Origin of the sequence: Streptomyces sp. RGM 3693 (assembly GCF_050471125.1) — a bacterium.
Classification (GTDB): Bacteria; Actinomycetota; Actinomycetes; order Streptomycetales; family Streptomycetaceae; genus Streptomyces.
The window spans coordinates 564,254-621,924 of sequence record NZ_JBMPPQ010000001.1 but is presented as its reverse complement, the minus strand read 5'-3'; the positions used below and the strand labels follow the sequence as shown (position 1 = coordinate 621,924).

The window sequence follows — 57,671 nt, the reverse complement described above, 5'->3', positions numbered from 1 at the left end:
CTGCGCGCCGGCGGTGCGGCAGTGCATGCCGATGACGGCGACGGCCTCCGGCGGGGCCTGTCGGTCGAGCTGGGTCCGGAGGCGTTCGACGAGCCGGTCGAGGTCACCGGACTCGGTCACCGCGCTGGTCGGGAGGGCCGTGCCGAAGTGCGCGTTGACCGCTTCGGTCAACGCCACGGCCCGGTCCAGGCCGAGGTCCTGGAAGGAGGTCCGGTTGACCGCCTCGGGGGCGGCATCGAGGACGCGGGCCACGAGGTCCGCCAGCGCCTGCTTGACGTGGGGCGACATTGACTCTGTTTCTCCTTCAGCTCCGCGCGGCGCGCGGCTGCGCGGTGGTCTCGGCCAGGTGTGCCCGGTTGGTCTGCAGGCGCTCCTCCTCGGTCGAGGAGGTCTGCTTGCGCAGGTGGAACAGGCGGTGTCCGATCCAGCCGTGCCGCAGCGGCCCGGCGAGGTCGGGGTCGGTGTCGGGGTCCGCGGGGTCGTGCGGGAGCAGGTGCTCGATCACGAACCGGTTCCGGGCGAACACCTCGGCCCAGGTACGTGCCGTGGGGACGCTGATCCCGGCGCCGGCGTCGACCAGGTCGCCGCTGAGCGTGCACAGGACGTCCGCGAGGAGGACCTGGCCGCCGTCCACGACCGCCGCGTCCAGGTTCGCGAAGAGCGCCTGCTTGTCCTCGACGCGGTAGCAGCCGCCGACGCTGTACGCCAGGTCGTAGGTGCCCGGGAAGGGGTCGAGCGGGCCGCCGGCGTGGCAGACCTCGGCCCGGTCCGCCAGGCCGCGTGCGTCGATCTCCCGCTCGGCGGTGCCGACCAGTTCCTTGTCGCCGGTCACACCGTGCACGACGAGGTGCGGGTGGTCGGCGGCGACGGCGAGCAGCGCTTCGGTGTCGCGGCAGCCGAATTCCAGTACGGCACCGAGCTGTTCCAGGTCCGCGCCGGCGAGCAGCAGCCGGTGCGGGGCCGGGGGCGCCTCCCGGTCGCCTGTCGGCGCGGGGGATCCGGCGGCGGCCGGAGTCGCGGCGGGCGCGGGCGCGGCCGGGGCGGCGGGCTTGCGGCCCCCGCGCCCCGTGGTGAGCCGCTGCCGCAGGTAGGCGGCGAGCGCACCGGGCGCGGGCTGGTCGAAGACCAGGGTGACCGGTAGGCGCAGGCCAGTGGCCCGGTTGAGGCGGTTGCGGAGCTCCACCGCCGTCAGGGAGTCCAGGCCGAGTTCGACGAAGCCGGCGTCGGCGCCGACCGTCGCCGGGTCGATGACCAGGACGGAGCCGACCTGCCGGCACACCAACTCCAGGAGCACGGCGTACTGCTCGTCCTCCGGGAGGTTGGCCAGGCCGTCGAGACCGTCCAGACCCAAGCCTGCGCCGCTGTCCGGTGCGGCGGCGGACGCCGCCCGGGGCACGGTCTCCAGCAGTGCGCGGTGCAGCGGATGGCCGGCGCCCGCGTCGGCCTGGGTGCGCAGCGCCGCCAGGTCCAGGCGCATCGGCACCTGGAGCGGTGCGTCGGCGCCGCGCGCCAGGTCGAACAGCGCGAGCCCGTCCGCGGACGGCAGCGGCAGCAGACCGCCGCGGGCCATCCGCCCGGTGTCGCCGTCGCTGAGGTGCTTGGTCAGGCCGGTGGCCTGCTCCCAGTAGCCCCATGCCAGGGAGGTGCCCGGCAGCCCCTGCGCCCGGCGGTGCTGGGCGAGGGCGTCGAGGAAGGAGCTGGCCGCGGCGTAGTTGGACTGGCCCGGGTTGCCGAGCACGCCGGCCGCGCCGGAGAAGAGCACGAACTCGGCCAGGTCCGTCCCGCGGGTCAGCTCGTGCAGGTTCCAGGCGCCCTCGGCCTTGGGCCGCAGCACCCGGGCGAGCCGGTCGGGGGTCAGCGCGTCGAACACCCCGTCGTCGAGGTCGCCGGCGGTGTGCACGACGGTGCCGAGCGGGTGCTCGGCGGGCAGCGCGTCGAGCACCTCCGCGAGGCGGTCGCGATCGGCGACGTCGCAGGCCACCACGGTCACCCGGGCCCCTGCGGCGGTGAGTTCGGCGGTCAGCTCGGCCGCGCCGGGGGCTTGCGGGCCGCGACGGCTGAGCAGCAGCAGCTGCCGGGCGCCGCGCTCGGTCACCAGGTGCCGGGCGAGCATGCCGCCGAGGGTGCCGGTGCCGCCGGTGATCAGCACGGTGTGGGCCGGGTCCGGCCGCCGCGGCACCGTCAGGACGATCTTCCCTACGTGCCGGGCCTGGCTCATGAACCGGAAGGCGTCCGGGGCGCGCCGCAGGTCCCAGGTGCGCCGGGGCAGATGTCCGAGGACGCCCCGCTCGAAGAGGTCCACGATCTCGGCGAGGATCTCGCCGATCCGCCGGGGCCCGGCGTCCACGATGTCGAACGCCCGGTAGCGGACGGCGAAGTGCGCGGTCGCGACCTGGGCGGCGTCGCGGATGTCGGTCTTGCCCATCTCCACGAACCGGCCGCCGCGCGGCAGCAGCCGCAGGGACGCGTCGACGAACTCACGGGCCAGCGAGTCGAGGACCACGTCCACGCCGCGGCCGCCGGTGACGGCCCGGAACTTCTCCTCGAAGCCCAGGTCGCGGGAGGAGGCCAGGTGGTCGTCGGGGACGCCGAGGTCCCGTACCGCGTCCCATTTGCCCTCGCTCGCGGTGGCGAAGACCTCCGCACCCAGATGCCGGGCGAGCTGTACCGCGGCCATGCCCACACCGCCCGCGGCGGCGTGCACCAGGACCGCCTCGCCGGCCGTGAGGCCGCCCATGTCCACCAGGCCGTAGTAGGCGGTGGCGAACGCGACCGGGACCGCGGCGGCCTGCTCGAAGGACCATCCGCGCGGCATCCGGACCACGGTGTGCGCGTCGGCCACGCAGACCGGGCCGAGGCCGCTGGGGAACAGCCCCATCACCCGGTCCCCGACGGCGAGGTGGGACACCTCGGCGCCGACCTCGGTGACCACGCCGGCCCCCTCGGCGCCGAGCGTCAGCTCCCCGGGGTACATGCCCAGCGCGCCGAGGACGTCGCGGAAGTTGAGCCCCGCGGCCCGCACCTCGACCCGCACCTGACCGGGCGTCAGCGGCGCTTCGGCCGCGGGCCAGGGCAGCAGCGCCAGGTTCTCCAGGGTGCCGGCACCGGCGGTGTCCAGGCGCCAGGCGGTGCCGTCGCCCGGCGGGACCAGCGCACCGTCCGAACCGAGCCGGGCCAGCCGGGGCACCGTCGCCGCTCCCGCGCGCAGGGCGAGCTGCGCCTCACCGGCGGCGGTGGCCGCCGCGACCGCAGCGGGCAGCGCGTCGGTCGACGCCTGCGCACCGTCCACGTCGACCAGGAGCAGCCGCTCGGGGTTCTCCGCCTGTGCGGCCCGCAGCAGACCCCACACCGGGGCGTGCACCAGGTCCTCGACGTCCTCGCCGACCTGGGTGGACACCGCCCGCCGGGTCACCACCACCAGGCGCGCCGCGGCCTGGCTCTCGTCGGCCAGCCAGTCCTGTACCAGGCCGAGCACCCGTGCGGTGGCGGCCCGGATGCCGGCGGCCAGGTCGTCGGGCCGCCCGGTGGACAGGGACAGCAGCGCCGTCCCGCCGGCACCGGCGTCGGACACCGCGTGGCCGGCGCGGCGCAGGTCCGCGGCCAGGCCCAGTTCGTCGGGGCCGGCCGGGCTCCACGTCCCGGGGCCGGTGGCGGCCACCGGCAGCGGGGTCCAGTCCAGGTGGAGCAGGTCATCGGGCAGGGCCTGGCGGACCGGGCCCGGGCGGCGGCCGGAGATCGGGCGCAGCACCAGTGAGTCGAGGACGGCCACGGGGCGGCCGGCGGCGTCGGCGACCGCGGCCGAGACCGCGTCGGTGCCGGCGCCCGTCAGCCGCACCCGCACGGTGGCGGCTCCCCGGCCGAACAGCTGCATGCCGGACCAGGAGAACGGCAGCAGTCCGCCGCCGTCGCGCACGAAGCCGCCGAAGCCCATGGCGTGCAGGGCCGAGTCGAGCAGCGCGGGGTGCAGGCCGTAGCGGCCCGCGTCCCGCTCGTCGTCGAGCACGGCCTCGGCGAACACCTCGTCGCCGCGCCGCCAGACCGCGCGCAGCCCGCGGAACGCCGGGCCGTAGGCGTAACCGGCGTCGGCCATCACCTGGTAGTAGTCGTCCACCGGCACCGCTTCGGCGCCGGTCGGCGGCCAGACCGCGAGGTCGAAGCCGGCGTCCGGCTCGCCGGGGGCGAGCAGTCCGGCGGCGTGTCGGGTCCACGGCCGGTCCTGGTCCGGGTCCGTCCCGCCGGGCCCTTCCGCGGGCCGCGAGTGGACCTCGACCGGCCGGGCCCCGGTCGCGTCGGGGGCCTGCACGACGATCTGGAGCCGCGCGCCGCCCTGCTCCGCCAGGGTGAGCGGCGCCTCAAGGGTGAGCTCCTCCAGCCGCCCGCAGCCCAGGCCCGCTCCGGCGTGCAGCGCCATCTCCACGAAGCCGGTGCCGGGGAACAGCACCGTGCCGGAGACCGCGTGGTCGGCGATCCAGGGGTGCGTGGCGAGCGACACCTCGCCGCTGAACACCGTCCGGCCGTCGGCGAGCGGGACCACGGAGGTCAGCAGCGGATGGCCGGTCGTCTCCTGGCCGGTGGCCGGGCCGGCCGCCTCGGTGGGGCGGGCCGCCGGGGCGGTGTCGTCGACCCAGCAGAGCCGGCGCTCGAACGGATAGGTCGGCAGTCCGGACGTCCGCGCGGGGGTGTGCGCGTCGTACAGTCCGGCCCAGTCGACCGCCGCGCCGCGCGCCCACAGGCCGGCCACCCGGCCGAGGTCCCGCTCGCGCACGGCGGCGTCGAGTCCGGTGGTGTCGATCCGTGCCGCGGTGGCCGCGAACACCGCGTCGGACGGCCGGCCGCGGCGCCAGCGGGTGAGGTGTCCGCGGAGCTCCTCGACGCCGGAGACGACGACCGCGAGACGGTGCGTCAGGTCCACCCGGCCGACCTGGAGGGTGTACGCGAGGTCCGCGAGGTCGATCGCGGGCTGTTCCAGGAGGAAGTCCAGCCAGGTGTCGACGTAGGCCCCGAGCCGCTCCTGGGTGTGTGCCGACAGGGTGAAGAGGACCGGTCCGCGGGTGGCCGCGCGGGCGCGGGCCGGGGGCTCGGGGGCCTCCTCCACCACGAGGTGCGCGTTGGTCCCGCCGCCGCCGATGCCGGTGATCCCGGCCCGGCGCGGCACCGGGACGCCGTCCACGACGACCCGGTCCCACGACACCGGGGTGCCGGACAGGGCGAAGGGGAGCCGGTCGAGGTCGATGGCCGGGTTGTACTCCGCCGGGAGCCTGGTCGGGGGCAGGGTGCGGTGCTTCATGGCCAGCACGACCTTGAACAGCTGCGCCATGCCAGCGGACGCCTCACCGTGGCCGATGTTGGGCTTGACCGAGCCGATGCGGAACTGCCCGTCGGCGTCCGGCCGGTCCGCGAAGACCTGGGTGAGCGCCGTCATCTCGACGGCGTCGCCGATCTCCGAGCCGTTGGCGGTGGCCTCCACGTAACCGACCGTCCGCGGGTCGATCCGCGCGTCGCGCAGCGCCGCCCGGATCACCTCGGCCTGCCGCTGGGCGCTGGGGCTGGTGAACCCGATGGTCCGCCCGTTGTGGTTGACGGCGCTGCCGCGGATCACCGCGCGCACCGGGTCGCCGTCGCGCAGCGCCTGCCGCAGCGGCTTGAGCAGTACCGCGCCGACGCCCTCGCCGGGGACGATGCCGCTGGCCTCGGCGCCGAACGACGCGCAGTCGGAACGGTCGGAGAGCAGCCCCACGGTGGCCAGTTCGACGTACGTGGACGGGTGCAGGTAGAGGTTGACGGCCCCGGCCAGGGCCAGGTCGCAGCGGCCCGAGCGCAGGCTCTCGACCGCCTCGTGCAGCGCCACGTGCGCCGAGGAGCAGGCGGTGTCGACGGCCTTGCTGGGTCCGCCGAGGTCGAACTGGAAGGAGACCCGGTTGACCATGTCGCCGAAGGAGGTGCGGGGCATCTCCAGCCGGCCTTCGGAGCCGAACCGGGTGAAGCCGTGCTTCGCGCCGCCCGCGAAGACCCCGATGCGTCCGCGGACGTCGGCGGGGAGCTTGGACGGGGCGTAGCCGGCGTCCTCCAGCGCCTTCCAGCACTCCTGGAGGAACAACCGCACCTGCGGGTCGGTGTTGCGGGCCTCCTGGTCGGTGAACTGGAACAGCGCGGGGTCGAACGCGTCGAAGCCGTCCAGGAAGGCACCCCACTTGGAGGGGCTCTTGCGGACCACGTCCGCGCCCTCGGGGCGCGGGTCGTAGTGCTCCCGCCAGTCCCAGCGGCGGTGCGGGATCTCGGTGACGGCCGAGCGTCCGTCCATGAGCAGCTGCCAGTAGCGCTGCTGGTCGGGCGCGTCCGGGAAGGTCCCGCTCATCCCGATGATCGCGATGCCGTCCTCAACGTCGGCCCCGGCGGCGTCCGTGGTGTCGCCGGCGGTGTCGCCCGCGGCCCCGGCGGCGTCCGCGTCCACCGCGACCTCGTCAACTGACGCCGTGCGAACGGCTGCGGGGACGCTTTCGGCGCTCGCGACGGTCTCGGTGACCGGGACGGGAACGGCGTCGGGGGCGGGCTCGACGGCCGGTGCGGTCCCGGCGGCGGGGACGGCGGCCGCGTCACCCCAGCCGAGGAAGTCCCGGCAGGCGTCCGGGAACCGCTCGACCAGGTGCCCGGCCACGCCCTCGACCTTCGCGAACTCGAAGAACAGCGTCCGTGAGGCCGCCGGGAACGCCTCGCTCAGCAGCTGGTTCAGCCGCGTCCGGGTGATCGAGTCGATCCCGTAGCGGTCCAGCTGCTCCGCGGGGTCGACCCCGCCCTCGGACGCGCCGATCAGCTCGGTGGCCAGCCGCGCGATCCGCTCCTCCAGCGCCGGGGCCAGCCGCTCGGGGCGCTGGTCGCCGCGCGGCGCGGCGGACGGCCCGGCCTGGGCCGGGGCGGGCGGCTCGGGGCGGCGCTCGGCCACCGGCCGGAGGGACTGCGGGCCGGCGGGGACGGCGGCGGTGATGCCGTGGCGGTCCTTGGCGAACGGGTAGCCGGGCAGCGGCACCCGGCGCCCCGTTCCGCCGTGGTGCAGCCGGCGCCACTCGATGGGGCCGCCGCGCACCCACAACTCCGCGACCTGCGCGAACTTACCGCGCTCCAGCCACTTGCCCACGGCGTCGCGCAGCTCGTCGTCGTCGGCGAAGAGCCGGACGACCTCGCCCCGCCCGTCGGCCTCGCCCAGCCAGCAGTTCTCCGGGAGCTCCTGTCCCGAGGCCAGGGCCCGCAGTCCGGCCAGGAGTTCGTCCCGGTCACGGACGACCAGCACGGCGCGCGCCGCGAGTTCGGCCCGACCGAGCTGGAGCGTGCGCGCCACGTCGGCGAGCGACGGTCCCGCGTCCGCGGCGCCGGGCCGCTCACCGTCGGCGTCCCCTTCGGCGTCCGCCGCGGCGAGCAGGCGCGCCACGTCCCCGGCGGTACGGCCCTCGTGGAGCGCGTCGGCGTCCAACTGCGGGCCGAACGCGGCCTCCAGGGCCTCGCCGAACCGGGCGAACTGCTCCGGACGCACACCGTAGGCGTCCAGGCGCTCGTCCGGGTCGATCTCGTCGGCGGCGACGCCCAGGACGTCCGCCAGCACCGCGCACACCTGCGCGGGCGCCACCGGCTGCGGGGCGGGCCGCGGCGGCGCACCGGCGGCGGGCGCCGCCAGATGCGCGGCGAGGGCGTCCGCGGCGGCGCGGAGCCGCTCGGTGGTGCGCGCCGACAGCGGGACGATCTGCGGTCCGCCGGCGGCGTCGTCGGTACGGTCCGCCGCGTCGGCGGGCACGTACTGTTCGACCACCACGTGGACGTTGGTCCCGCTGTGCCCGAAGGAGTTCACCGCGGCCATCAGCGGGGCTCCGGAGGTGCTCCGCCACGGCCGGGCCGTCTCGTCCGGGACGAAGGCCGAACCCTCGAAGCCGATCAGCGGGTTGAGGGTGCGCAGGGTCGGCATGCCGACCAGCCGGCCGTGCCGCATGGACAGCAGGACCTTGATCAGTCCGACGACTCCCGCGGGGGCGCCGGTGTGGCCGATGTGCGCCTTGGCGCTGCCGATGGTGCAGAACCCCCGCTCGTCGGTCAGCCGCCCGAACGCCCGCACCAGCGCGTTGGCCTCCACCGGGTCGCCGAGCGCGGTCCCGGTCCCGTGGGCCTCGACGTAGCCGACGCGCTCGGCGGGGATCCCGAAGCGCCGGTAGACATCGACGACCAGGTCCTCCTGGGCGGCCCCGTTGGGGGCGGTGATGCCGTTGCTGGCCCCGTCCTGGTTCATGCCGGTCGCCCGGATCACGCCGTGGATGTGGTCGCCGTCGGCGAGCGCGTCGGAGAGCCGCTTGAGGACGACGACGGCGACCGCTTCGGAGTAGACGGTGCCGTTGGCCTCGGCGTCGAAGGTGCGGCACTGTCCGCTGGGCGACATCGCGCCGCTCTCGACCAGCAGGTCCAGGCCCCGCGCGTCCAGGCCCGCGTTGACGCCGCCGACCAGCGCGAGGGACGACTCCCCCGACCGCAGGCTGTGGCAGGCCAGGTGCACCGCGGCCAGCGCGGACGAACAGGCGGTGTTGACCACCAGTGCGGCGCCGCGCAGGTCGAGGAAGTACGAGAGGCGGGAGGCCACCAGCGCGTCGGAGGCGCCGGTGAACGACTCGTGCGGGTAGCCGGTGGGTTCGGCGCCGATGAACAGTCCGGTGCGGGAGCCGGCGAGCTGCTTCGGGTCGAGGGCGGCGTCCTCCAGCGCGTGCCAGCTCTCCTGGAGCAGCAGCCGCTGGTGGTGGCTCATCAGGTCCGCCTCGTGCGGGCGGATGCCGAAGAACTCCGCGTCGAAGCAGTCCCGTTCGCCCAGTGCCCCGCCCCAGCGGTAGCCGCCGGGGTCGTCCGGGGCGAGGTAGTGGCCGGGCAGTTCGCCGTAGGTGACCCGGCCCTCGGTGAGGCGGTGCCAGAACTCGCTGGTGTCCGTCGCCCCCGGGACCTGCCCGGACATGCCGATCACGGCGACGTCCAGCATCTGCGGACGGTCCGGGTGGCCGGCCACCGGGGGTGCGGGGGTCGGCTCCGGGGCCGGGCGGTGCGCGTCCAGCAGACCGCGTGCCTGCTCGGCGCCGACCGCGCCCCGGGCGTAGCCGTCGAGGATGTCCCGGAAGTTCGCGCTGCTCATCGTTGCTCCCTCGTGGCCAGTTCGGCGTCGAGCAGGTCCAGCACCTCCGCGGCGGAGAGCTCTCCGGCCGCGAAACGTGCCTCCAACGTCACGATCAAGTCGTCCGGTGCGGGTGGCGCCGGCGGTGCTGCGGGCGCCTGCGGCGCGGGTGGCGCCGTGGGCTCCGGTGGGGCGTCGGCCGTGCCGAGCAGGCCGGTCAGGTGGTCGGCCAGCCGGTCGATCGAGGAGAACTCGTACAGGGCGGCGGCGTTGAGTTCGACGCCCAGTTCCTCGGCGATCTGCGTGACGAACGTCGAGCCGGTGATCGAGTCGACGCCCAGATCGGCGAAGGCCGTCGAGGGCGACAGGTCCTCCTTCGGCACCCGCAGCGTCCTGGCGAGCCGCTCGACCAGCAGCCGGCGGATCTCCGGGCGCCGGCCGGCGGACCCGGACGGGGCGCCCGCGCTCGGGCCGGCCACGCTCGGGCCGACCGGTGCCGTGGGGCGGGCCGCCAGCGCGCGCATCCCGATGACCTGGCGGTACCGGTCCGCGCGCAGCAGCCGCACTGCCGTGTCGAAGCAGGCGGCACCTTCGCCGTCGTCGAGGAAGCCCAGCGTCGGGTAGTCGCGTGCCGCCTCGCCGAACGAGGCCCGCCAGGCGCCCCAGTTGACGATCCCGACCGGGAACGCCGCGGTCCGGCCGACCGAGCGGGCGAACGCGTCGGCGAAGGTGATCCCGGCCGCGTAGGCGGCGTGGGTGCCGGCTCCGCCGAAGGAGAACGCCTGGGCCGAGGAGAAGTAGCAGAGGAAGTCCAACGGCTCGTCCGCCACTGCCTCGTAGAGGTGGCGGGTGCCCGCCGCCTTCACCTCGTAGTGCGCGCGGAACTCGTCCTCGCCGAGGTCGGCGAGGGCGCCCGGCGCCCCGGTGATCCGGGTGGCCCCGGCGAACAGCACCCCGTGGACCTCCCCGAGCAGGGCCTTCGCCCCGGCGATCGCCTGCCGGGCCTGTCGCGGGTCGGTGACGTCGCCCTGGACGTAGCCGATCCGGTCGTCGTACAGGGCCGCGCGCACCGCGGGGTCGCTCTGCGGACGGCGCCCGACGCAGACCACCTTGGCGTCGTACCGGTCGATCAGATGACGGCTGATGATGCGTCCCACGAACCCGCTGCCGCCGACCAGGACGTAGTTGCCGCCCGGCCGGATGCCGGGCAGTCCCGCCTGCGCCGCCTCGGCCGGCGCCACCGGGAGGACCTCCTGCCGGTACCGGCGTCCCGCGCGCAGCGCGATGAGGTCGCCGGCCGGGGCCGGGGGCTCGGTGGCCACCGCGGCGGCCACCGCGGCGCGGCCGTCGGGGGTCGCCAGTTCGGCGCTGGACACATCGAGGTTCCGCACCGCGAACCGCCCGGATTCGCGGGCCAGGAAGTAGGCCAGCCCGGCCAGGCCCGCACCGCGCGCCGTGCTGTGCTCCCCGTCGACCGACTGGGTGTCCTGCGTGACGACGGACAGGTCCGTGCGTGCGGCGGGGTCGCCGTGTCGGAGGGCCTTGACCAGGCGGAGCAGGGCGAGTTCGGGCGCGGCCGCGGTGTCCGGGCCGAGGGGGCCCGGGCCCGCGACGAGGTGGACCCGGTCGGGTGCCGGTCCGGCGAAGGTGAAGGCGAAGGCGTCGTCGAGGGGGCGCTCGGTCACCTCCGTGGCGCCGCCGGTGCGCCGGTAGTGGTCGGCCAGGGCCGTGGCGAGCGTGGCGCCCGGCGCGTCGGTGACGATCAGTACCCGGCGCGGTGCCGGCCCGGCGGCGGGCACCGCCTGGGACGCCACCCAGCGCGGCACGGTGAGCAGTCCCTCCGGCGGGACGACCGGCGCGGTGCCGGGCGCGTCCGCCGGGTGGTTCGCCCGGTCCGCGGGCAGGCGGTCCGGCACCGTAGCCGGCGCGGTGGCCGGCACGGTGGCCGGCACGGTGGCCGGCACGGTGGCCGGCACGTCCGCCGGGCGGTCCGTGCGGCCGGTGGGCACCCAGTGGCGGTCGCCGGCGAACGGGTAGGCCGGCAGGCTGACCCGGCGCGGCCGGTCCGTTCCCCACTGGGCGGCCCAGTCCACCGGGGTGCCCTCGGCCCAGCGCCGGGCGGTGGCGTGCGGCTCCGTCCCGGACCCCGTCGGGCGCACCCCGTGCCGGGCGAACTCCGCAAGCTGTCCGAGGAGTTCGGCGGTGGTGTGGGCCACGAAGGCGACCCGGGCAGCGAACTCGACCCGGCCGCTCTGGAGGGTGTGCGCGACGTCGCGCAGCGGCCGGTCGCCGGCCGTGCCGAGCGCGTCCCCGAGGCGGGCGGCCATCACTCGCAGCCGGTCCTCGCTGCGGGCGGAGAGCGGCACCACGAAGGGTTGCGCCGGTCGGCCGGCGGTTACCGCGGGCGCCGGAGCGGCCGGCAGGTACTCCTCCAGGACGAGGTGGGCGTTGGCCCCGGTGGCCCCGAAGGAGCTCAGTCCGGCGCGCCGCGGGCCGTCCGACGGCGCGGGCCACGCCTCGGCGGTGCGCTGGAGCCGGAACGGTGTGCCGTCCAGGCCGAGCAGCGGGTTCACGGTCTGCGCGTGCAGCGAGGGCACCAGTGTGCGGTGGTGCAGTTGCAGGGCCACCTTGGTCAGGCCGGCGATGCCGGCGGCGGCCTCGGCGTGTCCGATGTTGGACTTCACCGACCCCAGGGCGCAGAACCCGGTGTCACCGGTGTCCCGGCCGAAGGCGGTGGCCAGGCCCCGGATCTCGATCGGGTCGCCCAGCGAGGTGCCGGTGCCGTGCGCCTCCAGGTAGCCGAGGGACCGCGCGTCGACGTCCGCGGCGGCGAGCGCGGCGGAGATCACGGCGGCCTGGCCGACCGGGCTGGGCACGCTGAACCCGCTGACCGCCCCGGCGTGGTTGACCGCGGACCCGGCGACGACGGCGTAGATGTGGTCGCCGTCGGCCTCCGCGGCGGCGAGGGGCTTGAGGACCACCGCGCCGACGCCTTCCGCGGACACGTAGCCGTCCCCGCCCTCCCCGAAGGAGCGGCAGCGGCCGTCCGAGGAGTGCATGCCGACCGCGCCGTAGGTGCGGTACTTGCCGGGGTGCAGCGAGAGGTTGACGCCGCCCGCGAGGGCCACCTCGCACTCCCCGCGGCGCAGGCTCTCCACCGCCAGGTGCAGCGCGGTGAGCGAGGAGGAGCAGAGGGTGTCCACCGTCATGCTCGGGCCGTGGAAGTCGCCGAAGAAGGAGACCCGGTTGGCGATCTGGCCCTGGTTGAGGCTCAGCGGAACGGGCGTGGCCGCCTCCGCCGCCACCAGGGTGTAGTCCTTGTGCATGGTCCCGGCGAACACGCCGACCGCGCGGCGCCGGTCCGGCCCCTTGGCCTCGGCGAGGGTGGCCGGGGTGTACCCGGCGTCCTCGATCGCCTCCCAGCAGGTGCGCAGGAACCAGCGTTCCTGCGGGTCGGTGATCTCCGCCTCCGGGCGGGAGATCCGGAAGAAGTCGGCGTCGAACCGGTCGACGTCGTCGAGGAATCCGCCCCAGCGGGACTCGGTGTCCCCGGCGGGTGTCCAGCGCCCGGCCGGTACCTCGGACACGCTGTCCCGGCCCGCCTTGAGGTTCTCCCAGAAGTCCGCGAGGTCCGCGGCGCCGGGGTAGTGCCCGGCCATGCCGACGATCGCGAACCGCTCGGTGTCCGCGGACGGCAACCGGCGCCGCTGCAACCGCGGTCGGGCCAGCGGCTGCCGCGTCGCGCCGGCGCCACCGCTCCGGCCGGCCAGGATCGCGTGGGCGTTGGTACCGCCGTCGGCGAAGCTGGAGACGGCGGCGACCAGCGGCGCGTCCGGCCAGGGCGTGAGCGTGCGGGCGAACCGCAGCGGCACTGCGTCGAAGTCGAAGTGGGCGAGCGGTTCCTGGCCGCTGAGGAACGGCACGATCTGGCGGTTGCGCAGCATCAGGACGGTCTTGAGGACGCCGGCGATGCCTTCCGCGCACTGCGGGTGGCCGATGTTGGGCTTGACCGAGCCGAGCGAGCAGGGGGTGTCGGAACCGGCGCGGTAGACGGCCGCGATCGCCTTCAGTTCGATCAGGTCCGGGACCTGGGATCCGGCCGCGTGGGTCTCGATGTAGGTGACGTCGTCCGGGGCGACCCCGGCCCGGGCCAGCGCACGGGCCATCACCCGCTGCTGTGCGGCCGGGTTGGGCGTGGCCGGTCCGGCGGTCCGGCCGTCGTTGTTGACCGCCACGCCCTTGATCACCGCGTGCACCCGGTCGCCGTCGGCCTCGGCCGCGGCGAGTGGCTTGAGCAGGAGGACGCCGACGCCCTCGGCGGGCGTGAAGCCCTGGGCCCGCCGGTCGAACGCGTGGAACTCCGGCCCGGTGTTGAGCAGCCCGCGCCGGTCGAAGAGCCGGTGCCCGTCGGCGTTGGGGAGCAGGGTGATCCCGGCGACCAGGGCCGCTTCCACGTCGCCGGAGCGCATGGCCTGGACGGCGTGGTGCAGGGCGACGAGCGCGGAGGAGCAGGCGGTGTCCACGACCGTGCTGGGGCCTTGCAGGTCGAAGTAGTGGGAGAGGTTGGCGGCCAGGTAGTTCTGGCCGATCGCGACCACCGGGTTGCGGCTGCGGCCCAGCGTCACGTCGTCCGGGGCGTGTCGGGTGCGGCCGCCCACGTAGACGCCGATCTCCCGGCCCTTCAGCTCGGTGGGGCCGTAGCCGGCGTCGCAGAACGCGAACAGGGCCTCCTCCAGGAGCAGCAGCGCCTGCGGGTCCATCGCGGCGGCGTCGCTGTCGGAGAGGTGGAAGTGGGCGGGGTCGAATCCGTCCAGGTCGATCAGGCCGGCGGTGTATCCGGTCTCGCCGCCCCAGCGGCGGGCCGGCACCGGGGCGATCGCCGAGCGTCCGGCGCTCAGCAGCTGCCAGTAGGCGTCCAGGTCGGGGGCGCCGGGGAAGCGGCCGGACATCCCGATGACCGCGACGTCGAACGGTCCGGCGTCGGACGCCTGAGGTCGCGGGGCCGGCACGGGGGCGGACACCGTAACGGCGGCGGAAGCAGGGGTGGCGGCGGCAACGGCGGGGTGGCTGGGGGCCGTTGGGCCGGCCGGTGCCGGTGTGGTGCCGAAGGTCCGGGCCAGGGCCGGGCCGTGGTGGGTGGCCAGCCAGCCGGTGAAGGACTCCACGGTGGGGTGCTCCACGAGGACCGACGGGTCGAGCTCGACGCCCAGTTCCCCGCCGACCCGGCGCAGGATCTGCACCATCATGATCGAGTCGGTGCCGTAGTCGGCGATCGGCACGTCGGCCGCCAGGCGCTCGCGGTCGAAGCCCAGTTGCTCGGCGAGCAGGCCGAGCAGCCAGGCCGCGGCCTCCTGCGCCGCCTCCCCGGTCCCGGCCGCCGGCGTCCCTCCGTCCCGCGCACCGGCCGCCGCCGCGACCGCGGGGCGGGCCGGCGCGGGGGCGGCCGGCCGGCGGTTGCGCAGGGCGCGCGGTGTCCAGTCCGGGGCGACGATCGCCGGCAGGACCACCGGTCCGGCGCCGGTGGACAGGATGTGGTCGAGCAGGCGCAGTCCCTCGGCCTCGGAGAGTTCGCCGAGGCCGGTGGCCTGGTAGCCGGGCCCGGGCCGCTCGCTGCCCATGCCGACGCCCCGCCAGCTGGGCCAGGCCACGCTCACCAGGGGCAGCCCGTGCGGCGCGCGGCGGGCGACGGCGTCCAGGTGCGCGTTGGCCATCGCGTAGTCGCTCTGCCCGACCGCGGCCGCGGGGACCATCGAGGCGACCGAGGAGAACAGCACACCGAACCGCAGCGGGTCGCCGGCGAGCGCGTCCACCAGGGCGTCGAGTCCGGCCGTCTTCGGCGCGAGCACCGCCCGCACCGCCTCGACCGGTTTGCCGACGAAGGCGAGGTTGTCCCGGTCGACGAGCCCCGCGGCGTGCAGCACACCGCCGATCGGCCCGTACTCGCGCCGGATCCCGGCCAGGGCCTCCCGGACCGCGGCGGCGTCCTCGCCCAGGGGCAGCGCGAGGACCCGCAGCCGGACCCCGTCGCGCTCCAGCGCGCGCAGTCCGCCGAGCTTCCGCCCCAGTGCGGTGTCCGGGCCGTAGCGGTCCCAACTCTCGCGCGGCGGAAGCTGCTCGCGCCCGGTCAGGACGAGGGTGCGGGCGCCCCACGCGTCGACGGCGTGCCGGGCGAGCGCCAGGCCGATGCCGCGGGTACCGCCGGTGATCAGCAGTGGCTCGTCGGCCGGGAAGCGGACCGGGGCGCCGGTGGCGGCCGGCAGCTCGGCGAGCACGGACCGGTGGCGCGTCCCGTCGCGGTAGGTGACGTCGTGGTCGTCGCCGCCGTCGGCCAGTTCCCGGGCGAGCAGCGCGGGCAGGTCGGGGTCGGCGGGGTCCGCCTCCAGGTAGCGGGAGCGGATCCGGCCGTACTCGCTCTGCAGCATCCGGTAGAGCCCGGCCCGGGCGTCGCCGGTGCCCACGCCGAGCAGCAACGCCGGGCGTCCGGCCATCCGTTGGAGCACCGGCAGCCAGTCCGCGAGCGCGAGCCCGCCGAGGTCGACCAGCGCCTCGAACCGGTCGTCGAGCTCGGCCACGGATCCGACCGGTACCGCGCCCGGCAGGGCGTCGGCGACGCGGCGGGCGGCCGGCCCAGTGCCGAGGACGGCCACCGCGGCCGGCGGCCGGCCGGGGGTGATCTCGGCGGGCTCCCACTCCCGGGTCAGCAGACGGGTCCCGTCGGGTGCCGGGACCCCGGCCGGCCGCCGGTGCGCGGCGAACACCTCGCCGAACGCGTCCGGTTCGGCGACCGGGCGCCACACCTCGTCGTAGCCGGAGTCCTGGAGCACCTGCTGCCAGCCGGCCGCGGTGAGGATCGGCGCGCCGGGGATGCGGACGTCCTCGTCGTCGTAGCGCCACCAGCCGTCGAGGAGGCCGAAGGTCAGGGTGAGCACCGCGGACTTGCGGGTGACCTCGTTGATGACGAGGACGCCGCCGGGGCGCAGCGCGGCGGCCAGATTGCGCAGGACGAGGCGGATGTCGCAGGTGGCGTGCAGCACGTTGGTCGCCACGATCACGTCGCAGTCGCCGCCGGTGAGCTGCTCGCCCGCGCCCGGCTGTTCGACGTTCCACCGGCCGTAGCGCAGGTACCCGCGGCCCGGGCCGAAGCGGCGCTCCGCCTGGTCCAGGAAGGCCGGGGAGAGGTCGGTGTACCAGTACTCGACGCGGTCCGCGTGGGCGTCGAGGCGGGGCAGGACGACGGCGGTGGTGCCGCCGGTGCCGGCACCGACCTCGGCGAGCCGGACGGTGGCCCGGGGGTCGTCGGCGAGGCGCTCGCGCACGGCCGCCGCGGTCACCTCGGCGACCACGTCGTTGAGCCGGTCGGCGACCGCGTTGCCCTGGTACACCGCGGTGAGCTTGGCCATGGAGCCGCCGGGGAACAGCACGTCGGTCGCGGGCACCGCACCGGACAGGATCCCGGGCAGCTGGTCGATGCACTCCTCGACCAGGGAGAGCTGCGCGTTCCAGTACGGGTCGGCCGCGAAGCGCGCCCGGACCGCCGGCCATGCGGTGGCGTGCGCCGGGGGCTGCCCGGCCGCCAGCTCCAGGACGCCGTCGGCCAGGTGGGTCAGGCCCGCGGCGGTGAGCAGGGTTGCCGCCTCGTCCAGCCAGCGTCGGTACTTGTCCAGGACGGACATCCGCCGGGCCAGTTCGGCCACCGGCTCGGTGCGCCCGTGCGCGAACGCGCCGGCGGTACGGAGCCGCTCCAGCAGCCGGCCGGCGATCAGCCGGTCGAGTTCGTCCGCGGACAGCGCCGCCGGGGCCGGGGCGGCGGGGATACGGGTGCTCTCCCTGAGCCGGCCCAGTCCGCCCGCGGGCGCGGTCCGCGGGCGGTCCTGCGCCGGGTCGTCGGCGGCGTCGAACGCGTGAGGGAACCGCTCGGCCAGGTGGGCCGCCAGGTCGCGGACGGTGGTGTATTCGAAGAGCAGCGTGGGGGCCAGTTCCTGGCCCACGGCGTCCTGTACCGCTTCGACCAGGCCCAGCACCTGCACCGAGTCGATGCCCAGTTCGTAGTAGCCGGAGGTCACCGGGATCGACTGCGGTGCGCGGCCCAGGTGTTCGGCCAGCAGGCGCCGGAGGAAGTCCTGCGCGCGGGCGGTGGCGGGCGCGCCGGGGAGCGTTCCCCCGGCGGCGGCCGGCGCTCCCGGCTCCGCCGCACCGGCGGCGGGCGCTACGGCCTTGCTGGACAGCTCGGACAACTCGGCCACCTGCCGGCCCTCCTGGTCGAAGAAGTCCACGGAGAGCCGGACGACCTCGCCGCGGCGGCTCACCGAGGAGCGGCGCACCCGGGCCGTGCAGCGCTCGGTGAGCGGTCCGGTGGTGCGGAACGAGGACAGGTGCAGCGGCAGGAACGCCCGGCCGCCGGTGTCGAGCAACGCTCCGGCCGCGACCGTCCCGCCGAGCAGCAGGGCCGGGTGCACCAGGAAGTCGCCCGGTGCGGCGGTGAGTTCGGCGGTCAGTTGCTCCTGGTCGGTGCGGACCAGGCCGTCGGCGCGCGCCGCACCGCGGTAGTGCTGGCCGTTGCCGGCGTCCCGGTCGTATGTGTCGGCCAGCGGCCTGGGGGTGTCGTGCGGGTGGCTCACCAGCCGCTCCCGGAAGACCGGCGGGCCGGTCACCTCGACCTCGGCCGTGGCGTAGGGCTCGCCGTCGGTCACGGTGACCTGCCACCGGCCGGCCCCGGCCGGGGTGCAGCGGACCTCCGCGGCCACCGGCCGGTCGGTGACGTCCAGCGGTCGCAGCGCGGTGAGGTTGCGGACCGTCACCCGCTCGACCGGGTGCCCGTGGTCGCGGAACACCCCGGCGATGAGGTCGAGGTAGGCCAGTGCGGGCAGTAGGAACCGGCCCTGTACCTGGTGCCCGGCGATGACCGGGGTCGCGGTGGAGAGCAGCACCTCGCCGCGTAGCGGGGCGTCTTCGGGTGCCGGGGGCGGGGCGGGGCGGGTGCGCACCGCGTCGGCGGCGGGCAGCCAGCAGCGTTCGCGGGCGAACGGGTAGCCGGGCAGCGGGATCAGCGGACCGTCGCCGGGCCAGTCGAGCTGGGCGCCGCGGACCCAGGCGGCGGCCAGTTCCCGCGGGGTGCGGTCCGCGGCCGGTGCGGCGGAGCGGACCGCGGTGCCGGTCAGGACCTGCGGTGCGGGCGTACCCGCCAGGTGCCGGTCGAGCGCGTCCACGAGGTCGGCCACGCCGTCGAAGACCACGGCGAGGCGGTGAGCCATCGGCTCACGGGTCCGGAGCGTCGCGGCGAGCGCGGCGGGGTGGGTGTCCCGTCCCTCGCCGCGGAGGAACTCCGCGAGCTGCGCGGTGTGTTCGGTGAGCCGCTCCGCATCGCGTGCGGAGAGCACGCAGACGTACGGCGGCTCCGGCGCGGGGGGCTGCGTGGGTGACACGAACTCCTCCAGGATCACATGGGCGTTGCTGCCGCCCGCGCCGAACGCGCTGATGCCAGCGGTGCGGGGCAGCGGACGGCCCGCGGCGTCGACGCGCGGCACCCAGGGGGCGAGTTCGCGCTGCAGCCGGAAGGGGGTGGCGTCCAGGTCGAGGTGCGGGTTGAGGCGGTCGGCGTGCAGCGAGGGCACCAGTTCCCGGTGCCGCAGCTGGAGCAGGACCTTGGTCAGCGCGGCCATGCCGGCGGCCGACTCGGCGTGGCCGATGTTCGACTTCACCGAGCCGATCGGGATGCGCACCCCGTCCAGGTCGTGTCCTTGGAAGGCGCGGGCCAGGCCGCTGATCTCCACCGGGTCGCCGAGCGAGGTGCCGGTGCCGTGCGCCTCCAGGTAGTCCAGTTCCGCGGGGGTCAGACCGGCCCGGGTCAGCGCCTCGCCGATCATCACCCCCTGGGACCGGGGGTTGGGCACGCTGAAGCCCTTTCCGGCGCCGCCGTGGTTCACCGCCGTGGACCTGACCACGGCGAGGATGCGGTCACCGGCCGCCTCGGCCGCGGAGCGCCGCTTGAGCAGCACCGCCCCGGCGCCCTCGGCGGGCACGTAGCCGTCGCCGCCCTCGCCGAAGCTGCGGCACCTGCCGTCGGTGGACAGGAAGCCGCCCTTGGCGAGTTGGAGGTACTTCAGCGGGTGGCTGGAGACGTTGACGCCGCCGGCCACCGCCACCTCGCAGTCCCCGTCCCGGATCGCCTGGCAGGCCAGGTGCAGGGCGGTGAGCGAGGACGAGCACATGGTGTCGAGGGCGATGCTCGGCCCGTCGAAGTCGAAGAAGTAGGACACCCGGTTGGCCACCGAGGCGTACGACGACGAGGTGGCCGCGCCGTCACCGCGCAGGGCTTCGTCGACGCCGTACAGCTGGTAGTGGCCGTACATCAGGCCGACGAAGACGCCGGTGCGGACCGTGGACAGGGCCGCCCGGGAGGTGCCCGCGTCCTCCAGGAGGTGCCACACCGTCTGCAGGAAGATCCGCTCCTGCGGGTCGATGTGCTCCGCTTCGACCTGGGACATGCGGAAGAACATCGGATCGAAGGACGCCACGTCGGAGAGCCAGCCGCCCCACTTGGCATACGTCTTGCCGGGGACGTCGCGGTCCGGGTCGTAGAACCGGTCGTGGTCCCAGCGGTCCTGCGGCACCTCCTCGATGCAGTCCCGGCCGGCGCGCAGATTGCGCCAGAACTGCCACAGGTCGTCGGCCTGCGGGTAGCGGCCGGCCACCCCGACGATCACGATCTCGTCGGCGGGGTCGGGTCCGAGGTCGGGTTCGGGCACGGTGGCGTGCACGACCGGGCCGGTTACGGCCGCGGCGGGGACCACTGCCGCGGCGGTCGCCGTCGCACCGGGGAGCGGGTCCATCGGCGCCACGGCAGCCGCGTCCGCCGCCCCCGCAACGGTCTCGGCGACCGCGCCTTCGGCGTGCGGTGCGGACGCCGGCCGGGGGGCGGCCAGGTCGCGCACCGCGGCGGGGTGCCGTTCGGCCAGGTACGCCGCCAACTCGCCGACCGTCAGGTACTCGAAGAACAGCGTCTTGGACAGCGGGCCGAAGCGCTCCTCCAGTGCCCGGGTGAGGCTCAGCACCAGCAGCGAGTCGACTCCGTAGTGGTCGAACGGCTCGTCCTCCGCGACGTCGTCGAGCGGCATCTTCAGCTCGGCGGCCAGCAGTTCGCGCAGGAACGCGACGGCGGTGGGACCGAGCGCACCCTCGTCCGGGTCCGGCCCGGCCGGGGTGGCCGCCGCGGGCGCCGGCGCCGGCTCGGGCTCGGCGGGGCGTCGGCGCAGGGCCTCGGCGATCCGCCCGTGGTCGCCCGCGGTGAGCAGGACCCGGGAGGCGCCGGTGGCCAGCGCGCCCTCCAGGGCGTCGAGTGCGGCCCCGGTCGGCAGCGGCTCCATGCCGAACTCGCGCCGCATGCCCTGCCGGGCCTCGGCGGTCAGGGTCATGCCGCCGTCGCGCCAGAGCGACCAGTCCACCGTCAGGCTGCGGCCGGGGCGCCGCTCCAGATAGTGGTCGAGGAAGCTGTTGGCGAAGGCGTAGTCGGTCTGCCCGACGTTGCCGAACACCGCGGCGGTCGAGCCGAAGGCGAGGAGGTAGTCGGGTTCGTCCGCCCGGGTCGCCTCGTCCAGGTGGACCAGGCCCCGCACCTTGGGCGCGAGTACCGCGTCGGCGTCCGCGCGGCTCTTGTGCAGCGCCAGCGAGTCCCGCAGCGTGCCCGCCGCGTGCACGACACCGGCGATCCGTCCGAAGCGGCGCCGGGCCTCGTCCACCACCCGCTCGACGTCGGCCCGCACGGCGACGTCGGCGCTCAGGTGCAGCCAGCCGTCCGGCAGGGGTTCGGCCGGTGCGGTCCGGCTGACCAGCACGATGCGGGCGCCGGGATGCCTGGCGATCCGTTCGGCGACCAGCCGCCCCAGCTTCCCGGAGCCGCCGGTGATGAGGTGCGCACCGTCCCGGGCCAGCGGCGAGCCACCGGCCTCGGGGAGGGCGAGCGCGCGCCAGCCGCGGGCCGCGCGCCGACCGGCGCCGGTCCGCACCTCCGGTTCGCCGCCGGGGAGTTCGTCGAGCACCAGCGCGGCGAGCTCCCGGACGGAGTCGGTGGTGGGGCCGGTGCGGGCCAGCACGCTCATCCGGATCGCGGGGTATTCCTGGCCGATCGACCGGGCGAGGCCGTCGAGCGCACGGTGCGCCGCCCCGGCGGCACCGGCCCGGTCGTCGTGGACGTACAGGTAGCGCAGCAGCCCGCCGCTGGTGGCGATCCGGGTCCGGCAGACGTCGAGGGCCGTGTGGAAGCCGTCGCGCAGCGCCGCGTCGAGACCGTCCCCGGTGGCGAGGTGAACGACGCACGAGGCGGTCTCCACATCGCCGACCCGTACGGTCAACTCCGGTGCGAGCAGCGCCAGTTCGTCGCGGAGCGCCTGGGCGCGGCCGTCCCCGGTGTCGAGGACGGCGAGCGGCCCGGCCGCGGTCCGCCGGGCGGGCTCGGGCGCGGTGTCCGTCTCCTGCCACACCGGCTCGAAGGCGTGCACCGCGGGCTCGGTCTGCGGTACGGCGCGCAGCGTGAAGCGCTCGATGCGCGCCACCACCGTGCCGTCGGGGGCGGCCAGGACGATACGGAAGACCTGGGCGTCCGCGCGGCTCTCCACCGCCTCGGCGTGCACCAGGCACTCGGCCGGCAGTTCGCCGAAGAGCTGCACCGACCCGATCGAGTAGGGCAGGTGCGGCGTCGAGCCCTCCACCAGCCAACCGGCCGTCTGGAGTGCTCCGTCGAGCAGCGAGGGGTCGAACCGGTACGCGCCGGTCGCGGGGCGGCGCAGCCGCGCCAGGGCCTCGCCGTCACCGAGCGCCAGTTCCTCGATGACCTGGAAGGCCGGGCCGTACCGGAAGCCCAGGGTGTGGAAGTAGGCGTAGGTCTCCTGCCGGGTCCGGTGCCGGTGGCACCGGTCGCGCACCGCGGCCGGATCGATCCGGTCGGGGGCCGGCGCGGCGTCCGCGCCGGGCTCGTCGAACACCACGCGACCGCGGGCGTGCGCGCGCTCGCCGACGACCTCGAACGCGCCGGAGGGCGCGACCACCACCCGCAGGTCCTTGTGCTGGTCGGGCCGGAGGGCGACGGGCGCGGCCCAGACGACGTCGTCGATCCGCCGGACCGCGGCGGTGCCGTGCGCCCGCTCACCGGCGAGTCGCGCCATCTCCAGGTACACCACGCCCGGCAACACCCGCTCCTGGCCGACCTGGTGGTCGGCGAGGTAGAACTCCGCCCCGGTGAGCCGCTTGGCGAAGATGGCCTCGCCGAACGTCGAGACGTTCTCGTCCAGCAGTGCGGCACCGTCGGCCGGGGCCGGGGCGACACGCGGAGCCCGGCCGTCGGTCGGGGCCGGGGCGTCGACCCAGTGCCGGGTCGGCTCGAACGGGTAGGTGGGCAGCGCGATCCGGCGGGCCGGCGGCAGTCCGGACCAGTCCACGTCCGCGCCGTCGGTCCACAGCTGAGCCAGGGACGCGAGGTCCCGCTCGGCCGACAGCGCGCGGACGAAGTCCTGCCAGGCCGCGCCGCGCGAGGCCGCGGTGCGGCGCCGGTCACCGCTCACCCGGGCGCGCAGCGCCCCCGCCCCGGCGCGGCCCTCGGCGCCGGCGTCCAGCTGTGCCAGCAGTTCGGTGCGGCCGCGGGCGACGAAGGCGAGCCGCTCCTCCATCGCCTCCCGGCCGGTGCGCAGGGTGAACGCGACATCGGCGGGCGCGGGCTCCGTCCGTCGGACGAAGGCGGCGAGCCGTCGGGCCTGCTCCCGCAGGCCGCGCTCGGTCCGGGCGGACAGGACGAACAGGTCCTCCGCGGCGCGGTCCGGACCGTGCGGTACGGCCGGCGCCTCCTCGATCACCACGTGTGCGTTGGCGCCGCCGAAGCCGAAGGAGCTGACGCCCGCGCGACGGGGCAGCGCGGAGCCGTCCTCGGCCACGGGTGCGGGCCAGGGCCGGGTGGTGTCGACGATCTCGAAGGGGCTGCCGTCCAGTTCGAGGTAGGGGTTGCGCTCGCGGAAGTGCAGGCTGGCCGGGAGGGTCCGGTGCTGGAGCGCGAGCACGACCTTGAGCAGTCCGGCGATCCCGGCGGCGGCTTCCAGATGGCCGATGTTGGTCTTCACCGAGCCGATACCGCAGCTGGGTTCGGTCACCTCGGCGTCCCCGCGCAGCCGCCCGAACGCCTCGGTCAGACCGGCGATCTCGATCGGGTCGCCGAGTGCGGTGCCGGTGCCGTGCGCCTCGATGTAGCCGACCGTGCGGGGGTCGATGCCCGCCGCCCGGTAGGCCGCGACGAGCAGGTCGGCCTGCGCGCCGGGGTTGGGCGAGGTGAGTGAGGTGGTTCGGCCGCCGTGGTTGACCGCGGCCGCCTTGATCACCGCGGCCACCCGGTCACCGTCCCGGCGTGCGGCCGCGTGGTCCCGCAGCACCACCACACCCACGCCCTCACCGCGCACGTAGCCGTTGGCGGAGGCGTCGAACGCCTTGCACCGGCCGTCCTCGCTGAGCATCTCGTTGCGGCTGAGGGCGGTGTAGAGCCCCGGGTCGAGGATCAGGCTGACCCCGCCGGCGAGGGCCAGGTCGCAGGTGCCGTCGCGCAGCGCGGTGACCGCCTGTTGCACGGCGGTCAGCGAACTGGAGCAGGCCGTGTCCACCGCGACGCTGGGGCCGCGCAGGTCCAGGAGGTACGAGATGCGGTTCGGGATGATCGACTGGGCGGCGCCGGTGAGGGTGTGCGGCTCGGCCGCCCGTCCGGCGGCCCGCTGCACCTCGGCGTAGTCGGAGTTGGTGGTGCCGATGAAGACCCCGACCCGCTGGCCCGCGAGGTCCGAGGCCCGGTAACCGGCGTCCTCGATCGCCGACCACACCGCTTCGAGGAGCAGGCGCTGCTGGGGGTCCATCAGCTCGGCCTCGCGGGGCGAGATCGCGAAGAAGGCGGCGTCGAAGCGGTCCACGCCGGAGAGGAATCCGCCCCAGCGGGAGCGGGAACTCTCGGTGTGCGCCCGCCAGTCCCAGCGGTCGGCGGGGATCTCGGTGACCAGGTCCCGGCCCTGCGCCAGGTTCTCCCAGAACTCGGTGAGATCGGCGGAACCGGGCAGCCGGCCGGCCATGCCGACGATCGCGATGTCGCCGGTTCCGGTGCGGTCGGCGGCGGCCGGGGCGCTGCCGGCCGCGGCCCCGGTGACCCCGGTGGACGCGGCGGGCGCCGGACCGCCGGTCCCGGCCGGCGGAGCCTCCTCGCGCGGTGCGTCGCCGCGGTCGGCCCCGGCCAGGTGGGCGGCGACCGCGGAGACGGTCGGGTAGCGGTAGAACAGCGTCGGCAGCACTTCGGTGCCGTACCGCTCGCTGATCCGGGTGCTGAGCGCGGTGAAGCTGACCGAGTTCATGCCGAGTTGGCCGAGCGGGACGTCCGGGGGGACCTGCGCGGGGTCCGTGTCGAGGAGGTCCGCGATCAGCGCGGTCAGCTCCGCGGTACGGACCGCGGGGCTCTCGGGGGCGCCCGCCGCGTGCACCGCGGGCTCCGGGGCGGCCGCCGGGTGTCCGGGACGTTCCGTGGCGGCCGCCGCGCCCAGCTCGGCCAGGGGCGCGTCGGTCAGTCTGCCGCGGTCCACCTTCCCGTTGAGGGTCTGCGGCAGCGACGCCACCGGGAGGAGGACCTCGGGGACCATGTGCGGGGGCAGCCACCGGGCCAGCGCCTCGCGGGGCGGCAGCGCGGCGCCGCCGTCGAGCACCAGGAAGGCGTGCAGGACGTTCTCGCCGCCGGTGCGGCGCGCGACCACGGCGGCCTCGCGGACCCCGGTCTGCGTGCGCAGCACCGCCTCGATCTCGCCCGGTTCGATCCGGAAGCCGCGGACCTTGACCTGGGCGTCGAGCCGGCCCAGGTACGCGATCCGACCGTCGGGCAGGGCGCGCACCAGGTCGCCGGTGCGGTAGCGGCGGACGCCGTCGGTGGTGACGAACCGTTCGGCGGTCAGCTCCGGGCGGCCCAGGTAGCCGGTGGCCAGGCCCGCGCCCCCGATGTACAGCTCGCCGGGCACACCCGCCGGGACCGGCCGGCCCCGGGTGTCGAGCACGTGCAGCTCGGTGTTGGCGATCGGGTGGCCGATGGTGACCCGCTCGCCGGGCACGAGCCGGCACACGGCCGACCAGATGGTGGTCTCGGTCGGCCCGAACATGTTCCACACCTGGCCGGCGCGGGCCAGCAGTTGCTCGGCGGTGTCCTGGTCGAGGGCCTCTCCCCCGCACAGCACCTTCAGTGCGGGGTTGCCCGTCCAACCGGCGGCGAGCAGCATCTTCCAGGTGGCGGGGGTGGCCTGGACGACCGTGGCCGGGCTGGCGTCGAGCAGGCGGCGCAGCAGGACGCCGTCCCGGGCGACCTCGGTGGGCACGAGCTCCACCCGGCCGCCGGTGATCAGCGGCAGGAACAGTTCCAGGGCGGCGATGTCGAAGCAGACGGTGGTGAGCGCCAGCAGGTGGTCGCCGGCCGTCAGACCGGGCTCCTCGGCCATCGACAGCAGGAGGTTGGCCAGCGCCCGGTGCGGTACCTGGACGCCCTTGGGGCGGCCGGTCGATCCCGAGGTGTAGATCACGTACGCGGCATCGTGCGCGGTCGGCCCGGCGCCCGCCCCCGGCCGGGACCCGCCGGCGGTCGCCGCGGTCCCGTCGGTCCTGTCGGTCCCGTCGGTCCTGTCGGTCCCGTCGGTCCCGTCGATGCCGGCGTCGGCTGCGTCGACCGTCAGGACGGGGGTGCCGAGGTCGGGGTGCGTGCCGGAGGAGCGCACCAGCAGCAGGTGCAGGCTGGCGTCCTCGGCCATGTACCGCAGCCGCTCGGCCGGGTAGCCGGGGTCCAGCGGTACGTAGGCGCCACCGGCCGCGAGCACGCCCAGCAGGGCGACGAGCAGGTCAGCGGACCGGTCGACCAGCACGCCGACCCGGCGGCCCGGCGCGACTCCGCGGTGCCGGAGGCGGTCGGCGAGCGCGTCGGTGCGGGCCATCAGCTCCCGGTAGGTCAGCGTGGTGTCCGGGTCGGACACCGCGATCGCCTCGGGTGTGCGGCGGGCCTGCTCGGCGAACAGGACGGGCAGGGTGCGGTCCTCGGGGTAGTCGCGCCGGACCCGCCGGTGCCGTTCCTGGGCCGCGCGCAGTTCGTCGGCGCTCTGCAGGGGCAGGCGGTCGACGGCGCGGTCCGGTCCGGCCAGCGCCGCGTCGAGCAGCACGCCGAAGTGCGCGCCGAGCCGCCGCACGGTGTCCTCGTCGAAGAGGTCCGGGTTGTACTTGAGGCAGTACCGGGCCCCCTCGGGCTCCTCGACGACCTCCAGCGTGACGTCGAACTCGCCCTCCTGGTGGACGCCGGGGAACACCCCGGACACCGGTGCGGTGTCGGTGTCGTCCTCCACCCAGTTCTGAAAGTAGAAGGCGGTGTCGAAGAGGCGGGACCCGCGTAGTTCCTGGGCGAGCGTCAGGAGCGGGTAGTCGCTGTGCTCCAGGGCCGCGAGGACGGTGTCCCGCGCGTCGCGCAGCACGGTCCGGAAGTCCTGTTCCGGGTCGATGTCGTGCTTGAGGACGACCATGTTCATGAAGTAGCCGAGCACCTCGGCGTACTGCGGGGACGGGCGCCCGGCGACGGGGGTGCCGATCAGGACGCGGTCCTGCTGGGAGTAGCGGTGCAGCAGGGTGGCGTAGACCGCGAGCAGGACGGTGAAGAGCGAGGTCCGCTCCTCGGCGGCCAGCCGTCGGGCGGCCTGGATCTGCCCTGCGGTCAGCCGGCCTTCGACGGAGGCCCCGCGGTAGCTCGGCACCGCCGGGCGGGGACGGTCCAGCGGGAGCTGGAGGGCGGGCAGGTCGCCGGAGAGCTGCCGCAGCCAGTAGGCACGCAGGCGGTCGCCGTGCTCCGAACCCAGCAGCTCCGTCTGCCAGTCGACGAAGTCGGCGAAGGTCGCCGACGGTGCGGTCGCCGGCGGGCGCTGCCGGTAGAACGCGGACAGCTCGCGCAGGAACACCGCGATGGACAGGCCGTCGAAGACGATGTGGTGGAAGGTGAGCAGCAGGACCCGCCGGCCGTCGGCCAGGGCGAACAGGGTGGCCCGCAGCAGCGGCCCGCGCGCCAGGTCGAAGGGCTCCCGGACCGCCGCCCGGGCCGCCTCGCGGACCTCGTCCGGACCGCCGGTGCCCATCTCCCGCCGGTTGACGGCGAGTTCCTGGGCGGGTTCGACGATCTGCTGGTCGCCGGTCACCCGGGCGCGCAGCTGGGGGTGCCGGTCGACCATCGACTGGAGCGCCGCACCGAGGGCGGCTTCGTCGGTGTCCGGTGCGAGCCAGAACGCCAGCGGCAGGTTGTAGGCGTAATTGCCGGGGGCGGTCCGCTCGATCACGCTCAGCGCCCGCTGGCCCACCGAGAGCGGGAAGGCGACCGCTGCCGGCCGGGGCTGCGGCGCCGGGGGCTGCCCGTCGGCGGGTCCGTCGTCGGGCCCGGCGCCGGTCAGTTCGGCGAGGTGGTCGGCGACGTCGCGCAGGGTGGGGTGCTGGAGGAGGTCGCCCAGCCGGACCCGGAGGCCCAGCTCGTCCTCGATCGCCGCCGCGATCTTCATGCCGCTGAGCGAGTCGAAGCCGTAGTCGGACAGGAGCCGCTCGGGGTCGACCGGTTCGTCCAGTTTCAGGGTGGCCGCGACGATGTCGCCGAGCCGGGACAGCAGCCGCTGACCCGCCGCGGCGGCGTGGCCGGCCCGCGGCGGCGCCGGGTCGGCGGCCGGCGCGGTCGCCGGGGCCGCCGGGGCAGCTGCGGCGTTCGCCCCGATGATCACGTGCTGGCCGAGGGCCGCGCCGCGGTCCAGGACCAGGGCGTCGCTGAAGCCCTCCTCGATCAGGAGCCGCTGCCAGGTCTGCGGGGTGGCCAGCGGGGCGTCCTTGATGCGCAGCTCCGGGTCGGTGAAGGCCCACCAGCCCTCCAGCACACCGCCGGTGACGGTGATGCTGCTACGGATCGAGGTCAGCTCGTTGAGCACCAACCACCCGCCGGGGCGCAGCAGTTCGCGCGCCGTGCGCAGCGTGCGGCGCAGGTCACCGGTGGCGTGCACGACGTTGGTGGCCACCACGACGTCAGCGCTGCCGGGGGTGAAGCCCTGCTCGGTGAGGGGCCGTTCGAGGTTGAGCATGCGGAACCGGGTGAACGGGTGGCGGGCGCCGAACCGCTCCTCGGCGGCCTCCAGGAACTGCGGCGAGATGTCGGTGAAGACGTACTCGGCTCGGTCGGCCCAGGGGGACAGGGCGGGCAGCACGCGGTCCGTGGTGGCGCCGGTGCCGGCCCCGAACTCCACGACCCGCAGCCGCTCATCGGCGCCGAGTGCGAGAACCCGCCGTCGTGCGTGCTCGGCCACCGTCTCGGCGACCAGTGTGTTGAAGGAGTCGGTGAGCGGGTTGCCGCGGTAGAAGTCCTCGACCAGTTCCATCGACGCGTTCGGGAACATGATCTCGGTGGCGCCGACGTCGCCGCGCAGCACCTGCGGGTAGCTCCGCAGGAACAGTCGGGTCAGCTCCACCGTGGCCCTGATGTCCGGGTGGTCGGCGGCTATCCGGTCCAGTTCGCGTTCCCGGTGGTCCGCGGGGGTGCGGTCGCCGGCCGCGAGGACCTCGACGGCGTCTCCCCGCACGGCGAGGTGTCCGGCGTCGGCGAGGATGTTCAGCAGGGCCCCGTGCAGCCGGTGGTACTTGGGGACGATGCCGAGCCGGTCCGCGAGGCCGGTCACGCTCTCCCGCTCGCCGGGGCGGGTGAAGGCACCCATCTGCCGGTAGATGTCGAGGAGCGCGGATTCGCAGAGCGCGGAGAGCCGGTCGTACCCGGCGAGGACGGCTTCGGCGCCCGGGTCGGCGGGCGCCGGCGGGGCGATCCGGCCGGCCAGCGCCGAGGCGCGGTGGCCCAGCACCTCCAGGGCCTGCCGGTCGGCGCGGATCGGCATGACCTGGACCGGGCCGTGGACCAGCACCCGCTCCAGGGCGTCCAGCCCCTCGCGCACCGAGAACGCCTCGACGCCGTTGCGCCGGAAGATCTGTTGGAGGCCCGGCTGCGCTCCGGAGCCGACCAGGCCCCAGTAGCCCCAGTTGACCACCCGCACCGGGTACGGGAGCCGCGTGGACAGCGCCCGGCCGTAGGCGTCCTGGAAGGAACTGGCCGCCACGTAGGCGGCGTTGCCCGCGGCGCTCACGAAGGAGCCCACCGAGCTGAAGAAGGCGAGGAAGTCCAGGGGTTCGTCCCCCAGCGCGTCGGTCAGCGCGACCGAGCCGTCGATCTTGGCGGCGAGCGCCGTGCGCAGCTCCGGCTCGGTGAGTTCGGCGAGGGTGCTGGCGTTGAACGCCATCGCCGCGTGGCAGACGCCGTGCAGCGCACCGAAGTGCTGCCGGGCCTCGGCCAGTGCCGCGCGCAGTGCGGACGGGTCCGCGGCGTCGGCCCGCAGGTGCACCAGCCGGCCGCCCGCGGCGCGCACCCGCTCCGCGGTGGCCAGCTGTTCGGGGCCGAGGGGACTACGGCTGACCCAGACCAGATTGGCCTGGTACCGCTGGGCCAGTTCCTCCGAGAGGGCGCGGCCGATGCCGCCGGTCCCGCCGATCAGGAGGTATGTGCCGCCGCTGCGGTAGGGCGAGCGGTCCGGCGCCGGCAGCGGGGTCTCGACCAGGCGCCTGACGTGCCGTCGGCCGGCCCGCAGCAGGACCGCCCGGCCGCCCGGGTCCGGGGGCTCCACGAGCACCGCGGCCAGTGCCTCCTGCGGATCGGTGGCGGTCACGTCGATGCAGGTGACGTCGAGGTCGGGGCGCTCGGCGGCCACGATCTGCGCCAGACCCAGGATCCCCGCCGCGTGCGGGTTGTCGTCGTACGCACCGCTGGTCACCACGGTGAGCCGGGTGCCGAGGCCGTGGGTGCGGAACAGTGCCAGCACGCCGTCGCGCAGCCCGGCGGCCACATCGTCCGGCCGCCGCAGCCCGCCGAGGTGGTAGAGGTGCTGCACCGGGGCGGTGAGCACCGCCGCCGGGTCGTCCCGGTCGAGTCGGACCAGTTCGGCTCCGGGGTGGTGGCGCAGCAACGCCCGGGCGAGGGCGTCGGGTTCGCCGGCGGTGAGCACCGCGACCCGGTCGGTCTCCCGTGCGGCGGGGTGCGGGGCGGCGAGCGCCTCGGGGTACCAGACCGGCTGGTAGTAGCCGAGTTCCCGGCCGTCCGGCACCACCGGTGTGGTGCCGGCCTCGGGCCCGGCGCTCGGCTGGGGCCCGGCCGCTCGGGGAGCGCGCGGCGCCGCCGGCGCGGGCAGCGCGGCCTGTGCGGGCAGCGGAATCCAGTAGCGCTTACGGGCGAAGGGGTAGGTCGGCAGGCCGATCCGACGGGCGCCGGTGGCGGGCCAGTTCGCCTGGACCCCCTCGGTCCACAGCCGCGCGGCGGTGGGCAGGTCGCCGTCGGCCAGGGCCCGCGCGAAGCGGTCCGGCGCGTCGCCGCCCAGCCCGCGGCGGGTGCGGCTGCTGTCGTTGAGCTCGATACCGGTCTCGGTGTCGCTCTGGGTGCCGGAGGCCACCGCCCGCAGCACGTCGCGCACCCGGTCCGGGCCGGTCGCCGGGAACGCGAGCCGGACGTCCAGCTGCTCCCGCCCGACGCGCAGGGTGTGCGCGAGGTCGGCGAGGGAGATCGCCGGTCCACCGCCGGCCAGCTCGCGCAGCGAGGCCGTGCCGGGCACCGTGGTGTCCCGTCCCAGCCGCTCGCTCAGCGCGGTCAGTTCGGCCGCCGAGCAGCCGTGGTCGGTGAGTGTCCCGTCCGGGTCCAGGTCCTCCGGCCGGACCCGCAGGACCTCGGCGGCCACCTGGAGGCAGCGCTCAAGGGCGCCGTCGTCGGTGGGCTGCCGGTCCAGGAAGTCGGCGAGTTCGCCCGCGTAGGCCCGCAGCCGCTCCTCGCTGAGGGCGGACAGCACGATCAGCTCGGGGCTGGTGCCGTCCGCGGTGGCCGCCCGGCTCCCGCGGTACTCCTCGACGACGAGGTGCGCGTTCGCCCCGCCGCCGCCGAAGGAGCTGATGCCGGCCCGGCGCGGCAGCTCCCGCTCCCGGCCGTCCGCGTCGCGCACCACCGGACGGGTCCAGGGCGCAGCTTCCTGCTGCACCCGGAACGGGGTGCCGGACAGGTCGATGTCCGGGTTCAGTTCGGCCGAGTGCAGGGAGGGCGGCAGGACGCCGTGCCGGAGCTGCATGAGCACCTTGGTCAGGCCCGCGATGCCGGCGGCCGACTCCAGGTGGCCGATGTTGGACTTCAGTGAGCCGAGGGCGCAGCGGCCCGGGTCGGCACCGGCCGGGGTGCCGGCACGGAACGCCTCGCGTAGCCCGGCGATCTCGATCGGGTCGCCGAGCGGGGTGCCGGTGCCGTGTGCCTCTACGTAGGTGATGGTGCGGGGGTCGATCCGGGCCCGGCGCAACGCGGCGCCGATCACCTCGGCCTGGGCCGCCGGGTTCGGCACCGTGTAACCACTGGTCCGGCCGCCGGCGTTGATCGCGGAGCCCTTCAGGACGGCGTAGATGCGGTCGCCGTCGGCCTCCGCCTCGGACAGCGGCTTGAGGAGGACGGCGCCCACGCCTTCGCCGTCGACGAAACCGTCCGCACCGGCACCGAAGCTGCGGCACCGGTCACCGCGGGAGATCATCTGGCGGTCGGCGAGCATGCCCAGGTGGAGCGGGTGCAGGATGAGGTTGACCCCGCCGGCGATCGCCACCCGGCACTCCCCGCGCCGCAGGCTTTCGCAGGCCAGGTGGATGGCGGTGAGCGAGGCCGAGCAGGCGCTGTCCACGGTGAGGCTCGGTCCGCGCAGGTCGAGGACGTAGGAGACCCGGTTGGCGAGGGACCAGTGGGCGGAGCGCGCGTGGGTGTGCACCCCGTACGCGCTGCTCTCCCCGGCCAGCAGCTCGTAGTCGTTGTTCATCACGCCGGCGAAGACACCCACCGGATTGCCGTCGCTCAATCCGCGCGGCCGATATCCCGCGTCCTCGACGGTCGCCCATGCCGTTTCCAGGAACAACCGCTCCTGCGGGTCCATCTCTTCGGCGTCGGAGGGCGAGATCTGGAAGAGCAACGGGTCGAACTTGTCGACGTCGGAGAGCCAGCCGCCCCACTTGCTGTAACTGCGGCCGTCCTTCGCCTCGGGGTGGAAGTGCGATTCCACGTCCCAACGGTCGGCGGGCACCTCGCTGATGCAGTTCCGGCCCTCGGCGACATTGCGCCACAGCTCATCCGGTGTGCGGGCCGAGGGATAGCGCCCGGCCAGCCCGATGACCGCGATATCCGCGTCGTCCGCGGTATCCGGAGCAGTGGGAGCGGCCTGCTGTACGGCAGCCAGCATTTTCAGGAGAAGAGCACGCTTGTCGTCCATAGACCTTCGTCTCGCCGGGGTGACATAGCTGAACGGATATCGCGACCGACCACCGCACCGCGCCGCGCCATCAGGCAGGGCAGCGCTCGGTAGACATTCGAATGAACACCAACGAAAACTTCAGGACTTGCCTCGCGGAACGCGACGCACGGGCCTGCTAAAAGGCCCTCGCATTGGCATGGGGAGAACTACCTACGGGCTTCTTCGCCAGCAGGGCCTGGACAGGCGGACTGCAGCAACCCAGCATCGACAACCCCCGTTGACACACTGACGTCAGCACGCAGGCGGAACGCTCTCGCCTGCTCCTCTGAGACGGGAACGTAACATCGATTCACAAGGGGTGGCAAGTGATTCGATCAAGGGACATCTCGACCGACTCCCGCTCCCACCTGGTGCGTTGTCGGGGCGCCGCAGGTCACGCCCACCGCGCCGGCAACGTCCCCGGGCATACTCCCGAAGTGCATCAGGCGGAACCAGCAGGCACTTTCCGGAACGAATGATTCCGACGCCGATCCAGAACAATCATGCTACGGTCCAGACTCCGGCGGATCTGAGTGGAGGGTTATGGCTTCGCATCGCAGACCCTCACGCATTACACCGATGTAATTCACGGAACGAAGCATTCCGGATTCCTCGACCGGCAGGTCCGCGCACTGGATTCGGCACCGAGCCGGGCCAGGGACACCGTTTCCCCACCCCGGTCTCCGTCCCCCGCGCCCGCCGCGGGCCACACCCCTGTCGACCCCGTGAAGACTTCGGCCCCTCCCGGGCCGCCACTTTCAATTTAAACAAAGCAAAAACCTCAACCTGTCGCCTGAGCAATGCAATTAATTGTGCTGTCAACCGCTAGGTAACGGAGGTATGCGGTGACAATGGAAGACCCGGCCGCGCGACTGGCCGTTCTGGGAGCCGGTGTCATGGGCGTCAGCATCACGACACTCGCCCTCGGCCAGGGCGTCCCGGTGCTCCTGGTCGAGACCGACCCGCAGAAGCGGGCGGGGGCCCGCGCCAGGATCGAGCGCGAGCTACGGATGGCCCACCTCATGGGGGCCCGTCCGGACGTTCCCCAGGGGCAGTTGGTGATCAGCGACTCGCTCGGCGACTGCCGCGACGTCGACGCGGTGATCGAAGCGGTCACCGAGGACGCCGGGCTGAAGGTCAAGGCACTGACCGAGGCCGGTGCGGCAACCAGCCCCGGCACCGCGCTGGTGACCAACACCTCCTCCATCCCGGTGGACGAACTCGCGTCCCAACTGCCGGACCCCGAACGGCTGGTCGGCGTCCACTTCATGAACCCCTCGTACCTGATCCGGACCGTCGAGGTCATCCGCGGTGCCCGCACCGGCGAGCAGACCGTGGCGGCCGTCCGGCGGGTGCTGGCGGCGCTCGACCGGCGCGGGGTCTTCGTCGGCGATGGCCCCGGCTTCGTCACCAGCCGGGTGCTGCACCGGATGATCAACGACGCGGCGCGGGTAGTCCAGGAGGGCCGGGCCACCGCCGAGGACGTGGACACCCTGATGCAGGACTGCCTGGGGCACCGCACCGGTCCCCTGCGCACCGCCGACCTGATCGGCCTGGACAACCTCGTGGACTCCCTGTGGGTCCTGCACCAGCGCACCGGCGACGAGGGGTGCCGCCCCTGCGACCTGCTGCTGCAGAAGGTGCGCGACGGCGAGCACGGCCGCAAGAACGGCCGCGGCTTCTACACCTACCCGGGCACGGTGACCTGATGGCCGATCAGCTCATCCTCGACGACCGGCTCAGGGACTACGTCCGGCAGGTGTCGTTGCGCGACGACGACGTCCTGCGCGACCTGCGCGCCGAGACCGAGGGCATGCCGATGCTCCAGGCGATGCTGGTGCTGCCCGAGGAGGCGCAGTTCCTCGCCCTCCTGGTCCGGCTGACCGGGGCCGCCAAGGTCCTGGAGGTGGGCACCTTCACCGGCTACAGCAGCCTGTGCATGGCCCGCGCCCTGCCGCCCCACGGCACGGTGGTCACCTGCGACAACAACGAGCGCTGGACCCGCATCGCCACCCGCTACTGGCAGCGGGCCGAGGTCGCCGACCGGATCGACCTGCGGCTCGGCGACGCGGCCGGGACCCTCGACGACCTCCTCGCGCACAGCGGCCCCGGCAGCTTCGACCTGGCCTTCGTCGACGCCGACAAGGCCAACTACCTCCACTACTACGAGCAGTCCCTGGCCCTGGTGCGGCCGGGCGGACTGCTCGTGCTGGACAACACGCTGTTCTTCGGCAGGGTCGTCGACCCGGCCGTGCAGGACCCGGACACCCTGGCCATCCGCGAACTCAACACCCGGCTGCGCGACGACGACCGCGTGGACATCTCGCTGCTCGCCGTGGCGGACGGCCTCACCCTCATTCACAAGAAGCCCGAGAGGAAGCCGAGATGAGCGAGTCGACCACAGAGCGCCGGTTCGTGGCGGAAGACGTCGAGACCGAGCTGAAGCAGTTCCTGGAGAAGAGCACCAAGACCAGCTGGGCGTCGGACACCGACCTGTTCGCCGACGGCGGCGTCTCCTCGATGTTCGCGATGGAACTGGTCGTGCACATCGAGCGGACCTTCGACCTCGCCATCGAAGGACCGGACCTGAAGATCGACAACTTCCGCACGGTGAACGACATGACCGCGCTCGTACTCCGCCTCACCGGGTCCGACGCCGGTGAGTGACGCCCTACCGGAACTGATCAGCGCGGAGGTCGGCGACCGGGCCGCCGCCTGGGACCTGGCCGGCACCATACCGGTGGAGGTGCTCCGCAGGCTCGGCGCGGCGGGCGCACTGTGCGCCGAGGTCCCCGCAGAGTACGGCGGCCCCGGCCTCTCCAGCCGCCGGAACGGCGAACTCACCGCCCACGCCGGCACGTTGTGCAGTTCACTGCGGAGCGTGATGACCTCCCAGGGCATGGCGGCCTGGACCATCCAGCGGTTCGGCACCCGCCGGCAGCGCGCCGAGGCACTGACCCGCCTCACCCGCGGCGATCTCGCCGCGGTGGCGTTCAGCGAACCGCAGGCCGGCAGCGACCTCTCGGCCATCGCCACCACGATCAAGGACGACGGCGACACGGTGGTCCTGAACGGCCACAAGGTCTGGTCCACCGCGGCCGGATACGCCGATCTGTTGGTGGTGTTCGGCCGCTACCAGGACGGCGCGGCCGCGGTACTGGTACCGGCCACCGCACCCGGCGTCACGGTGCGCCCGATCCCCCAGCCGCTGGGCTGCCGCGCGGCCGGCCACGCCGACGTGCTCCTAGCGGACGTCCGCCTGCCGGCCACCCAGGTGCTCTCGGGCACCAGCCAGTCACTCCCGCTGCTCACCACCCTCGCGCTCACCTACGGACGGATGTCGGTCGCCTGGGGCTGTGTCGGCATCATCCGCAGCTGTCTGCGCGCCGCCACCGCCCATGCCCGCGACCGGGAGCAGTTCGGCAAGCCCCTGGCCGAGCACCAGTTGGTCGCCCGGCACCTGGCCGAGCTGCTGGTCGCGGAGCAGACCGCGACCAGGGTGTGCGAACACGCCGCCGGCTGCTGGGACGACCGGTCCCCCGAGCTGAGCACCGCTGCGGTGCTCGCCAAGCACGTCGCCGCGGGCCATGCGGCCCGGTCCGCCGCCACCGCGGTGCAGGTCCTGGCCTCCGCGGGTTCGGTGGACGGCGAACCGGTGGCCCGGGCGTACCGGGACGCCAAGTTGATGCAGATCATCGAGGGCAGCGAGGAGATCTGCCAGCTCATCCTCGCCGAGCGAGCGCTGGAAGGGGCCGTATGAACGCCATCGGAATCGGGGCGGTGCACTGTCTGCTGCCGGACGAACGGGTACCCGTCGCGGACCTGCCCGAACTGGCCCGGCTGAGCGACGAGGAGCTGAAGTTCGCCGACCAGGCGGGCGTCAAAACGGTCGGGATCTTCCCGGACACCGAACCGACCGAACTCGCCGCCCGGGCCTGCCGGGAGCTCATGGCCACCCAGTCGGAGGTCCCCGACCTCCTGCTGCACATCGGGTCACGGGCACCGGACGTGCTGATCGGTTCGGACGCCGGGAAGATCGCCCATCTCGCCGGGCTGGACGGCACGTTCCCGTTCACGGTCGACGGTCTGGGCTGCGCCGGCTCCTCGGCCGCCTGGGGCCTGGGCCGGGACCTGCTCCTGGGCGACCCCACCCGCAAGAGCGTCCTGATCACCTACGGCAGCCGCCCGACCGCCGCCGACCGGGTCCGCCGACCGGTCACCGTGATCGGGGACGGCGCCTTCGCCATGACCCTGGTCCGAGGCGGCCGGCCGGTGCTGAAGGCGCACCGGATGGAGGTGGACAGCTCCTTCCACGACCTGTTCAAGGTGGACTACAAGCACCGGCCCTGGTCGCAGTGGCGCGAGGAGTGCACCGACAACGACCGCTACTCCTTCGAACTCGCCATGCACAGCCGCAACCGGCTCGGCAACCTGGTCGACCAGGTCCTCGCCGACGCGGGCCTGGGCAAGGACGACGTGGCCGCCGCGCTGATGCAGAACGTCACCGCCAGCGCCTACGACTTCTACCGCATCTCCCTGGGCCTGCCGATCCACCCCGTGTGCGCGACGCACCTGGCCGACTTCGGCCATCTCGGCCCGATGGACGTCGTCCTCAACCTGGACCGCCTGCTGGCCCGCGGCGAGTTGGACCCCGGCCAGCACGTCCTGGTGCTCAGCAACAGCCCCGTCGCGGCCTGGACCGTGACGCTGTGGGAAGTATGAACCCCGCCCCGGCAAAGGAGAACGAGCAAGTGACGGAACCGCCTGTCACCGTCAAGTGCCTGGTCTGGGACCTGGACAACACCCTGTGGCGCGGCACGCTGCTGGAGGACGACGACGTCGAGGTCCCCGACGCCCTGCGCGAGGTGATCGCCACACTCGACGCACGCGGCATCCTCCAGTCGATCGCCAGCCGCAACGACCACGACCAGGCATGGGAACGCCTGGAGAAGCTCGGGCTGGCCGAGTACTTCGTCCTGCCGCAGATCGGCTGGGGCGCGAAGTCCGCCTCGGTCCGCGCCCTCGCCGACGAGCTGAACTTCGCGCTGTCGACCATCGCCTTCATCGACGACCAGCCCGCCGAACGCGCGGAGGTGGCGTTCCACCACCCCGAGGTCCGCTGCTACCTCGCCGAGGACGCGGCGTCACTGCCGGACCGCCCGGAGTTCACCCCGGCCGTGGTCACCAGCGACGCCCGCCGCCGCCGGCAGATGTACCAGGCGGGCCTCCGCCGGGAGACCGAACGCGCCGAACACGCCGGCACCGACGAGGAGTTCCTGCGCTCCCTCGCCCTGGAGCTGACCATCGGCCGGGCCGGCGCCGAGGACATCTCCCGGGTCGGCGAACTGACCCTGCGCACCAGCCAGATGAACGCCACCGGGGTGCACTACTCCGAGCAGACCCTGCGCTCCCTGCTGGCCGACGAGCAGCACGAGGTGCTGGTCGCCTCGCTCACCGACCGGTTCGGCCCGCACGGCGCGATCGGGGTGATCCTGCTCGACCGGCGTCCCGACACCTGGCACATCAAGCTGCTCGCCACCTCGTGCCGGGTGGTGTCCTTCGGAGTGGGCGCGGCGCTGCTGCGCTGGATCACCGACGAGGCGGCACGGGCCGGCCAGTCCCTGACGGCCGCGTTCCGGCGTACCGAGCGCAACCGGATGATGGAGGTCGCCTACCGCTTCGCGGGCTTCCAGGAGGCCGAGGGCGCAACCGCCGGACCGCCACCGGGCGAGGAAGGCACCCAGGTCCTGTGCCTGGAGCCCACCCGGCAGGACCCGCCGTCCCACCTCAAGGTCGTCGCACCCCGGCTGTTCAGCCCCTCGCGCGACCTGACCCGCTGGGTTCCCGGCACGCACTGACCACACGGGCCGGACCGCGTTCGCGCCGCTGCCCGCCCGGCGGCGGCGCGAACGGCCGTCGGCCACCCGCACCCGTCCGGGACCGGTCCCGCGCCTCAGGCCACGTTGACCCGCTGCCCCGGCGGCGCCGCCTCCAACCAGGCCAGGAAGCCGGTGAGGGCGTCCTCGCTCATCGCCAGCTCGACGCGGGTTCCGCCCAGCGCACAGGCCAGCACGATGGAGTCGGAGAGCAGCGCGAGCTCCTCCTCGCCCTGGGGGGTGCGGCGCTCCAGCACCTCGATGGCGGAGCGCTCCAGCAGCCGGCGGGGCCGCGGCGCGTACGAGAACACCCGGAACCACTCGATCCGGTCACCGTTGTACCGCGCCACGCCGTAGATCCAGCCCTTGCCGCTGGGCTCGTCCTCCGGCACGTTCCACCGAAGGCTGCAGTCGAACGTCCCCCCGGAGCGCTGGATGAGCCTGCGCCGTAGCCCGAAGACGAACAGGCCCAGCAGCACCAGTACCACGACGATGCCGCTCACAAGCAGAGCGAGGACCATCTCGACCGACCTCCTCGCTTCGTTGGGTTACCCCCGGGTGGAGTCCGAAGGTAGGGAAACGCACCTGCATTGCCTCAGCCGCGGACCGCTCCGGAACTCCGGGCAGCCCGCGGCTGAGGATCGATCTCGTCGGTGACGGGGCTCAGTGAACGCCCGCCACCGCACGCAGCCGGACATCGGCGCGACGCTCGGCGGCCGCGTCGGCCTCCGACTTCGCTCGCTCCAGGGCCCGCTCCGCGCGCTGGACATCGATCTCGTCCGACAGCTCGGCCACCTCTGCGAGCAGCGACAGCTTGTTGTCGGCGAACGAGATGAAGCCGCCGTGCACCGCGGCGACGACGGTGCCGTCCCCGCTCTCACCGGTCGTGCGAATCGTCACCGGGCCCGACTGCAGCACGCCGAGCAGCGGCTGGTGTCCGGGCATGACGCCGATGTCGCCCGACGAGGTGCGCGCGACGACCAGGCTGGCCTCGCCGGACCAGATCTGACGGTCCGCGGCGACCAACTCGACGTGCAGCTCAGCCACGATGGCTCCTCGGGTCTCCACCTGCCTGGTGTGGCAGATGTTGGGTCAAATACTAGTCGTCGTACGGGCCGGAGGCGGCCAGGGCCGCCTCCGGGACCGAAGGGGGTCAGGAGACGCCCAGCTCCTTGGCGTTCTTCTTCAGGTCGTCGATACCGCCGCACATGAAGAAGGCCTGCTCCGGGAAGTGGTCGTACTCACCGTCGGCGATCGCGTTGAACGCGGCGATCGACTCCTCGAGCGAGACGTCCGAGCCGTCGACACCGGTGAACTGCTTGGCAGCGTGGGTGTTCTGCGACAGGAAGCGCTCGATACGACGGGCGCGGTGGACAATGAGCTTGTCCTCCTCGCCGAGCTCGTCGATACCCAGGATCGCGATGATGTCCTGCAGATCCTTGTACTTCTGCAGGATCGACTTCACGCGCGAGGCGCAGTCGTAGTGCTCCTGCGCGATGTACCGCGGGTCCAGGATGCGGGACGTCGAGTCCAGCGGGTCGACCGCCGGGTAGATGCCCTTCTCCGAGATCGGACGCGACAGCACGGTCGTGGCGTCGAGGTGCGCGAACGTGGTGGCCGGCGCCGGGTCGGTCAGGTCGTCCGCGGGGACGTAGATCGCCTGCATCGAGGTGATCGAGTGACCACGGGTCGAGGTGATGCGCTCCTGGAGGATGCCCATCTCGTCGGCCAGGTTCGGCTGGTAGCCCACCGCGGAGGGCATCCGGCCGAGCAGGGTCGAGACCTCGGAACCGGCCTGGGTGAAGCGGAAGATGTTGTCGATGAAGAACAGCACGTCCTGCTTCTTCACATCGCGGAAGTACTCCGCCATGGTCAGACCGGCCAGGGCCACCCGCAGACGGGTGCCCGGCGGCTCGTCCATCTGGCCGAAGACCAGCGCGGTCTTGTCCAGAACGCCGGCCTCCTCCATCTCGTCCATGAGGTCGTTGCCCTCACGGGTGCGCTCACCGACGCCGGCGAAGACGGAAACGCCCTCGTGCAGCTTCGCCACACGCATGATCATTTCCTGGATCAGAACGGTCTTGCCGACACCGGCACCACCGAACAGACCGATCTTGCCGCCCTTGACGTACGGGGTCAGCAGGTCAACGACCTTCAGGCCGGTCTCGAACATCTCGGTCTTCGACTCGAGCTGGTCGAACGCGGGCGCCTTGCGGTGGATCGCCCAACGCTCGGTGACCTGCGACGCGGCCTCCGGCTCGTTCAGGATCTCGCCGAGCGTGTTGAAGACCTTGCCCTGGGTGATGTCGCCGACCGGGACGGTGATGCCCGCGCCGGTGTTGACCACCGGGGCCTGGCGCACCAGACCGTCGGTGGGCTGCATCGAAATCGCACGGACCTGGCCTTCGCCCAGGTGCTGCGCGACCTCAAGGGTCAGCGTCCGCTTCTCGCCCGGGGTGGCCGGGTCGTCGACCTGCACGTGCAGGGCGTTGTAGATCTCCGGCAACGCGTCGACGGGGAACTCCACGTCGACGACCGGGCCGATGACCCGGGCGACGCGGCCCGTGGCAGCGGCCGTCTCAACAGTGGTGGTCATGTGTCAGTCACTCCCCGCGGTCGCGTCGGCCAGTGCGGCACTGCCGCCGACGATCTCGCTGATTTCCTGGGTGATTTCGGCCTGGCGGGCCGCGTTGGCAAGCCGCGAGAGCGACTTGATGATGTCTTCCGCGTTGTCGGTCGCCGACTTCATCGCGCGCCGCGTGGCGGCGTGCTTGGAGGCGGCGGCCTGCAGCAGTGCGTTGTAGATCCGCGACTCGACGTACCGCGGCAGCAGGGCGTCCAGGACGTCCTCGGCCGACGGCTCGAAGTCGAACAGCGGGAGGATCTCGCCCGTGGGCGTCTCCTCCGACTCCGCCGTCTTGTCGAGGCTGAGCGGCAGCAGACGGTCATCGAGCGCCGTCTGCGTCATCATCGAGATGAACTCGGTGAAGACGATGTGGAGTTCGTCCACGCCGCCCTCTGCGGTGTCCTGCTGGACGGCCGCGATGAGCGGTGCGCCGATCTTCTTCGCATCCGCGTACGTCGGGCTGTCGGTGAAGCCGGTCCACGCTTCCACGACCTTGCGCTCGCGGAAGTTGTAGTACGACACACCCTTGCGGCCGACGATGTAGACGTCGACCTCCTTGCCCTCGGCCTTGAGCCGCTCGGTGAGCTGGTCCGCGGCCTTGATGACGTTGGAGGAGTAGCCACCGGCCAGACCGCGGTCGCTCGTGATGAGCAACAGCGCGGCCCGGACGGGCTTCTCCGCCTCGGTCGTCAGCGGGTGCTGGGTGTTCGAGCCCGTGGCAACCGCCGTCACCGCGCGGGTCAGTTCACTCGCGTACGGCGTCGATGCCGCCACCTGGCGCTGCGCCTTGACGACGCGCGAGGCGGCGATCATCTCCATCGCCTTGGTGATCTTCTTGGTCGCGGTGACGGAACGGATGCGACGCTTGTAGACCCGGAGCTTGGCTCCCATGGATCAGGTCCCTTCCGTCGTCACTTGCCGGTGCCGGCCGGGGTGTCCTCGCCGAGCAGCTTGCCGTCCGAGGTCTCGAACTGCCGCTTGAAGCCGTCGATGACCTCGGAGACCGCACCGATGGTGTCGTCCGACATCTTCGCGCCCTCGCGGATGCTGGTCAGGAGGTCCTTCTTCTCCCGGTGGAGGTAGTCGAGGAGCTCCCGCTCGAAGCGGCGGACGTCCTCGACCGGGACGTCGTCCATCTTGCCGTTGGTACCGGCCCAGATGGAGACGACCTGGTCCTCGACCGAGTACGGGGCGTACTGGTCCTGCTTGAGCAGCTCGGTCATGCGCTTACCGCGCTCCAGCTGCGCCTTGGAGGCCGCGTCCAGGTCGGAACCGAAGGCGGCGAACGCCTCCAGCTCGCGGTACTGGGCGAGGTCCACGCGGAGCCGGCCGGAAACCTGGCGCATGGCCTTGTGCTGGGCGGAACCACCGACTCGGGAGACGGAGATACCGACGTTCAGCGCCGGACGCTGGTTGGCGTTGAACAGGTCCGACTCCAGGAAGCACTGGCCGTCGGTGATGGAGATGACGTTGGTCGGGATGAACGCCGACACGTCGTTCGCCTTGGTCTCGACGATCGGAAGACCGGTCATCGAGCCGGCGCCCATGTCGTCGGAGAGCTTGGCGCAGCGCTCCAGCAGACGCGAGTGCAGGTAGAAGACGTCACCCGGGTAGGCCTCACGGCCCGGCGGACGACGCAGCAGCAGGGACACGGCGCGGTAGGCGTCGGCCTGCTTCGAGAGGTCGTCGAAGACGATCAGGACGTGCTTGCCCTGGTACATCCAGTGCTGACCGATGGCCGAGCCGGTGTAGGGCGCCAGGTACTTGAAGCCCGCCGGGTCGGACGCCGGGGCGGCGACGATGGTCGTGTACTCCAGCGCACCGTTCTCCTCCAGCGCGCGGCGGACCGACGCGATGGTGGAGCCCTTCTGGCCGATGGCGACGTAGATGCAGCGGACCTGCTTCTTCGGGTCGCCGGAGCGCCAGTTGTCGCGCTGGTTGATGATCGTGTCGACGGCCAGGGCGGTCTTGCCGGTCTGGCGGTCACCGATGATCAGCTGACGCTGGCCACGGCCGATCGGCGTCATCGCGTCGACGCCCTTGTAGCCGGTGGCCATCGGCTCGTGGACGGACTTGCGCTGCATGACCGTGGGGGCCTGCAGCTCCAGCGCGCGGCGGCCGTCGGTCTCGATCTCGCCGAGGCCGTCGATCGGGTTGCCCAGCGGGTCGACGACGCGGCCGAGGTAGCCCTCGCCCACCGCGACCGAGAGCACCTCGCCGGTGCGCCGCACCGGCTGGCCCTGCTCGATGCCGCTGAACTCACCGAGGATGACCGCACCGATCTCGCGCTCTTCCAGGTTCAGCGCAAGACCGAGCGTGCCGTCCTCGAACTTCAGCAGTTCGTTCGCCATCGCCGAGGGCAGGCCCTCGACGTGCGCGATGCCGTCACCGGCATCGCTGACCGTGCCGACCTCTTCGCGCGAGGCCGCGTCCGGCTTGTACGCCTGGACGAAGTTCTCCAGCGCGTCCCGGATCTCCTCCGGCCGGATCGTGAGCTCCGCCATCTGGGTTCCCTGCTCTCCTTGTTGGGCCCGAAGTTACGTGCGGCTGTCCGGGGGCTCGTCCCCCGGAGTTCCGCTTACGGCCCAACTCGGGCCGCCGTCGTGCTTGTGCTGTTCCCCCGGGGCGTCGTCCGGACCGCGGCCGGACCTTTCGGTCCGGCGGGTCCGGTGTGCGGCCGCCGGGTGTGCAGCTCTTGAGTTGGTGGCTGGGTCAGCCGGCCATCCGCCGGGACACCTCGTCGAGGCGTTCCGCGATGGTCCCGTTGATGACCTCGTCGCCGATCCGGACCTGCACGCCGCCGAGGACTGAAGGGTCCACGTCGATGTTCAGGTGGATCTGCCGGCCGTACAGCTGGGTCAGGGCCGCGCCGAGGCGCTGCCGCTGTCCGTCGCTGAGCGGCGCCGCGGAGGTGACCACCGCGACCATCCGGTCCCGGCGAGCCGCCGCCAGCTTGGCGAGGGCGTCGAGCCCCGCCTCCAGGCTACGGCTCCGCGGCTGTGCGACAAGACGGATCATCAGTCGCTCGGTGACCGGGTTAGCCCGGCCGCCCAGCAGCGTGTGCAGCAGTTCCGTCTTGGCGGACGTCGTGGCCTTCCGGTCGGTCAGCGCACGACGGAGCTCACCGCTGGACGCGACGATCCGGCCGAACCGGAACAGCTCGTCCTCGACGTCGTCCAGTCGGTCGACCCGCTGGGCCGCGACGAGGTCCGCGCTGTAGGCCAGCTCCTCGATCGCGTCCGGCAGGTCGCGCGAGCGCGACCAGCGGGCCTTGACCATGCCGGTGACCAGGTCGAGGGTGGCCTCGCCGACCTGACCGCCGAGCAGCCGCCGGGCCAGTTCGGCCCGCGCCTCGCCGGCCTGCGCCGGGTCGGTGAGGACCCGACGCAACGACACCTCGCGGTCGAGCAGAGCGGTGACGGCAGCCAGCTCCTCGGCGAGGTTCGCCGCGTCGACGGACGTGTTGTCCGTCAGCGCGTTGAACTGCTCGCGTGCGGAAGCGAGTGCCTCGCGGCTCGCTCCATTCATCGGCTGGCCTCAGCCTTCGTCGCGTCCGACGCCGCCTTCGCCTCAAGCTCGTCGAGGAAGCGGTCGATGGTCCGGCTCTGCCGGGCGTGGTCCGCAAGGGACTCGCCGACGAGCTTGCCGGCCAGTTCGGTGGCGAGGGTGCCCACGTCCTGGCGCAGCGACTGGGCGGCTGCCTTACGGTCCGCCTCGATCTGGGCGTGGCCCGCAGCGATGATCTCCTCACGCTGCCGCTGGCCCTCGGCGCGCATCTCAGCGATGAGAGTCGCGCCCTGCTCCTGCGCCTCCTGGCGCAGACGCGCGGCCTCGTGGCGGGCGTCGGCGAGCTGGGCCCGGTAGTCCGCGAGAACCTGCTGGGCCTCGGCCTGAGTCGCCTCGGCATCCTCGATCCGGCCTTCGATCTGCGCCCGACGCTCGTCCAGAACCTTGTTGATGTTCGGGAGGAGCTTCTTGGCGAGGAAGCCGAAGACGATGAAGAAAGCGATCAGGCCGATGACCAGCTCTGGAATCGGCGGGACCAGGGGGTTCTCAGGAACCTCCACCGCCAAGTTGACCAGGGCGTTCACATCAGTGCCTTCCGTCTGAATGGATAGTCGATGTGGCTTCGGTTTACTTGTAGACGAAGCCCATGACGATGCCGATCAGGGCGAGCGCCTCACAGAAGGCGAAACCCATGATCTGGTTGGTGCGGATCAGGCCGGCGGCCTCGGGCTGACGGGCCAGGGCCTGGGTGCCGTTACCGAAGATGATGCCGACGCCGACGCCGGGGCCGATGGCGGCGAGGCCGTAACCGATGGCGGCGACGTTGCCGACGACCGTGGTCTTGGCGGAGTCACCGGCGGCGGCGAGGTGGTTGACCATCTCGAGAGCAGCGGACATGCCGTTACTTCCTTCTCGTTTCACGTACCGATGGGGGTTGGCCACCGGACAGCTATTGGGGTGGGAGGCGGGGTGCTCAGTGGTGCTCGGCGAGCGCGCCCTGGACGTAGTTGCAGGCCAGAAGGACGAAGACGTACGCCTGGACGGCCTGGATGAACAGCTCGAAGGCCGTCATCAGGAGGGTCATGATGAACGACGCACCGGCGTACACGAAGCCGATCCCGTTCAGCAGGTACCAGCTGGCGATGGTGAACATCAGGATCAGCAGGTGGCCCGCGAACATGTTCGCAAAGAGCCGTACCGCGTGGGTGAAGGGCCGGATGATCAGGTTCGAGAAGAGCTCGATGACCATGAGCAGCGGCAGGACCCAGCCGAGCGACTTGTCATAGCCGGAGAAGTTCTTGAAGGCGCCGACGAAGCCGTGCTTCTTGAAGGTGAGGAAGACCCACAGGATGTAGACGATCGCCGCCAGGCCGGCGGGGAAGGCGATCACCGACGTCACCGGGAAGGAGGCGACGGGGATGATCGACCAGATGTTCATCATCCACACGAAGAAGAACAGCGAGACCATGAAGGGGACGTACTTGTCACCCTCTTTCTTCCCCAGCGCGTCATAGACGAGCCCGCGGCGCACGAAGTCATAGCCCGCCTCGCCGATCATCTGAAGCTTTCCGGGAACCACCTTTGCCCGGCCGAATGCAGCCCAGAAGAACCACACAACAACGACCGTGCTGAGCAGAGCCAGCAGCATCGGCTTGTTGAACTCGAAGCCACCGATGGTGAAGAGCGGCTCGAAGACGAAGTTATGAAGCCCGGGAGCATCAAAGCCGCACCCGGAAAAGATGTGGCAGTCGGTCTCGAAGGCGAGCATCGTTTCAGCACTCACCGCGAGCTCCTTCAGCGTGGCGCATAGGTACGGCAACCTCGTTGTGTCGGCGCGGCGTTGAGCCACGGAGCGGCACTGGACTGGTCTTACGGATTAGGGGGCGGCTGGTCGGCACTGGGCCGGACCGAATCACAGGCATCGGCCGCGAGAACTTCCCGTTCCTGTTCGTGGACTCCGGGAGCTCAGCCGCCTGCGCCATCAGCGCCGCAGTAGTTGGCACCGGACGATAGCAGGCCCGCATGAGGCCATTTATCTCGGCCCTACGAGTCACGTCGGCGACCCCGCCGTCTCCGCCGTCTTGGCCTCCGCGGAGTCGGGGTCCACGTACAGGATCTTCGCCTTCATATGGCCGCGCGTCTGGGCGGCGATCCATACGAGGGTGGCGGCGAGCAGGGTGAACGCAAATGCCTTGGTATCGAAGAGCGTTGTGTCCTTGAAGGCGATGAGGAACACCGCCACGAACAGGATCTGCACGGTGTACAGCAGCAGTCCCATCATCTGGAACAACTGCGGAAGCTTCTTCGCGGTCTGCTGCAGGACGACGAGTCCTACGCCCATCACCAGCACCACCAGCACGGTGCCGAAGACGGCGCCGATCGCTCCCGTCGCACCCGCGGTGACACCGCTCACGGCAACGGCGATGGAGCCGGCGGCGACGGTGGGCACGACGGCGTGGAGGAGTAGTCGGGCGTCATTCGACTGCATGGTGGCGCTCCGGCAATGGGTGGGGGTGATGTCGTCAGGGACGAGCGTAGACCCGGCCTGAGGAAGAACCTGAGGCCAATGGACCGTCGCACTACGGTCCTTCGGCTCTGCCGCCGGGTTTCGTGAACGGTATCACAAACTATTTGATGAGGTCTTTACCTGGTTCGTGTGGATCCTGTCACACGTGAGAGTGAAGGCGCCCATAGGTGCACTGACGGGCCGTCGATTGTCTGGTATGGGGTCAACCATCCCGATTTCCCACGCACATTCGGGCGACAGCGCGACGCCTCAGTGATGACTCCCCGCCTTCCGGCGGTCCACGAAACGTGACCGGTCGCCGATCGCCGTGGCGCCGTGGATCCCGGCCGGAATCGGCGTCCGGGACTCCTCCCCCGACGCCTCGTCTGACGGGGCGTCGGCCCCGTGCTCGTCCGCTGACGCCGGCCCGCGGACGACCCGGCGGTACCGCGGCGGGACCAGTCGCTGGGCCCAGAGCGGGGCCCTCGGGGTGAAGCGCGGCAGCAGGAGCAGCACCAGGCCGACCGCGCTGAGCAGCACGATCCCCAGGACGATCCACATGCTGGCGTCGTTCGCCGAGTACGCCACCGCACCGAACGCGATCAGCGCCGACCAGAAGTACATGATCAGCACCGCGCGACTGTGGGAATGGCCGATCTCCAGCAGTCGGTGGTGCAGGTGCCCGCGGTCCGCTGCGAACGGCGACTGGCCCTTCCACGTCCTTCGCACAATGGCCAGAATCAGGTCGGCGACCGGCACCGCGATGATCGTCAGCGGCAGCAGCAGCGGGATGTAGACCGGCACCATCGCGTGGGTCGCCTCACGCAGACCGCCCGCCTTCTGGTTGAGCAGGTCCGGGTCGACCTGGCCGGTCAGCGAGACCGCGCCGGCCGCCATCACCAGGCCGATCAGCATGGAACCGGAGTCGCCCATGAAGATCCGCGCCGGGTGCATGTTGTGCGGCAGGAAGCCCAGGCACATGCCCATCAGAACGACCGAGAACAGGGTGGCGGGCGCCGCCGCCTCGATGCCGTAACCGAACCAGAGCCGGTACGTGTACATGAAGAACGCGGCCGCGGCGATGCACACCATGCCGGAGGCCAGACCGTCCAGGCCGTCCACGAAGTTCACCGCGTTGATGGTGATGACGACCAGCGCGACGGTCAGCAGCGTGCCCTGCATCGGCGTCAGCGCGACCGTGCCGATGCCCGGGACCGGGAGATACAGGATCGTCAGGCCCTGGAGGACCATCACGCCCGCGGCGATCATCTGGCCGCCCAGCTTGACCAGCGCGTCCACGCCCCACTTGTCGTCCAGCACGCCGAGGATCCAGATCAGCGCGGCGCCCGACAGCAGCGCCCGCGGCTCATTGGTCTCGAAGACGCTCTTGAGGTTGGTCAGGTGCGCGGCGACCAGCAGCCCCGCGCACAGCCCGCCGAACATCGCGATCCCGCCCAGCCGCGGAGTGGGCTCGCGGTGCACGTCACGGGCGCGGATCTCCGGCACCGCACCGGCTGCGATCGCGAACTTTCGCACCGGTCCGGTCAGCAGGTAGGTCACCGCGGCAGTGACGCACAGCGTCAGCAGGTATTCACGCACGGGCTGCCCCATCGAGATAGCTGGCCATCACAGCCCCACACCTTATGCGTGTCCGACCCCTGGTCGTGAATACAGGGGAACACCAGGAAGGACGCCACCGCCCCGCGGACGGTTCCGGAGCCCGCCCGGATCAGCCCTGATCCGGATACGGCGGGAATCGGCCGACCAGCCCGGCGACCGCGGCGCGCACCGCACCGTCCTCCCTCAGCGCCGCCCCGATCAGCTCGGCGATCCGGTGCATTTCGGCCTCGCCCATCCCCTGGGTCGTCACCGCCGCGGTACCCAGCCGGATCCCGGTCGGGCAGGCCCCGGACGCCGCGGGCACCCCGGCGCACGGCAGCGCGCAGGTGTCCAGCACGACCCCGGCGGCGGCCAGCAGGCCGCGGGCGGTGCGCGCGTCCACGCCGAGCGGGGTGCTGTCCGCGGTGATCAGGTGGGTGTCGGTGCCGCCGGTGGTGACCGTCAGGCCCTCCCCGGCCAGCGCGTCCGCCAGCACCCGGGCGTTGGCGATCACCTGATGGGCGTAGGTCCGGAACGCCGGTCGGGCGGCCTCCGCGAACGCCACCGCCTTGGCGGCGACCGCGTTCATCTGGGCACCCCCTTGGGTGAACGGGAACACCGCACGGTCGATGCGCTCGGCCAGCCGCGCCCGGCACAGGATCATCCCGCCGCGCGGCCCGCGCAGCACCTTGTGGGTGGTCGCGCACACCACGTCGGCGTACGGGACCGGGCTGGGCGCCGCACGGCCGGCGATCAACCCCATCGGGTGCGCCACGTCGGCGATGAGGTAGGCGCCGGTCTCGTCGGCGATGTCGCGGAACGCCGCGTAGTCGATGTGCCGCGGGTAGGAGATCGAGCCGCAGACCAGGGCCTTCGGCCGCCGTTCGCGGGCCAGTGCGCGGATCGCCTCGTAGTCCAGCAGCCCGCTCTCCTCGTCGACGCCGTAGCCCGCGAAGTCGAACCACCGGCCGGAGAAGTTGGCCGGCGAACCGTGGGTGAGGTGCCCGCCGTGCGGCAGGGACATCGCCAGGACGGTGTCCCCGGGGCGCAGCAGGGCGGCGTAGGCGGCCAGTACGGCCGAAGACCCCGAGTGGGACTGGACGTTGGCGTGTTCGGCGCCGAACAGGGCCTTGGCGCGCTCCACCGCGATCCGCTCGGCGAGGTCGACGATCTCGCAGCCGCCGTGGTGCCGGGCGCCCGGATAGCCCTCGGCGTACTTGTTGCTCAAGGGCGAGCCGAGGGCGGCCAGGACCGCGGGTGAGGCGAAGTTCTCGGCGGCGATGAGTTGGAGCCCGTCGCTCTGCCGGGCGCTCTCCGCGAGCAGCACGCCGGCGATCTCCGGATCCTGGCTCAGCAGTGCGGCGAAGTCCGGGGAGCCGGGCGGCCGGGTGAGGTCGTCGCGGGCGGCGGTCCGCGCCTGTTGCTGGGCGGTTTCGGCCGCCGCGGCGATCCGGGGCTCAGCGGCCGCGGTGCGGTCGGCGGGGGACGTACGGCGAGATGACGCGGTGGTGGCGGGCATCGCTGGCTCCGGGCCTCGTACGGGGACCAGGGCACGTCTGCCGTGCCCCCAGGGCCCGTCCGAACCCTGATCGCCCAGGCAGGCCCCAATCCCAATGTAGGCGCGGTACGGGGATCGGGCGCGACGGGCGGGGCATCGGGGTCCCGGGGCCGGTCCACGGGCCGCACAGGGGCCACCAGGGCCGTTCCCCGGGCGTTCCGGGGCGGGCCCTACGTCGATCTACGCCGGTGCCGGGACCCCGGTCAGGGCCGTGACGACCGGATCGAGCGCGCGGTTGATCTCGTCGCCGATGGAGCGGAAGAACGTGATCGGTGCGCCGTAGGGGTCGTAGACCTCGTCGGACTCCGGGTTGGGAGCCAGCAGCCAGCCGCGCAGTGCGGCGGCCGCGCCGACCAGCGCGCGGGCGCGCTCGACCAGCCCGCCGTCCGGCAGGTCCGGGTCGGGCGCCGGCAACGTGGCCGGATCTATGGCGCGAACCAGGCGGTTGAACTCCTTCAGCGTGAAGGTCCGTAGCCCGGCGGAGTGCCCCATCGAGATGACCTGCGCACGGTGGTCGCGGGTGGCGGTGAGCACCAGGTCGGCCCGGATGACGTGCTCGTCGAGCAGCTCGCGGCCGATGAAGCCGGCCGGGTCCGCGCCGTAGTCGGCAAGCACGGTCGCGGCATGCGCCTCCATCGGGGCGCCCTCATGGCCCCAGGTGCCCGCGCTCTCCACGAGCAGCCCGCAGCGACGGACATCGCCCAGCCGCTCCTCCAGGGCGTGGCGGTGCAGCCGCTCGGTGATCGGCGAGCGACAGACGTTGCCGGTACTGACGTGGAGGATCCGGAAACAGGCCGTGGGGTCCGCCGGGGCGGACCGGGTGTCGTCGCCTGGTCCCGCTATGCCACGCCCCGGGGGCGGCATCAATTCGCCACCTCGAGCTCGGGGACCACCTTGCGCAGTTCCTCGGCGCTGATCGCGCCCTCGCGCAGCAGCACCGGCACCTTGCCGGTGACATCCACGATCGAGGACGGCACGGCGGCGGGCGTCGGGCCGGCATCGAGGTAGACGGAGACCGAGTCGCCGAGCATCTCCTGGGCGGCGTCGCAGTCCTGCGGCGACGGGTGGCCGGTGAGGTTGGCGCTGGAGACCGCCATCGGGCCGAACTCGCTCAGCAGCTCGATCGCGACCGGGTGCAGCGGCATCCGCACGGCGACCGTGCCGCGGGTCTCGCCCAGGTCCCAGGTCAGCGACGGCTGGTGCTTGGCGACGAGGGTGAGCGCCCCCGGCCAGAACGCGTCGACCAGCTCCCATGCCTGCTCGGAGAACTCGGTGACCAGGCCGTGCAGGGTGTTGGGGGACCCGACCAGGACCGGGGAGGGCATCCCTCGACCGCGGCCCTTCGCCTCCAGCAGGTCGCCGACGGCCTCCGGGCTGAAGGCGTCCGCACCGATGCCGTAGACGGTGTCGGTCGGCAGCACGACCAGCTCGCCGCGGCGGACGGCCGAGGCGGCCTCACGCAGGCCGGTCGCGCGGTCGGTCGCGTCGCTGCAGTCGTATCGCCGTGCCATTAGCGGTCCTCCTCATGCGGAACGGTTACGCGGAACGAATACTGCGGATGCATCGGCTGCCTCGGCGCCGGAGTGGGGCGGCTCATGGCGTCGCCCGGCGCGCGGTGGCGAATCGGGGCCGGTTGTTGAGGTCGGGGTGGTCGGCCGCGTCCGCCCAGCCCTGCTCCTCGTTGAAGATCCACGGCACCTGCCCGCCCTGGGTGTCGGCGTGCTCGACGACGACCACGCCGCCGGGCCGCAGCAGGCGGTGTGCGGTCCGCTCGATGCCCCGGATGGTGTCCAGACCGTCCTCGCCGGAGAACAGCGCCAGCTCCGGGTCGTGGTCCCGGGCCTCGGGGGCGACGTACTCCCACTCGGTGAGCGGGATGTACGGCGGGTTGGAGATCACCAGGTCGACCTGCCCGTCCAGTTCGGGGAGCGCGGTGAACGCATCGCCGTGGTGGAGAACGACGCGGGACCCCTCGACGTTCTTGCGGGCGAAGGTCAGGGCCTCCTCGGAGAGCTCCACGGCGTGCACCCGCGACCGCGGGACCTCCTGCGCCAGGGCGAGGGCGATCGCCCCGGAACCGGTGCAGAGGTCGACGATCAGGGGCTCGACAACGTCCATGGCGCGCACCGCGTCTATGGCCCAGCCGACCACCGACTCGGTCTCCGGGCGGGGTACGAACACCCCTGGCCCGACGGCGAGTTCGAGGTAGCGGAAGAACGCCCGACCGGTGATGTGCTGGAGGGGCTCGCGCGCCTCACGGCGTGCGATGGCCTCCCAATAGCGGGCGTCGAAGTCCGCGTCGGGGACCGTGTGCAGCTGGCTGCGCTTGACGCCGTGCACATGCGCGGCCAGCTCCTCCGCGTCGAAGCGCGGTGAGGGCACGCCGGCGTCGGCCAGCCGCTGGGTGGCCTGGGCCACCTCCGCGAGCAGCAGGTTCACTGGTCCTCCAGCCGATACGTCCTGGGTCTTGCGGTCTTACTGGGCGGCGGCGAGCTTGGCCGCCGCGTCGGCGTCGATGCACGCCTGGATGACCGGGTCCAGCTCGCCGTCGAGCACCTGGTCCAAGTTGTACGCCTTGAATCCCACCCGGTGGTCCGAGATCCGGTTCTCCGGGAAGTTGTACGTGCGGATGCGCTCCGAGCGGTCCACCGTGCGCACCTGGCTGCGCCGGGCGTCCGACGCCTCCCGCTCGGCCTCCTCCTGGGCCGCGGCCAGCAGCCGCGAGCGGAGGATGCGCAGTGCCTGCTCCTTGTTCTGGAGCTGGCTCTTCTCGTTCTGGCAGGACACCACGATGCCGCTGGGCAGGTGGGTGATCCGGACCGCGGAGTCGGTGGTGTTGACGGACTGGCCGCCCGGCCCCGAGGAGCGGTAGACGTCGATCCGCAGGTCGTTGGGGCCGATCTCGACCTCGACCTCCTCGGCCTCCGGCGTGACCAGCACTCCGGCCGCGGAGGTGTGGATCCGGCCCTGCGACTCGGTGGCGGGCACCCGCTGCACGCGGTGCACCCCGCCCTCGTACTTCAGTCGCGCCCAGACACCCTGTCCCGGCACGGTGGCACCGCCGCCGCCCTTGGTCTTCACCGCGACCTGGACGTCCTTGTAGCCGCCGAGGTCGGACTCGTTGGCGTCGAGGATCTCGGTCTTCCAGCCGGCCCGCTCGGCGTACCGCAGGTACATCCGCAGCAGGTCGCCGGCGAACAGCGCGGACTCCTCGCCACCCTCACCGGCCTTGACCTCCAGGATGACGTCCTTGTCGTCGCTGGGGTCGCGCGGGACGAGCAGCAGCCGCAGCTTCTCGGTGAGCTCCCCGCGGCGGACGTCCAGCTCCTTGACCTCGTCGGCGAAGTCCGGGTCGTCCGCGGCCAGTTCCCGAGCGGTCTCGATGTCGTCGCCGGTCTGCTTCCAGGCACGGTACGTCGCGATGATCGGGGTCAGCTCCGCGTAGCGCTTGTTGAGCCGCATGGCCTCGCGCTGGTCCGCGTGGACCGCGGGGTCGGCCAGCCGCTTTTCAAGGTCGGCGTGCTCGCCGACCAGTTCCTCGACCGCCTCGAACATCGTGTGTTCCTCTGCTGACTGCTGGTGTGGCTTCCCGGGGTGGCTGTGCCCCGTTGCCGCTGTGCGGCGGGCCGGACCCGGGCCGGGAGGCAGAGGGTCCGGACGACAAAGACGCCGGTCCGGTCCCCCCTGTCCGGGGGCGACCGGAGACCGGCGCCTTGCGGGTCGCTACTTCTTGGCGGCCGCGGCGGACTTGCCGAAGCGGGCCTCGAAGCGGGCCACACGGCCGCCCGTGTCCATGATCTTCTGCTTGCCCGTGTAGAACGGGTGGCACTCCGAGCAGACGTCGGCGCGGATGGCGCCGCCGGCAACGGTGCTACGGGTGGTGAAGGACGCGCCACAGGTGCAGCTGACCTGGGTCTCGACGTACTCCGGGTGGATGTCGCGCTTCAAGGGATTCTCCTAGGTTCGGGAGTGCACCGGGTCGTGGCGCGGATTGCGTCACGTGAACCGGGGCCGACGGTCCAGTCTGCCAGCACTGGCCGTATCTCCCAAAACCGGGGTACGGCCTCCACTATTCCCGGGCGGCTCGGGGGCGATGGCGACTACTTGACGTAGTTGGCCGTGCCACCCTTGTCACCTGCGGAGCCCTTGATCGCGGCCTTAGGAATGGCCTGGTCGTGGCGGAGCGCGTCCCAGACCTTCCGGCCCTGGGTGGCCAGAGGCAGCACCCGGTCGGGGTTGACCGGGTCGTAGGCCACCGGGAGCGTCACCATGTCGATGCCGTCGGACGAGATCCCGCCGAGCTCCTTGGCCAGGCCGGTCAGCGCGGTGACCGAGTTGAGGTCGGTGTCGGTGGTGACGGCCTTGGTGGCGGTGTCGGCGATGTCGTAGAGCTTGGCCGGGTTGGAGAGCACGCCGACGCTGCGGACCTGCTTCATCAGCGCCTTGACGAAGGTCTGCTGGAGCTGGATCCGGCCCAGGTCGCTGCCGTCGCCGCCGGGGACGCCGTGCCGGGTGCGGACCAGGCCGAGGGCGTCCTCGCCGTTGAGGGTGTGCTTGCCGGGCTGCAGGTGCAGGTGGCTGTACTTGTCGTTGATCGCCTTGGTGGTGGTGATGTCCACCCCGCCCAGGGCGTCGATGAGCTTCTTGAAGCCGGTGAAGTCGACCTCGACGAAGTGGTCCATGCGGATGCCGCTCATCGACTCGACGGTCTTGACGGCACAGGCCGGGCCGCCGACCTCGAAGGCGGTGTTGAACATCGCCCGGTGCTGCCCGGGGACGGTCTGACCGTCCTTGGTGCAGGTGGGCCGGGTGACCAGGGTGTCCCGCGGGATGCTGACGGCGCTGGCCTTCTGGTGGCCCTTGTAGACGTGCACGACCATCGCGGTGTCGGAGCGCGCCCCGCCTTCGTCCTTGCCGTAGGAGGCGTTCTTGCCGGAGCGGGAGTCGGAGCCCATGACGAGGATGTCCATCGAGCCGTTGTCGAGGTTCTTCGGACGGTCCTGGCCGAGGGCGGCGTTGATGTCGACGCCCTTGAGGTTGCCGTTGAACTTGAAGTAGAGGTAGCCGAGCCCGGCGCCGCCGAGCAGGACGGCGCTGACCAGCGCGCACAGCGTGATGGTCAGGACCCGGCGGCCCCGGGTCGGGGCCTTGCGCCGCTGGCCGGTGGCACGCAGGGCCCGGCCCCGGTCTCCGGCCTTCCCCGCGGTCCCGTCGCTCTGCGCCATCTGTTCCTCAGTCCTTCGTCGGTCGACTGCTCTGGCCGTCCCCCTGCCGCAGGCAGTTGATTGCCTAGTCAGACGGGAGGCTGTCCGGAAGGGTTGCACAGCGCGTTATGAGCGTTTTCTTAGAAAGCCTGGGCGTCCGGAGCCGGCGTACGGGCTCCGGGGCGGCTCTCACCAGGGCTTTCGCCGCGTCGCACCGGCCGACGGAAACTGCGTACGCCGTACGGATCTGTGCGAAAGGTCTCAAGCGGGGCACGGCGCCGCGCGGCACAGGTCACACCCGGGGCGCGGGGCGGAACGGAAACGGCCGGGCCCCCTCACCCGCGGGGGGTGAGGGGGCCCGGTCGTGCGTGCGGCGCGGCCGCGGGCGTCAGTCGTTGCCGTTGCCCGTGGTCGGCGTCGTCTTCTGGATCTGGAGCAGGAACTCCGCGTTGGACTTCGTCTGCTTCATCTTGTCCAGCAGCAGCTCGATGGCCTGCTGCTGGTCCAGCGCGTGCAGCACCCGACGCAGCTTCCACACGACGGCCAGCTCGTCGCTGCCCATCAGGATCTCTTCCTTACGGGTGCTGGACGCGTCCACGTCCACCGCCGGGAAGATGCGCTTGTCGGAGAGCTTGCGGTCGAGCTTGAGCTCCAGGTTGCCGGTGCCCTTGAACTCCTCGAAGATCACCTCGTCCATCCGCGAGCCGGTCTCGACCAGCGCGGTGGCCAGGATGGTCAGCGAACCGCCGTCCTCGATGTTGCGCGCGGCACCGAAGAAGCGCTTCGGCGGGTAGAGCGCGGTCGAGTCGACACCACCGGACAGGATGCGGCCGGAGGCGGGCGCCGCGAGGTTGTACGCGCGGCCCAGGCGGGTGATGGAGTCCAGCAGGACGACCACGTCGTGGCCCAGCTCGACGAGACGCTTGGCGCGCTCGATGGCGAGTTCGGCGACGGTGGTGTGGTCCTCGGCCGGGCGGTCGAAGGTCGAGGAGATGACCTCGCCCTTGACCGACCGCTGCATGTCGGTGACTTCCTCCGGACGCTCGTCGACGAGGACGACCATCAGGTGGCACTCGGGGTTGTTGCGGGTGATCGAGTTGGCGATCGCCTGCATGATCATGGTCTTGCCGGTCTTCGGCGGGGCCACGATCAGACCGCGCTGGCCCTTACCGATCGGCGTGATCAGGTCGATGATTCGGGTCGTCAGACCGCCCGACTCACCTTCCAGGCGCAGCCGCTCCTGCGGGTAAAGGGGCGTCAGCTTCCCGAACTCCGCGCGCTGGCGGCCCTGTTCGGGCGCCATGCTGTTGACGCTGTCCAGGCGCACCAGGGCGTTGAACTTCTCGCGCCGCTCGCCGTCCTTGGGCTGACGGACCGCACCGGTGACGTGGTCGCCCTTGCGCAGACCGTTCTTGCGGACCTGGGCGAGCGAGACGTACACGTCGTTCGGGCCGGGCAGGTAGCCGGAGGTCCGGATGAACGCGTAGTTGTCGAGGATGTCGAGGATGCCCGCGACGGGGATCAGCACGTCGTCGTCGGCCACCTGCGGCTCGTTGGTGAACTCCTCGCGGCCACGGCGCCCGCGGCGGTCGCGGTAACGGCCGCGCCGACCGCGCCGACCGCCCTCGAAGTCCTCGTCGTCGCCGTCCCGGCGGTCCCGCTGACGGTTGCCGCCCTGGCCGCCGCCGTCACCCGCGTCGACCTTGCGACGGTCACGGTCACCGCGGTCACGGTCGCCACGGTCACGGTCACCGCGTTCACGGTCACCGCGGTCGCGCCGACCACGCTCGCCCTTCTGACCGCGCTCCTGGCGGTCCCCGCGCTCCTGGCGCTCGGCACCCCTGGCGGACCGGCCCTCGCCGGCCTCCTGCGGGGCGACCGCGGTCTCGGTGCGGACCTCGGTCTTGACCGCGGTGGCGGCCTCGGCCTTGGCCTCGGTGCGGACGTCGGCGTCCGGGCTGCCCGCGGGGGCGGTGGCCCGACGGCGGCGACGCTCACCGGCCGGCGCCTCGTCGCTGACGGGCTGGCCCGGGATGTCGATCTGCTGCTGGGTCCCGGACTTCTCCGCCACCTTGGTCGACTTGGCGGCCTTCTCGGTCTTTGCGGCCGACTCGGCACCGTCCTCGCCGGTGCGGGCCTTGGAGGTCGTACGGCGCTTGGGCTTGGTCTCGGTGTCGGCGGGCGCATCGGCCTTGGCTGCGGTCCCGGAGCCGGCGGTCTGCTTCTCCTTGATGACCTCGATCAGCTGGCTCTTGCGCATCCGCGCGGTGCCCTTGATACC

Annotated in this window: 28 protein-coding genes (2 of these 28 running past the window's edge); 6 read left to right on the top strand and 22 right to left on the bottom strand. The window is 72.9% G+C overall.

Features of this window, described 5'->3' with window-relative positions:
- The 3 genes in view from ACO0M4_RS02740 to ACO0M4_RS02730 are tightly spaced (at most 16 nt apart) and all read right to left on the bottom strand, a layout consistent with a single transcriptional unit that may run on beyond the window.
- Positions 1-288, bottom strand: partial view of a beta-ketoacyl synthase N-terminal-like domain-containing protein gene (locus tag ACO0M4_RS02740; protein WP_430367912.1) — the 5' portion only. The gene continues 3,327 nt to the left of window position 1, outside the view; only the first 288 of its 3,615 coding nucleotides appear in the window; the start codon lies at positions 286-288; its stop codon lies off the left edge, out of view.
- A 16-nt stretch (positions 289-304) separates the two neighbouring features.
- Positions 305-9,151 (bottom strand): SDR family NAD(P)-dependent oxidoreductase, encoded by an 8,847-nt coding sequence (locus ACO0M4_RS02735; protein ID WP_430367910.1) that lies wholly within the window; start codon positions 9,149-9,151, stop codon positions 305-307.
- Complete coding sequence (locus ACO0M4_RS02730) at positions 9,148-32,493, bottom strand: amino acid adenylation domain-containing protein (protein WP_430367908.1); 23,346 nt, start codon at positions 32,491-32,493, stop codon at positions 9,148-9,150. The genes ACO0M4_RS02735 and ACO0M4_RS02730 overlap by 4 nt, the downstream gene beginning before the upstream one ends.
- Positions 32,494-33,365: 872 nt before the next feature.
- Between ACO0M4_RS02730 and ACO0M4_RS02725 the strand changes: the two genes are divergently transcribed.
- Genes ACO0M4_RS02725 through ACO0M4_RS02700 form a run of 6 tightly spaced genes read left to right on the top strand, consistent with a single transcriptional unit; the run spans position 33,366 to position 38,372 of the window.
- Positions 33,366-34,223 carry a 3-hydroxyacyl-CoA dehydrogenase family protein gene (locus tag ACO0M4_RS02725; protein WP_430371215.1) on the top strand — a complete coding sequence of 286 codons (858 nt, stop codon included), beginning with the start codon at positions 33,366-33,368 and terminating at the stop codon, positions 34,221-34,223.
- Positions 34,223-34,903: an O-methyltransferase gene (locus tag ACO0M4_RS02720; protein ID WP_430367906.1), complete on the top strand. Its 681-nt coding sequence runs from the start codon at positions 34,223-34,225 to the stop codon at positions 34,901-34,903. Before ACO0M4_RS02725 ends, ACO0M4_RS02720 begins: the two co-directional genes overlap by 1 nt.
- Positions 34,900-35,181 carry an acyl carrier protein gene (locus ACO0M4_RS02715; RefSeq protein ID WP_430367904.1) on the top strand — a complete coding sequence of 94 codons (282 nt, stop codon included), beginning with the start codon at positions 34,900-34,902 and terminating at the stop codon, positions 35,179-35,181. The genes ACO0M4_RS02720 and ACO0M4_RS02715 overlap by 4 nt, the downstream gene beginning before the upstream one ends.
- Positions 35,174-36,274, top strand: a complete 1,101-nt coding sequence (locus ACO0M4_RS02710; RefSeq protein WP_430367902.1) for an acyl-CoA dehydrogenase family protein — start codon at positions 35,174-35,176, stop codon at positions 36,272-36,274. Before ACO0M4_RS02715 ends, ACO0M4_RS02710 begins: the two co-directional genes overlap by 8 nt.
- On the top strand, positions 36,271-37,236 hold the full coding sequence (locus ACO0M4_RS02705) for a 3-oxoacyl-[acyl-carrier-protein] synthase III C-terminal domain-containing protein (RefSeq protein ID WP_430367900.1): 966 nt from the start codon (positions 36,271-36,273) through the stop codon (positions 37,234-37,236). The genes ACO0M4_RS02710 and ACO0M4_RS02705 overlap by 4 nt, the downstream gene beginning before the upstream one ends.
- Positions 37,233-38,372, top strand: a complete 1,140-nt coding sequence (locus ACO0M4_RS02700) for an HAD-IIIC family phosphatase (protein ID WP_430371213.1) — start codon at positions 37,233-37,235, stop codon at positions 38,370-38,372. Before ACO0M4_RS02705 ends, ACO0M4_RS02700 begins: the two co-directional genes overlap by 4 nt.
- 95 nt (positions 38,373-38,467) lie before the next feature.
- Here the strand turns inward: ACO0M4_RS02700 and ACO0M4_RS02695 are convergent, their stop codons facing one another.
- From ACO0M4_RS02695 to rho, 19 genes are all read right to left on the bottom strand, one after another.
- Positions 38,468-38,911, bottom strand: a complete 444-nt coding sequence (locus ACO0M4_RS02695; protein ID WP_100599786.1) for a DUF2550 domain-containing protein — start codon at positions 38,909-38,911, stop codon at positions 38,468-38,470.
- 142 nt (positions 38,912-39,053) lie between these two features.
- Positions 39,054-39,437, bottom strand: a complete 384-nt coding sequence (locus ACO0M4_RS02690) for a F0F1 ATP synthase subunit epsilon (RefSeq protein ID WP_390014788.1) — start codon at positions 39,435-39,437, stop codon at positions 39,054-39,056.
- Between the two features lie 106 nt (positions 39,438-39,543).
- On the bottom strand, positions 39,544-40,986 hold the full coding sequence (gene atpD / locus ACO0M4_RS02685; RefSeq protein WP_430367897.1) for a F0F1 ATP synthase subunit beta: 1,443 nt from the start codon (positions 40,984-40,986) through the stop codon (positions 39,544-39,546).
- Positions 40,987-40,989: 3 nt separating this feature from the next.
- The gene (locus ACO0M4_RS02680; protein WP_430367895.1) at positions 40,990-41,907 is read right to left on the bottom strand and encodes a F0F1 ATP synthase subunit gamma; all 918 of its coding nucleotides are present in this window, start codon (positions 41,905-41,907) and stop codon (positions 40,990-40,992) included.
- Between the two features lie 20 nt (positions 41,908-41,927).
- A complete protein-coding gene (atpA, locus tag ACO0M4_RS02675) occupies positions 41,928-43,520 on the bottom strand; it encodes a F0F1 ATP synthase subunit alpha (RefSeq protein WP_430367893.1) in 1,593 nt (530 codons plus the stop codon).
- 208 nt (positions 43,521-43,728) lie between these two features.
- Entirely contained in the window at positions 43,729-44,544 is an 816-nt protein-coding gene (locus ACO0M4_RS02670; protein ID WP_430367892.1) for a F0F1 ATP synthase subunit delta, read from the bottom strand.
- Positions 44,541-45,107: a F0F1 ATP synthase subunit B gene (locus ACO0M4_RS02665; RefSeq protein WP_430367890.1), complete on the bottom strand. Its 567-nt coding sequence runs from the start codon at positions 45,105-45,107 to the stop codon at positions 44,541-44,543. The genes ACO0M4_RS02670 and ACO0M4_RS02665 overlap by 4 nt, the downstream gene beginning before the upstream one ends.
- A gap of 43 nt (positions 45,108-45,150) precedes the next feature.
- Positions 45,151-45,420 carry an ATP synthase F0 subunit C gene (atpE, locus tag ACO0M4_RS02660; RefSeq protein WP_016570924.1) on the bottom strand — a complete coding sequence of 90 codons (270 nt, stop codon included), beginning with the start codon at positions 45,418-45,420 and terminating at the stop codon, positions 45,151-45,153.
- Positions 45,421-45,496: 76 nt separating this feature from the next.
- Complete coding sequence (atpB, locus tag ACO0M4_RS02655; RefSeq protein WP_390014969.1) at positions 45,497-46,291, bottom strand: F0F1 ATP synthase subunit A; 795 nt, start codon at positions 46,289-46,291, stop codon at positions 45,497-45,499.
- 282 nt (positions 46,292-46,573) lie between these two features.
- The gene (locus ACO0M4_RS02650) at positions 46,574-47,011 is read right to left on the bottom strand and encodes a hypothetical protein (RefSeq protein WP_430367887.1); all 438 of its coding nucleotides are present in this window, start codon (positions 47,009-47,011) and stop codon (positions 46,574-46,576) included.
- Between the two features lie 288 nt (positions 47,012-47,299).
- Positions 47,300-48,640, bottom strand: coding sequence for an MraY family glycosyltransferase (locus ACO0M4_RS02645; protein WP_430367886.1), 1,341 nt, complete (start codon positions 48,638-48,640; stop codon positions 47,300-47,302).
- A 118-nt stretch (positions 48,641-48,758) separates the two neighbouring features.
- On the bottom strand, positions 48,759-50,147 hold the full coding sequence (glyA, locus tag ACO0M4_RS02640) for a serine hydroxymethyltransferase (protein ID WP_430367885.1): 1,389 nt from the start codon (positions 50,145-50,147) through the stop codon (positions 48,759-48,761).
- Positions 50,148-50,366: 219 nt separating this feature from the next.
- Positions 50,367-51,050 carry a protein-tyrosine-phosphatase gene (locus ACO0M4_RS02635; protein WP_430367883.1) on the bottom strand — a complete coding sequence of 228 codons (684 nt, stop codon included), beginning with the start codon at positions 51,048-51,050 and terminating at the stop codon, positions 50,367-50,369.
- A complete protein-coding gene (locus ACO0M4_RS02630; RefSeq protein WP_430367881.1) occupies positions 51,050-51,697 on the bottom strand; it encodes an L-threonylcarbamoyladenylate synthase in 648 nt (215 codons plus the stop codon). Before ACO0M4_RS02630 ends, ACO0M4_RS02635 begins: the two co-directional genes overlap by 1 nt.
- An 82-nt stretch (positions 51,698-51,779) precedes the next feature.
- Positions 51,780-52,625, bottom strand: a complete 846-nt coding sequence (gene prmC / locus ACO0M4_RS02625; RefSeq protein WP_430367879.1) for a peptide chain release factor N(5)-glutamine methyltransferase — start codon at positions 52,623-52,625, stop codon at positions 51,780-51,782.
- 36 nt (positions 52,626-52,661) lie between these two features.
- Positions 52,662-53,741 (bottom strand): peptide chain release factor 1, encoded by a 1,080-nt coding sequence (gene prfA / locus ACO0M4_RS02620; RefSeq protein ID WP_430367877.1) that lies wholly within the window; start codon positions 53,739-53,741, stop codon positions 52,662-52,664.
- A 168-nt stretch (positions 53,742-53,909) separates the two neighbouring features.
- The gene (gene rpmE / locus ACO0M4_RS02615; protein ID WP_430367875.1) at positions 53,910-54,134 is read right to left on the bottom strand and encodes a 50S ribosomal protein L31; all 225 of its coding nucleotides are present in this window, start codon (positions 54,132-54,134) and stop codon (positions 53,910-53,912) included.
- A 152-nt stretch (positions 54,135-54,286) separates the two neighbouring features.
- Positions 54,287-55,411: an LCP family protein gene (locus ACO0M4_RS02610; RefSeq protein WP_430367873.1), complete on the bottom strand. Its 1,125-nt coding sequence runs from the start codon at positions 55,409-55,411 to the stop codon at positions 54,287-54,289.
- A 367-nt stretch (positions 55,412-55,778) separates the two neighbouring features.
- A protein-coding gene (gene rho / locus ACO0M4_RS02605) for a transcription termination factor Rho (RefSeq protein ID WP_430367871.1) crosses the window boundary here: on the bottom strand, positions 55,779-57,671 show its 3' portion. 162 nt of this gene lie beyond the right edge of the window; only the last 1,893 of its 2,055 coding nucleotides appear in the window; its start codon lies beyond the right edge, outside the window; it ends in the stop codon at positions 55,779-55,781.

Bases quoted from the DNA above. Each gene is read 5' to 3' on its own strand.
- ACO0M4_RS02695 (WP_100599786.1), bottom strand. From the start codon at position 38,911: ATGGTCCTCGCTCTGCTTGTGAGCGGCATCGTCGTGGTACTGGTGCTG.
- ACO0M4_RS02650 (WP_430367887.1), bottom strand. From the start codon at position 47,011: ATGCAGTCGAATGACGCCCGACTACTCCTCCACGCCGTCGTGCCCACC.
- atpD (WP_430367897.1), bottom strand. From the start codon at position 40,986: ATGACCACCACTGTTGAGACGGCCGCTGCCACGGGCCGCGTCGCCCGG.
- ACO0M4_RS02720 (WP_430367906.1), top strand. From the start codon at position 34,223: ATGGCCGATCAGCTCATCCTCGACGACCGGCTCAGGGACTACGTCCGG.
- ACO0M4_RS02725 (WP_430371215.1), top strand. From the start codon at position 33,366: ATGGAAGACCCGGCCGCGCGACTGGCCGTTCTGGGAGCCGGTGTCATG.
- ACO0M4_RS02680 (WP_430367895.1), bottom strand. From the start codon at position 41,907: ATGGGAGCCAAGCTCCGGGTCTACAAGCGTCGCATCCGTTCCGTCACC.
- atpA (WP_430367893.1), bottom strand. From the start codon at position 43,520: ATGGCGGAGCTCACGATCCGGCCGGAGGAGATCCGGGACGCGCTGGAG.
- ACO0M4_RS02670 (WP_430367892.1), bottom strand. From the start codon at position 44,544: ATGAATGGAGCGAGCCGCGAGGCACTCGCTTCCGCACGCGAGCAGTTC.
- atpE (WP_016570924.1), bottom strand. From the start codon at position 45,420: ATGTCCGCTGCTCTCGAGATGGTCAACCACCTCGCCGCCGCCGGTGAC.
- prfA (WP_430367877.1), bottom strand. From the start codon at position 53,741: ATGTTCGAGGCGGTCGAGGAACTGGTCGGCGAGCACGCCGACCTTGAA.
- ACO0M4_RS02705 (WP_430367900.1), top strand. From the start codon at position 36,271: ATGAACGCCATCGGAATCGGGGCGGTGCACTGTCTGCTGCCGGACGAA.
- ACO0M4_RS02730 (WP_430367908.1), bottom strand. From the start codon at position 32,493: ATGGACGACAAGCGTGCTCTTCTCCTGAAAATGCTGGCTGCCGTACAG.
- glyA (WP_430367885.1), bottom strand. From the start codon at position 50,147: ATGCCCGCCACCACCGCGTCATCTCGCCGTACGTCCCCCGCCGACCGC.
- ACO0M4_RS02630 (WP_430367881.1), bottom strand. From the start codon at position 51,697: ATGGCACGGCGATACGACTGCAGCGACGCGACCGACCGCGCGACCGGC.
- ACO0M4_RS02645 (WP_430367886.1), bottom strand. From the start codon at position 48,640: ATGGGGCAGCCCGTGCGTGAATACCTGCTGACGCTGTGCGTCACTGCC.
- ACO0M4_RS02610 (WP_430367873.1), bottom strand. From the start codon at position 55,411: ATGGCGCAGAGCGACGGGACCGCGGGGAAGGCCGGAGACCGGGGCCGG.
- ACO0M4_RS02715 (WP_430367904.1), top strand. From the start codon at position 34,900: ATGAGCGAGTCGACCACAGAGCGCCGGTTCGTGGCGGAAGACGTCGAG.
- ACO0M4_RS02700 (WP_430371213.1), top strand. From the start codon at position 37,233: ATGAACCCCGCCCCGGCAAAGGAGAACGAGCAAGTGACGGAACCGCCT.
- atpB (WP_390014969.1), bottom strand. From the start codon at position 46,291: ATGCTCGCCTTCGAGACCGACTGCCACATCTTTTCCGGGTGCGGCTTT.
- ACO0M4_RS02735 (WP_430367910.1), bottom strand. From the start codon at position 9,151: ATGAGCAGCGCGAACTTCCGGGACATCCTCGACGGCTACGCCCGGGGC.
- ACO0M4_RS02635 (WP_430367883.1), bottom strand. From the start codon at position 51,050: ATGCCGCCCCCGGGGCGTGGCATAGCGGGACCAGGCGACGACACCCGG.